This window comes from Allobosea sp. 05T422_2, assembly GCF_056396265.1.
In genome coordinates this window covers 1-43,222 of the sequence record NZ_JBFTLD010000026.1, presented here as the reverse complement: position 1 = coordinate 43,222, position 43,222 = coordinate 1, and the positions used below count along the sequence as shown (strand labels likewise).

The 43,222-nt window shown below is 65.3% G+C and carries 38 protein-coding genes and 1 other RNA gene; 14 read left to right on the top strand and 25 right to left on the bottom strand.

What is annotated here, in order from left to right; genetic code table 11:
- Window positions 1-330: 330 nt before the first annotated feature.
- The 13 genes from murB to AC1DJT_RS07460 form a co-directional block, all read right to left on the bottom strand.
- A complete protein-coding gene (gene murB, locus AC1DJT_RS07520) occupies window positions 331-1,257 on the bottom strand; it encodes a UDP-N-acetylmuramate dehydrogenase (RefSeq protein ID WP_441505336.1) in 927 nt (308 codons plus the stop codon).
- Entirely contained in the window at window positions 1,254-2,666 is a 1,413-nt protein-coding gene (gene murC, locus AC1DJT_RS07515; protein ID WP_476833833.1) for a UDP-N-acetylmuramate--L-alanine ligase, read from the bottom strand. The genes murB and murC overlap by 4 nt, the downstream gene beginning before the upstream one ends.
- Before the next feature lie 71 nt (window positions 2,667-2,737).
- Entirely contained in the window at window positions 2,738-3,838 is a 1,101-nt protein-coding gene (gene murG / locus AC1DJT_RS07510) for an undecaprenyldiphospho-muramoylpentapeptide beta-N-acetylglucosaminyltransferase (RefSeq protein ID WP_476770261.1), read from the bottom strand.
- Between the two features lie 5 nt (window positions 3,839-3,843).
- Entirely contained in the window at window positions 3,844-4,977 is a 1,134-nt protein-coding gene (locus AC1DJT_RS07505) for an FtsW/RodA/SpoVE family cell cycle protein (RefSeq protein WP_476833832.1), read from the bottom strand.
- 109 nt (window positions 4,978-5,086) lie between these two features.
- Entirely contained in the window at window positions 5,087-6,508 is a 1,422-nt protein-coding gene (murD, locus tag AC1DJT_RS07500) for a UDP-N-acetylmuramoyl-L-alanine--D-glutamate ligase (RefSeq protein ID WP_476833831.1), read from the bottom strand.
- 2 nt (window positions 6,509-6,510) lie between these two features.
- Window positions 6,511-7,593 (bottom strand): phospho-N-acetylmuramoyl-pentapeptide-transferase, encoded by a 1,083-nt coding sequence (gene mraY, locus AC1DJT_RS07495; protein WP_476833830.1) that lies wholly within the window; start codon window positions 7,591-7,593, stop codon window positions 6,511-6,513.
- A 19-nt stretch (window positions 7,594-7,612) separates the two neighbouring features.
- Window positions 7,613-9,040: a UDP-N-acetylmuramoylalanyl-D-glutamyl-2,6-diaminopimelate--D-alanyl-D-alanine ligase gene (locus tag AC1DJT_RS07490; RefSeq protein WP_476833829.1), complete on the bottom strand. Its 1,428-nt coding sequence runs from the start codon at window positions 9,038-9,040 to the stop codon at window positions 7,613-7,615.
- On the bottom strand, window positions 9,037-10,494 hold the full coding sequence (locus AC1DJT_RS07485) for a UDP-N-acetylmuramoyl-L-alanyl-D-glutamate--2,6-diaminopimelate ligase (RefSeq protein ID WP_441505331.1): 1,458 nt from the start codon (window positions 10,492-10,494) through the stop codon (window positions 9,037-9,039). Before AC1DJT_RS07485 ends, AC1DJT_RS07490 begins: the two co-directional genes overlap by 4 nt.
- A gap of 25 nt (window positions 10,495-10,519) precedes the next feature.
- The gene (locus tag AC1DJT_RS07480) at window positions 10,520-12,301 is read right to left on the bottom strand and encodes a peptidoglycan D,D-transpeptidase FtsI family protein (RefSeq protein WP_476833828.1); all 1,782 of its coding nucleotides are present in this window, start codon (window positions 12,299-12,301) and stop codon (window positions 10,520-10,522) included.
- Window positions 12,298-12,687, bottom strand: a complete 390-nt coding sequence (ftsL, locus tag AC1DJT_RS07475; RefSeq protein ID WP_113513791.1) for a cell division protein FtsL — start codon at window positions 12,685-12,687, stop codon at window positions 12,298-12,300. The genes AC1DJT_RS07480 and ftsL overlap by 4 nt, the downstream gene beginning before the upstream one ends.
- 2 nt (window positions 12,688-12,689) lie before the next feature.
- A complete protein-coding gene (rsmH, locus tag AC1DJT_RS07470) occupies window positions 12,690-13,730 on the bottom strand; it encodes a 16S rRNA (cytosine(1402)-N(4))-methyltransferase RsmH (RefSeq protein WP_476770353.1) in 1,041 nt (346 codons plus the stop codon).
- A complete protein-coding gene (locus tag AC1DJT_RS07465; RefSeq protein WP_441489322.1) occupies window positions 13,727-14,206 on the bottom strand; it encodes a division/cell wall cluster transcriptional repressor MraZ in 480 nt (159 codons plus the stop codon). The genes rsmH and AC1DJT_RS07465 overlap by 4 nt, the downstream gene beginning before the upstream one ends.
- 353 nt (window positions 14,207-14,559) lie before the next feature.
- Window positions 14,560-15,024, bottom strand: coding sequence for a MarR family winged helix-turn-helix transcriptional regulator (locus AC1DJT_RS07460; RefSeq protein WP_476831860.1), 465 nt, complete (start codon window positions 15,022-15,024; stop codon window positions 14,560-14,562).
- A gap of 172 nt (window positions 15,025-15,196) precedes the next feature.
- Between AC1DJT_RS07460 and AC1DJT_RS07455 the strand changes: the two genes are divergently transcribed.
- Together AC1DJT_RS07455 and AC1DJT_RS07450 are read left to right on the top strand one after the other, a co-directional pair.
- Window positions 15,197-15,622 carry an organic hydroperoxide resistance protein gene (locus tag AC1DJT_RS07455; RefSeq protein ID WP_113513797.1) on the top strand — a complete coding sequence of 142 codons (426 nt, stop codon included), beginning with the start codon at window positions 15,197-15,199 and terminating at the stop codon, window positions 15,620-15,622.
- A gap of 129 nt (window positions 15,623-15,751) precedes the next feature.
- Entirely contained in the window at window positions 15,752-16,705 is a 954-nt protein-coding gene (locus tag AC1DJT_RS07450) for an MBL fold metallo-hydrolase (RefSeq protein WP_476833827.1), read from the top strand.
- A 46-nt stretch (window positions 16,706-16,751) separates the two neighbouring features.
- Here the strand turns inward: AC1DJT_RS07450 and rnpB are convergent.
- Window positions 16,752-17,143: RNase P RNA component class A (gene rnpB, locus AC1DJT_RS07445), an RNA gene on the bottom strand.
- A 59-nt stretch (window positions 17,144-17,202) separates the two neighbouring features.
- Window positions 17,203-17,826 carry a lytic transglycosylase domain-containing protein gene (locus tag AC1DJT_RS07440; RefSeq protein ID WP_476770355.1) on the bottom strand — a complete coding sequence of 208 codons (624 nt, stop codon included), beginning with the start codon at window positions 17,824-17,826 and terminating at the stop codon, window positions 17,203-17,205.
- A gap of 464 nt (window positions 17,827-18,290) precedes the next feature.
- On the opposite strand from AC1DJT_RS07440, the gene AC1DJT_RS07435 reads away from it, so the two are divergent.
- The 6 genes from AC1DJT_RS07435 (at window position 18,291) to AC1DJT_RS07410 (ending at window position 24,693) form a co-directional block, all read left to right on the top strand.
- Window positions 18,291-19,040, top strand: a complete 750-nt coding sequence (locus AC1DJT_RS07435; RefSeq protein ID WP_476833826.1) for a TerB family tellurite resistance protein — start codon at window positions 18,291-18,293, stop codon at window positions 19,038-19,040.
- Complete coding sequence (locus AC1DJT_RS07430) at window positions 19,037-19,822, top strand: N-acetylmuramoyl-L-alanine amidase (protein ID WP_476770356.1); 786 nt, start codon at window positions 19,037-19,039, stop codon at window positions 19,820-19,822. The genes AC1DJT_RS07435 and AC1DJT_RS07430 overlap by 4 nt, the downstream gene beginning before the upstream one ends.
- Window positions 19,823-19,948: 126 nt before the next feature.
- Window positions 19,949-21,613, top strand: coding sequence for an efflux RND transporter periplasmic adaptor subunit (locus AC1DJT_RS07425; RefSeq protein ID WP_476833825.1), 1,665 nt, complete (start codon window positions 19,949-19,951; stop codon window positions 21,611-21,613).
- 10 nt (window positions 21,614-21,623) lie between these two features.
- Window positions 21,624-22,373 (top strand): ABC transporter ATP-binding protein, encoded by a 750-nt coding sequence (locus tag AC1DJT_RS07420; RefSeq protein WP_476831785.1) that lies wholly within the window; start codon window positions 21,624-21,626, stop codon window positions 22,371-22,373.
- Complete coding sequence (locus AC1DJT_RS07415; RefSeq protein WP_476833824.1) at window positions 22,370-23,602, top strand: ABC transporter permease; 1,233 nt, start codon at window positions 22,370-22,372, stop codon at window positions 23,600-23,602. The genes AC1DJT_RS07420 and AC1DJT_RS07415 overlap by 4 nt, the downstream gene beginning before the upstream one ends.
- 119 nt (window positions 23,603-23,721) lie before the next feature.
- Entirely contained in the window at window positions 23,722-24,693 is a 972-nt protein-coding gene (locus AC1DJT_RS07410; protein WP_476770359.1) for a diguanylate cyclase domain-containing protein, read from the top strand.
- A 6-nt stretch (window positions 24,694-24,699) separates the two neighbouring features.
- Here the strand turns inward: AC1DJT_RS07410 and AC1DJT_RS07405 are convergent, their stop codons facing one another.
- Complete coding sequence (locus tag AC1DJT_RS07405) at window positions 24,700-25,065, bottom strand: winged helix-turn-helix transcriptional regulator (protein WP_476770360.1); 366 nt, start codon at window positions 25,063-25,065, stop codon at window positions 24,700-24,702.
- A gap of 122 nt (window positions 25,066-25,187) precedes the next feature.
- Between AC1DJT_RS07405 and gstA the strand changes: the two genes are divergently transcribed.
- Both gstA and AC1DJT_RS07395 read left to right on the top strand, forming a co-directional pair.
- On the top strand, window positions 25,188-25,796 hold the full coding sequence (gstA, locus tag AC1DJT_RS07400; RefSeq protein ID WP_476833823.1) for a glutathione transferase GstA: 609 nt from the start codon (window positions 25,188-25,190) through the stop codon (window positions 25,794-25,796).
- Between the two features lie 14 nt (window positions 25,797-25,810).
- On the top strand, window positions 25,811-26,194 hold the full coding sequence (locus AC1DJT_RS07395) for a nuclear transport factor 2 family protein (protein WP_441489332.1): 384 nt from the start codon (window positions 25,811-25,813) through the stop codon (window positions 26,192-26,194).
- A gap of 119 nt (window positions 26,195-26,313) precedes the next feature.
- Here AC1DJT_RS07395 and AC1DJT_RS07390 read toward each other — a convergent pair whose 3' ends face one another.
- The 5 genes from AC1DJT_RS07390 to AC1DJT_RS07370 all read right to left on the bottom strand — a co-directional run bounded on the left by AC1DJT_RS07390 (window position 26,314) and on the right by AC1DJT_RS07370 (window position 34,022).
- Window positions 26,314-26,736: an N-acetyltransferase family protein gene (locus AC1DJT_RS07390; RefSeq protein ID WP_476770361.1), complete on the bottom strand. Its 423-nt coding sequence runs from the start codon at window positions 26,734-26,736 to the stop codon at window positions 26,314-26,316.
- Window positions 26,736-30,491 carry a methionine synthase gene (gene metH, locus AC1DJT_RS07385; protein WP_476833834.1) on the bottom strand — a complete coding sequence of 1,252 codons (3,756 nt, stop codon included), beginning with the start codon at window positions 30,489-30,491 and terminating at the stop codon, window positions 26,736-26,738. The genes AC1DJT_RS07390 and metH overlap by 1 nt, the downstream gene beginning before the upstream one ends.
- Window positions 30,492-30,620: 129 nt before the next feature.
- Complete coding sequence (gene metF, locus AC1DJT_RS07380) at window positions 30,621-31,532, bottom strand: methylenetetrahydrofolate reductase [NAD(P)H] (RefSeq protein ID WP_476770607.1); 912 nt, start codon at window positions 31,530-31,532, stop codon at window positions 30,621-30,623.
- Window positions 31,532-32,548: an ArsR/SmtB family transcription factor gene (locus AC1DJT_RS07375; RefSeq protein WP_476770606.1), complete on the bottom strand. Its 1,017-nt coding sequence runs from the start codon at window positions 32,546-32,548 to the stop codon at window positions 31,532-31,534. The genes metF and AC1DJT_RS07375 overlap by 1 nt, the downstream gene beginning before the upstream one ends.
- A 124-nt stretch (window positions 32,549-32,672) precedes the next feature.
- On the bottom strand, window positions 32,673-34,022 hold the full coding sequence (locus tag AC1DJT_RS07370) for an aminotransferase-like domain-containing protein (protein ID WP_476831862.1): 1,350 nt from the start codon (window positions 34,020-34,022) through the stop codon (window positions 32,673-32,675).
- Between the two features lie 159 nt (window positions 34,023-34,181).
- Between AC1DJT_RS07370 and AC1DJT_RS07365 the strand changes: the two genes are divergently transcribed.
- Complete coding sequence (locus tag AC1DJT_RS07365) at window positions 34,182-35,045, top strand: DMT family transporter (protein WP_441489336.1); 864 nt, start codon at window positions 34,182-34,184, stop codon at window positions 35,043-35,045.
- Between the two features lie 146 nt (window positions 35,046-35,191).
- Here AC1DJT_RS07365 and AC1DJT_RS07360 read toward each other — a convergent pair whose 3' ends face one another.
- Window positions 35,192-35,395, bottom strand: a complete 204-nt coding sequence (locus tag AC1DJT_RS07360; protein ID WP_043233603.1) for a cold-shock protein — start codon at window positions 35,393-35,395, stop codon at window positions 35,192-35,194.
- Window positions 35,396-35,525: 130 nt separating this feature from the next.
- Window positions 35,526-37,724, bottom strand: coding sequence for a glycoside hydrolase family 3 N-terminal domain-containing protein (locus tag AC1DJT_RS07355; RefSeq protein ID WP_476833822.1), 2,199 nt, complete (start codon window positions 37,722-37,724; stop codon window positions 35,526-35,528).
- Window positions 37,725-37,846: 122 nt separating this feature from the next.
- Here AC1DJT_RS07355 and AC1DJT_RS07350 point away from each other — a divergent pair, with 122 nt between their 5' ends.
- Both AC1DJT_RS07350 and AC1DJT_RS07345 read left to right on the top strand, forming a co-directional pair.
- Window positions 37,847-38,473, top strand: a complete 627-nt coding sequence (locus AC1DJT_RS07350; protein WP_476768416.1) for a YitT family protein — start codon at window positions 37,847-37,849, stop codon at window positions 38,471-38,473.
- Between the two features lie 69 nt (window positions 38,474-38,542).
- Entirely contained in the window at window positions 38,543-39,688 is a 1,146-nt protein-coding gene (locus tag AC1DJT_RS07345; RefSeq protein ID WP_476833821.1) for an alpha-hydroxy acid oxidase, read from the top strand.
- 84 nt (window positions 39,689-39,772) lie between these two features.
- On the opposite strand, the gene ettA is transcribed toward AC1DJT_RS07345, so the two are convergent.
- Together ettA and AC1DJT_RS07335 are read right to left on the bottom strand one after the other, a co-directional pair.
- Window positions 39,773-41,425 carry an energy-dependent translational throttle protein EttA gene (gene ettA, locus AC1DJT_RS07340; protein WP_476833820.1) on the bottom strand — a complete coding sequence of 551 codons (1,653 nt, stop codon included), beginning with the start codon at window positions 41,423-41,425 and terminating at the stop codon, window positions 39,773-39,775.
- Window positions 41,426-41,530: 105 nt separating this feature from the next.
- Complete coding sequence (locus AC1DJT_RS07335) at window positions 41,531-42,454, bottom strand: SDR family NAD(P)-dependent oxidoreductase (protein ID WP_476833819.1); 924 nt, start codon at window positions 42,452-42,454, stop codon at window positions 41,531-41,533.
- A gap of 83 nt (window positions 42,455-42,537) precedes the next feature.
- On the opposite strand from AC1DJT_RS07335, the gene AC1DJT_RS07330 reads away from it, so the two are divergent.
- Window positions 42,538-43,161 (top strand): TetR/AcrR family transcriptional regulator, encoded by a 624-nt coding sequence (locus tag AC1DJT_RS07330; RefSeq protein WP_441505313.1) that lies wholly within the window; start codon window positions 42,538-42,540, stop codon window positions 43,159-43,161.
- The last annotated feature ends 61 nt before the right edge of the window (window positions 43,162-43,222 follow it).

Sequence of the window (43,222 nt, the reverse complement as noted above, 5' to 3'; positions counted from 1 at the left end):
CCTCCCGCTCGACGGACCATCCGCCCATCAAGACTGCGACGTGTTTGGTCATTGAATCGCTACTCCGCTTCCCCGAGACCCTCGGGGGAGCATGGTTAACGACGCGTTAACGCAGCGGCGGCGAGGCGATCGAAACATCGCCTCCCACGACACATCCTGCGGCGAGGCGCAGTCCGGGCGAAGGCGCGGACTGCGTTACACACTCCCCCGATCGCACTCGGGCAGGCCGACACATGGCTGACCGGTCAGTGGTTTCGCGGGGCCGYCCCATGGCGACGTCTTGATCGCGCGACCACGCCGGGTGCTGGCGACCATTCGTTTCCCAGCGGCCTATACCGCGACGCCGAGCCGCTTGATCTCCCAGTGCAGCTCGAAGCCCGAGGTCTGCTTGACCCGGCGGCGAACCTCCTCGCCCAGACCTTCGATATCGGCGGCCGTCGCGCCGCCGGCATTGATCAGGAAGTTGCAATGCATCTCGGAGACCTGGGCACCGCCGACCCGCAATCCGCGGCAGCCGGCAGCGTCGATCAGTTGCCAGGCCTTGCCGCCGGGCGGGTTCTTGAAGGTCGAGCCACCGGTGCGCTCCTTGATCGGTTGAGCGGCCTCGCGAGCCGCCGTTACCCGGTCCATCTCCGCAAAGATCGCAGCCTGATCGCCTGGCCGCCCCTGGAACAGGGCCGACGTGAAGACTATGTCCATCGTCGCTGCCGCGCTATTGCGGTAGGTGAAGCCCATCTCCGCATGGGAGAGCGTGACGATCTCGCCCTTGCGGGTCACGCCACGCGCCGAGACGAGCACATCGGTGGTCTCGCCGCCGTGAGCACCGGCATTCATTCGCAGCGCGCCGCCGATGCAACCGGGGATGCCGCGATAGAAGGCGAGGCCGTCGAGCGAGGCATCGGCGGCTGCCCGCGCCACCTTGACGTCCGGCACCGCCGTGCCACTGCGCAACCGGTTGCCGTCTTCGAGCGAGATCTCGCCGAACGCCTTGCCGCCGAGTCGAATGACGACGCCGGGAATGCCACCATCGCGCACGATCAGGTTCGAGCCGAGCCCGACGACCGTGACAGGAATCTCGGCCGGAAGCCTGGACAACAAATAGGCCAGGTCCTGCTCGTCAGCCGGCGTGAACAGCACCTGCGCCGGGCCACCGACGCGGAACCAGGTCAGCCCTGCCATCTCCTGGTTGGCCAGGAGCCTACCGCGCAATTCGGGCGCGGCCGCGCGAAGGTCGGGGGTGATGTCGGGGAAGCTCACTGCTTGCCACCCAGCCCGGCGAGTTCGCCCGGCAACGCATAGGCCCATTGCGTGATGTTGCCGGCGCCCAGCAGCACGACATAGTCGCCCGGCCCCGCGAACTCCGCCACCATGCCCGCGAGTTTCTCGGGAGCCTCCAGGGCCAGCGCATGGCGGTGGCCGCGCGCCTTGATACCTGAGACGAGGCTATCCCGGTCGGCACCGGGAATCGGAGCCTCGCCGGCGGCATAGGTGTCGGCGACGATCACCGTATCGGCATCGTTGAAGCAGGCCGCAAAATCGTCGAACAGGCTGGAAAGCCGCGTATAGCGATGCGGCTGCACCACGGCGATGACCTTGCTCCTAGTCGAGGCGCGCGCCGCCTTGAGCACGGCGGCGATCTCCACGGGATGGTGGCCGTAATCGTCGAAGATCAGTGCGCCGTTCCACTCGCCGGTCTTGGTGAAGCGGCGCTTGACGCCGCCGAAACCGGCAAGGGCCTCGCGGATCTTCTCGACCGGAATGCCGAGGTCATAGGCGACCGCGATCGCGGCGGTGGCATTGAGCGCATTGTGGTGACCGGGCATCGGCATCACGAGATCGCGCACGACCTCGTCGCGCCCACGCTTGCGGTCGCGGATCAGCAGCGTGAACCGGGCCTGTCCGCCGGAGAGATCGATGTCGATCAACCGGAAATCCGCCTGCGGGTTCTCGCCATAGGTCACGACGCGCCGGTCTTCGATCTGCCCGACGAGGCCCTGCACCGTGGGATGATCGATGCACATCACCGCGAAGCCGTAGAAGGGCAGGTTCTCGACGAAGGAGCGGAAGGCCTCCTTGATCGCATCGAAGGTCTTGAAGTGGTCGAGATGCTCGGGATCGATATTGGTGACGATCGCCACGTCGGCAGGGAGCTTCAGGAAGGTGCCGTCCGACTCGTCGGCCTCGACCACCATCCAGTCGCTCTCGCCCATGCGCGCATTGGTGCCATAGGCGTTGATGATGCCGCCATTGATCACCGTCGGGTCGAGCCCACCCTTCTCGAGCAGGGTCGCAACCAGCGAGGTCGTGGTCGTCTTGCCATGCGTGCCGGCTACGGCGACGCAGGATTTCAACCGCATCAGTTCGGCCAGCATTTCGGCGCGGCGCACCACGGGCAGGCGCTGCTCGCGCGCGGCCGTGAGTTCGGGATTGTCGCGTTTGATCGCCGTGGAGACGACGACGACCTCCGCCCCCTCGATGTTCTCGGCGGCATGGCCAACGAAGGTCTTGATGCCMTTGTCCGCGAGCCGACGGACATTGGCATTGTCGGACGCGTCCGAACCCTGGACCTTGTAGCCGAGATTATGCAGCACCTCGGCGATACCGGACATGCCGATGCCGCCGATGCCGACGAAATGAATGGAGCCGAGCTTGGGCGGCAGCTTCATGGGTCAGGTGTCTCCTGCGGATTACGACATGTCGCGAAAAGGTGGGAACCAGCTTTCCGTCAAGACATGCCTCAGAACGTGATCCCTGCGACCTGCAGAACCAGGCGGGCAAGCCGGTCGGCCGCATCGGGAATTCCCGCGCTCTTGGCGCTGTCGGCCATGGCAGTCAAGCGCGACGGGTCTGCGATCAGGGCCGAGAGCTCGCCCGCCAGCCGGCGCGGCGTGAATTCCGGCTGCAGGATGCGGATGGTGCCGCCCGCCCGCTCGAGCACCGCGGCATTGGCGGCCTGGTCCTGATCGAGCGAGCCCGGCAAGGGCACCAGCAGCGACGGCCGCCCGATCACGGTGAGCTCGGCGACGGTCGAGGCGCCCGCCCGGCCGATCACGAGATGCGCTGCACCCATGCGCGTCGGCAGGTCCTTGAAGAAGGGCGCGATCTCGGCTGCGACGCCGAGTTCGGAATAGATCCGCCTGACGCGCTCGCCATCCTCCGCGCGGGCCTGCTGCACGATGTGGAGACGGCCTCGTTCCGCAGGCGTCAGCAGTTGAATCGCCGGCGGCACGATATCGGCCATGATCCGGGCACCCTGGCTGCCCCCGAAAACGAGCAGCCTCAGCGGCCCTGTCGACGGATCGGCATAGGGAGAGACGGCGGCAATGACCGCGGGGCGAACGGGATTGCCGACCTGCCTGCATTTTGCGGCGCGAGCGGCATCGAGGCCACCGACCTCGGCAAAGCCCGTCGCAATGATGTCGACCCGACCAGACAGGAAGCGATTGGCGCGGCCGATGACGGCGTTCTGCTCATGCACCATCGTTTTAACGCCGGCGAATGAGGCGGCGAGCACCGGCGGAACGGTCGGATAACCGCCGAAGCCGACAACGACCGCAGGCTGCAGCGTCTTGATGACGCGACGCGCGACGAGGACGCCCTTCATCAGCTCGAGCGCCGCGCCCGCCATCTTGAGCGGCGAGCGACCGGACGGCGTCGCCGCCGGGACCGGGTGAACGGACTCGGCCGGGAAGCCGCCGGCATACTCGACCGCGCGCGCGTCGGTGACGAGCGCGACGCGCACGTCATGGCGGTGCAGCGCGTGGCTCAGCGCCTCGGCGGGAAAGAGGTGGCCGCCGGTGCCACCTGCGGCGAGAACGACGAGCGGACGCTGTGCCATGTCCGTCAACGCCCGAATTCACCAAAGCCCTCGGCACGCGGGCGTTTGCGGGTCAGGGCCAGCAGGAAGCCTGTACCCAACGCCAGCGAGAGCAGCGAGGAGCCACCATAGGAAATGAACGGCAAGGTCATGCCCTTGGCCGGCATCATGTGCAGGTTGACCATCATGTTGATCGCAGCCTGGATGCCGAACAGCAGCGCCAGCCCCGTCACCGCGAGACGGATGAAGGGATCCTCTGCCTTCTGGGCCACGAAGAGTGCGCGCAGCACGATCAAGGCGAAGAGTGCCACCAGCAGGATACAGACGACGATGCCGAACTCCTCCGCCGTCACGGCGAAGATGAAATCGGTATGCGCGTCGGGCAGGATGCGCTTCACGGTGCCCTCGCCCGGCCCTTTGCCGAGCCAGCCGCCCTGAGCAAAGCTCTCGAGCGCGGTATCGACCTGGAAGGTGTCGCCAGAGCCCTTGTCCATGAAGCGCTCGATGCGGGCGCGCACATGTGGAACGAGCTGATAGGCGATGAGCAGGCCGAACATGCCGGCGCCACCGAGACCCGCCACCCAGAACCAGTGCAGGYCGGCAACGAAGAACAGCCCGCCCCAGACGAGGCTGACCAGCACCGTCTGGCCGAAATCCGGCTGCAGGACCAGAGGCGTGATCGTCAGCGGCAACAGCGCGAACGCCATCAGCGTACCCGGCAGGTCCGGCCGGCGCATGCCCTCCGAAAAGGCCCAGGCAGCGAGCACGACGAATGCAGGCTTCAGGAATTCAGACGGCTGGACGGAGCCGAGCGGGCCGAGCGTCAGCCAGCGACGCGCGCCCTTCACCTCGACGCCGAAATACAGCGTCGCCACCACCATCGCGAGCGCGACCACATAAATCAAAAGCGCCGCGCGCCGGACCTGCCGGGGCGTCAGGAACGAGGCCGCGAGGAAGATGGCAAAGGCAGCCAGCAGGTAGAACACCTGTCGGTTGACGAAGTGGAAGGTCGAAAGACCGAGCCGCTCGGCCACCGGCGGCCCGCCCGCCATCAGCAGCACGACACCGGAGACCATCAGCGTCACCAGGGTCKACAGGATGATGCGGTCGATCGACCACCACCAGCGACCGCTGAGACTGGGTTCCGCGCGTGAGACCATGCTCTGGCTCCATCAACCAGACGGGCGAAATTCAGCCGCCCGTTTCAGCGAATCACATTGGCAACGATTGGTTAACCGATTGATTCCGACTTGATGCGAACGCCCGTTTTCAACCTGCCTTGAAGCCCGGCAGTGCCTTCACGAGTGCGCGGAACGCATCGCCCCGCACCTCGAAATTCGGGTACTGATCGTAGGACGCGCAGGCCGGCGAGAGCAGAACGGCAAGCTCGGCCTCCCCCGGATGCGTCGCCGCGTCGCTGGCGGCCGCGGCGACCGCATCATCGAGCGTGCCGCTGCGGAGATAACCCACTCGGCCATCGTCATCGAAGGTCGCGGCGAAGGCATCCGTTGCCGCGCCGATCAGATAGGCCCTCGCGATGTTCGGGAAGTAGCGCCTCAGGCTCTCGATACCGCCCTCCTTGGCCTTGCCGCCGAGGATCCAGAAGATGTCGCGGAACGAGGTCAGCGCCTTCTCGGTGGAATCCGCATTGGTCGCCTTGGAATCGTTGATGAAGACGACGCGGCCGACACGGCCGATCTCCTCCATGCGGTGTGCGAGCCCGGGATAGGTCTTGAAGCCGGCAGCGACCTCCTCGGCGGAGAGGCCGACCGCCACGCAGGCGGCAAAGGCAGCCGCCGCGTTCTGCGCATTGTGCGAGCCTCGCAACGAGCCGATGCCGGCGAGATTGGCGACCACGCGCGGCTTGCCGTCGCGGACTTCGACGATGCGGGTATCGAGCTTGCCGGCATTGGCGGTGACGCCGGCGAAGACGCCCTCGTCGAGCGGCTGCTCTCCGCTGATCTTGACCAGCGGGCGCCCGGAAGCGGCGCGCCGGCGCGCCATCTGCTTGGAGGCCTCGTCATCGACGCCGACGATGGCAATGTCGGCGGCTTCGACCATGCGTTCCTTGATCGCGGCGTAGGCCTCCAGCGTGCCATGCCGGTCGAGATGGTCCGGCGTCAGGTTMATCTGGATTCCAACGCTTGGCGCCAGCGACGGAGTCAGGTCGATCTGGAAGGTCGAGCACTCGATGACATGGACACGCCGCGCGGCGGGCGGCTCGAGGGCGAGAACCGCAGTGCCGATATTGCCGCCCATCTGCACGTCCCGGCCGGCCTGGTGCAGCACATGGCTGATCAGTGCGGTCGTGGTCGACTTGCCGTTGGTGCCGGTGATGCAGATCACAGGCGCATCGGGGGCGATCGTCGCCCGCTCACGGAAGAAGAGTTCGATATCGCCGATGATCTCGACGCCGGCGCCTTGCGCCTTTCCGACCGTCCAATGCGGCTGCGGATGGGTCAGAGGCACGCCCGGCGAGAGGATGAAGCTCGCGAAATCCGCCCAGTCGGCCGTTGCGAGATCGACGATGCCGATGCCCTCGCCCGCCGCCTTGTCACGGCTTTCGGTCTTGTCGTCCCAGGCCGCGACCTCGGCACCGCCCGCGATCAAGGCGCGCGCCGTCGCCAGCCCCGAGCCGCCAAGGCCGAACAACGCGACCTTGCGGCCAGCAAATACGGTCACCGGCGTCATGATCAGCGCAGCTTCAGCGTGGCGAGACCGACCAGAGCCAACACGACGGAAATGATCCAGAAGCGGATCACGACCTGCGGCTCGGTCCAGCCCAGTTTCTCGAAATGGTGATGGATCGGCGCCATCAGGAAGACCCGCTTGCCCGTGCGCTTGAAGACGAAGACCTGGATGATGACCGAGAGCGCCTCGACCACGAAGAGGCCGCCGACGATCGCCAGCACGATCTCATGCTTGGTCGCAACCGCGATCACGCCAAGCAGGCCGCCGAGGCCGAGCGAGCCGGTATCCCCCATGAAGATCTGGGCCGGCGGCGCGTTGAACCAGAGGAAGCCCAAGCCGGCGCCGATCACGGCGCCGCAGATCACGGCAAGTTCGCCGGCGCCCGKCACATGGTGGATCTGCAGGTAATTGGCGAAGATCGCGTTGCCGGCGAGATAGGAGATGAAGCCGAATGTCGCGGCGGCGATCATCACGGGCACGATCGCGAGCCCGTCGAGGCCGTCGGTGAGATTCACCGCATTGCCGGCTCCGACCACGACGAAGGCGGTCACGAAGGGGAAGAGCAGGCCGAGCGGAATGACCAGTTCCTTAAGGAACGGCATCGCGAAGCCGGATGAAATCGCCGGCGGGCCAAGCCGCATGATGAAGTAGCAGGCGATGAGTGCGATCACGACCTCGATCGAAAGCCGCGCCTTGCCGGAGAAGCCCTTATGGGACTGCTTCGTGACCTTGAGATAGTCGTCATAGAAGCCGATGGCGCCATAGGCAGCGGTCACCGCAAGCACGATCCAGACATAGGAGTTGCGCAGATTGCCCCAGAGCAGGACCGCGGCGAACAGTCCCGACAGGATCATCAGGCCGCCCATGGTCGGCGTCCCGCGCTTGGCAAGATGCGTCTCCGGACCGTCGGTCCGGATCGGCTGGCCCTTGCCCTGCTTGATCCGCAGCCAGGAAATCGCAGCAGGCCCGAAGAAAAAGACGAAAAGCAGCGCCGTCGCGGTGGCGCCACCGGCGCGGAACGTGATGTAGCGGAACACGTTCAGAATCGGGAAGGCCCCGGCGAAGTCGGCAAGCCAGACGAGCATCGGCTATGTTCCTCTTGTCTCAGTCGTCGGCAGGCACGGCAGGAAACCGGGCGGCGATGGCCTTGACGACCAAGCCCATATGGGAGCCGAGCGACCCCTTGACGGTGACGACGTCCCCGGCCCGGATGGCGTCCAGGACAAGCGGCGCAAGCTCGCTCGACTGCGCCGCATAAGCACCGCGCATGCCCGATGGCAAGATGTCGTAAAGTCCGCGCATCAGCGGCCCACAGGCAAAAACCCGGTCGATCGCGTTTCCGGTGATGGGGTCCGCGAGCCCCGCGTGCAGCTCCGGAGCGCTCGGGCCGAGTTCCCGCATGTCGCCCAGCACCGCGACGCGGCGGCCTCGTCCCGTCACGGGAATGCGACCCAGGTTCTCGATTGCGGCCCGGACCGAAGCCGGGTTGCCGTTATAGCTCTCGTCGATCAGCGTGAACGGGCCCGATGGCGTGCTCAGCATCTGGCGTGCGCCACGACCGGCAGGCGGCGTAAGGTCGCCGAGTGCGAGCACCGCCAGTGCCAGATCAGCGCCGACAGCCTCGACCGCAGCGAGAACCGCGAGCGAATTCAGCACGATATGCTTGCCCGGGCTGCCGAGCCGGTAGGTCACAGGCTTGCCGAGCACCACTGCATCCACCGTCGAGACATCCGGCTTGAGCGAGCAGGACAGGAGCCTGACATCGGCATCGGCACTCTCGCCGAAGCTGATGATCCGCCCGGCAGGGCTCTCTTCGGCCAGGCGCCTCAGCAGCGCGGCCTGAGCGATGTCGGCATTGACGATAGCAGTGCCGCCCGGCTTCAGCCCTGTGAAGATCGCAGCCTTCTCCTCCGCAATCCCCTCGACCGACTCGAAGGCGGCGAGATGGACGGGCTGGACCGTCGTGACGATCGCGACGTCCGGCGAAACCATACTGGCGAGTGGCAGGATCTCGCCCGGATTGCTCATGCCGATCTCATAGACGCCATAGCGCACGGAAGCCGGCGTGCGGGTCAGCGTCAGCGGCACACCCCAGTGATTGTTGTAGGAGGCGACCGGAGCATGGGTCTCGCCCTGACGGGACAGGACAAGTCGCAACGCCTCCTTGGTGCCGGTCTTGCCGACCGAGCCGGTCACCGCGATGACCGCGGCCGTGAGTTCGGCCCGGCGAGCCATGCCGGCCAATTCCATYGCGTGCAGCACGTCGGAGACAACGGCGCAGGGCCCTGCCCCGATAAAGCTCGCGGCATGGGCTTCATCGATGACGGCAAGCGCCGCCCCCTTTGCCAGGGCGGCCTCGACGAACTCATGTCCGTCGCGTTCCCCGCCCTTGATCGCGAAGAAGACGTCGCCGGGCTGCAGCGTCCGGGTATCGATCGAAGCGCCGGTCACAGCGGCCGGCATCTCGCCGCGCAGCCTGGCTCCCATGGCGCCGATCAGGCGCTCTCCCGACCACAAAGGCATGCCGCTCATGCTTCGATCTCCGCGATGGCCGTCCGCACCACGTCGTGATCGGAAAAAGGCAGGGTCCGATCGCCTATGATCTGGCCGGTTTCATGGCCTTTTCCCGCCACCACGAGGAGATCCCCGGGAGCGATCAGGCCGACGGCGGTGCGAATGGCCTCGGCCCTGTCGCCGATCTCGCGCAGCCCCGGAGCAGCCGCGAGGATCTCGGCGCGGATTGCAGCGGGGCTCTCGCTGCGTGGGTTGTCGTCGGTGACGATCGCGATATCGGAGCACTCGGCCGCGATACGACCCATGATCGGACGCTTGCCGCGATCACGATCGCCGCCGCAGCCGAAAACGCAGATCAGCCGGCCGGGCGCATAGGGCCGCAAGGTCGCGAGCACCGCCGCCAGCGCATCCGGCTTATGGGCGTAATCGACGACGACGAGACCACCATTGATCTCTCCGACACGCTCGAGCCGTCCGGCCACGCCACGCAGCCCCGCGATCGCCTGGAGTGAAGCGTCTTCGTTTTCCCCCGTTGCGATGGCCAGGCCTGCGGCGACCAGCGCATTGCCGGCCATGAAGTCGCCGACCAGGGGCAGCACGACCTCGAGCTCGCGCTGCTTCACCCGAATCCTGAGCCGTTGCAAAAAGCCTTCGCGCGCTGCGCCGAGCAGGGTCAGCGTTTCACCCGCCTTGCCGATGCCGATGATCGGATGCCCCTTGGCGAGCGCGGCCTGGGCTGCCTCGCCGGCGTAAGGCTCGTCGCGGTTGATCACGACCGGCGCTCCCTCGGGCAGAAGCTCCCAGAGCCTGAGCTTGGCTGCGAGATAGTCCGCCACGCTCGGATGATAATCGAGATGGTCGTGCCCGAGATTGAGGAAGGCGCCAGCCTTCAATCTCACTCCGTCCAGGCGGCGCTGGTCGAGCCCGTGAGAGGACGCTTCCATCGCGAGATGACTGATGCCTTCCCCTGCGAGCTTGTCGAGCGAGGCGTGCAGCGAAATCGGGTCCGGCGTGGTCAGAGAGCCGTAATCAGCGCCCCGCGACGTCACGACGCCGATCGTGCCGAGGCTGGCTGCTTCATGGCCCAATGCCGAGAAGATCTGTCGGGTGAAGTCGGCAACCGAGGATTTGCCGCTGGTCCCGGTTACCGCCACGATCGTACCGGGCTGGCGCGGATGCACCCGCGCAGCCGCAAGCGCCAGAGCCCGGCGCGGGTCGTCGACACGCGCGAAGGCCACCGAGGGGTCGAGCTCTGCTGGACGCGCATGATCCGTGACGATGGCGGCAGCACCGCGCGCAACGGCATCTGCAACGAAGCGTGCGCCGTCTGTCCTGGCGCCGGCATAGGCGACGAAGACGTCCCCCGGCTTGACCTTGCGGCTGTCCATCGCGACCCCGCCGACACGGCGGGACGCACCTTCGGCGAATGCCCCGGGGAAAAGTTCACCGAGACTGAATTCGCTGCTGCCCATGATCTCGCCTGTCAGTTTCGTTGCTTCAGCGCGTTCCCCAGGCGCCGAGCTTCGCCATCAGCGGGAACGGGGCGACCGGCGGTTCGAAACGCGGCGGCAAGCCGAGGATCGGCGCGGCGCGTTCGATGACCYTGCCGGTCGTGATACCGGCATTCCAGGCGGCGGTCGAATAGCCCCCGCTCTCGGCATAGCCCTTGGGCTCGTCATAGATCGAGAGGAAGAGATAGCGCGGCTTGTCTGCCGGCACGATCGCCATGAAGGTCGTGAAGTTGCGGTTCTTGGCGTAGCGCCCACCGATGACCTTTTCGGCCGTGCCGGTCTTGCCGCCGACGAAATAGCCCGGGACGTCCGCCTTGCGGGCTGAGCCACGCTCGCCATTGATGCGCATGATGTAGCGCATCGCCTCCGAGGTTTCCGGCTTGATGACGCGAACCCCGAGGCGCTTGGCGTCCTCCTCCGAGCGCTTGATGAACGTCGGAGTGATCAGGTTGCCGCCATTGACCAGCGCCCCGACAGCAGCCAGGGCCTGGATCKGCGCAACCGCGAGGCCGTGACCGAAGGCGATGGTCGCGGTGTTGAGCTCRCCCCAGCGCGGCGGGATGAGCGGCTCGGCGCTCTCGGGCAACTCGGTCCGCATGCGATCGAGCTGGGCCATCTTGCGCAGGAAGGCCTTGTGGCCTTCCACGCCGACGGACAGCGCCATCTTGACCGAGCCCATATTCGACGAATGCACGAACACTTCCGGCACGGTCAGTGTCCGGCCCGTGCCATGGTACTCGCGAATGACATGGCGGCCGAAGCGCATCATGYCGCCTGCAGTCGAATAGGTGGAGTTGATGTTTGCCTTGCCGGAGTCCAGCGCCATCGCAACCGTCAGCGCCTTGAAGGTCGAGCCCATTTCGTAGACGCCGACATTKATCCGGTTGATACGGTCCTTCTCCTGCGCATCGACCGGGTTGCTCGGGTCATAGTCGGGCAGGGACACCGAGGCGATCATCTCGCCTGTCGTCACATCCATGATCGCACCGGCCGCCGCAATGGCCCGGTACTTCTCCATGCCCTTGACCAACTCGTCGCGCAGCAGGTGCTGCACGCGCAGGTCGATCGACAGGGCCACGGGCTTGAGGTCCGACGCCTGGGTTGCGAGACCGGCGCCGTTCAGATCCTGCAGCCCCTGCGAGTCGATATATTTCTCCATTCCCGCAATGCCGACATTGTCGACATTGGCAAAGCCGAGCACATGCGCCGCCGCCGGCCCATTCGGGTAGACGCGCTTGTTCTCGGGCACGAAGCCGACGCCGGGAATGCCGAGGCGATGAACCTCKGCTTGCTGGCGCGGCGTGATCTCGCGCTTGACCCAGATGAAGCCGCGCTTGGTGCCGAGCCGGTCGCGCAGATCCTTTGCATCGAGATCAGGCAGGACGGCAGTCAGCAGCTCGGTTGCCTCGTCCTTGTCGAGGATCTTGCGCGGCTCGGYGAAGACCGAGACGGTCCTGATGTCAGTCGCGAGAACGGTTCCGTTGCGGTCGACGATATCGGGCCGTGCGGCCGAGATCGCGTTGGAGGTCGCGCGGCGCAGTCCGACCTGCTCGTTCGGCAAGGTGGCGAGCATCACCAGACGGCCGGTAATGGCCAGGAACAGGGCGGAGAAGCCCAGGATCACGAGACCGACGCGCGGCTGGCTCTTCTCGCCGCTCATCCGGAAGACGTCGCGCAGGAAATGCAGCCGCCCGCGCGGCACCGGCTGCCCCTCCTCGATATCGTCCGGACGCTGGTGGTCGGTCGCAGAGAGCTTCGGCTCGGTCATGGGCGGGCTCCCGGCGTGGTGACGCCACTCGTCTTGCGATCCCTCGGTGTTTCGGTCGGCAGACCGAGGCCGAGATCCTCAAGCTTGCGGCCGATGGAATCCACCTTCGGACCGCGGTTCGGGATATCCGAGGCGCGCACGACCTGCGTCACCGAGAATGGCTGGAGGTCGAGATGGCGCTCGCTCAGTGTCTGCAACCGATCGGGCCGGTTCAGGAACTGCCATTCCGCCTTGAGCACGGCGATCGCATCGCGCTCGCGCTGCGCCTTGGCCTTGAGCTTTTGCAACTGCTCGGATTCGAGCGTCGTCTCGTATTTGATCGTGTAGGCATAGAGCGCCGAGGAGACCAGAGCGCAGATCGCAACCACATGCAGGAGCTTGATCATCCCTAGGATCTCCGGCGAGGCTGCGGTGACGGCACGCCTGCAAGCGCAGTGAGCTCGGGCTCCGGCGCGCGAGCCGGAGCGGCAGTGCGCTGCGCTGCACGCAACTTGGCGGAACGAGCCCGCGGATTACTCCGCATCTCCTCCTCGGAAGGCGCGACGGCTCCCCTGGTCACCAGCGAGAAGGTCGCGACAGGCGCTGTCGTGGCCGGCGCATGGCGCGAAGCCGCCGGTGCACGCCCAGAGCGGGTCGCCAGGAACTGCTTGACGATGCGGTCCTCGAGCGAATGAAAGGTCACGACAGCCAGGCGTCCGCCCTCGCCCAGCGCCTCTTCGGCAGCGTGCAGGGCCCGCACCAATTCGCCGAGCTCGTCATTGACCGCGATGCGCAAGGCCTGGAATACGCGGGTCGCCGGATGCGCACCGCCGGGCTCAGCCCAGACGATGCTGGCCACGAGTTCAGCCAGTTGCTTCGTCGTCGTCAGCGGTGCCTTGCGCCGAGCCTCGACGATCGCGCGTGCGACGCCTCGCGAACGACGCTCCTCGCCGTAGTGATAGAAAATATTGGCGAGCAGTCCCTCCTCCGCCTCATTGACGAGGTCGGCGGCGCTCTGCCCATCCCGGCCCATGCGCATGTCGAGCGGGCCATCGAAGCGAAAGGAGAAACCGCGCTCCGCCTCGTCGATCTGCATCGAGGAGACGCCGATATCGAGCACGACGCCGTCCAGCGGGATCATCTTGAACAGCCGCGCTTCCTTGGCGAGATCTCCAAAGCAGGCCTGCGACAAGGTCAGCCGCCCGTTCGCTTCGGCAACCAGCCCTGCCCCACCGGTGATTGCCGTCGGGTCGCGGTCAAGCGCGAGCAGGGTCACATTCGGCTCTCGCGCCAGCAGCTCGCGAGAATAACCGCCGGCCCCGAAGGTGCCGTCGAGATAGCGTCCGCCCGGCCTGATCGCGAGCGCGTCGAGGGCTTCCGCCATGAGGACCGGAACATGTCGGGTCGACCCACCAGCGGCCCCGTGATCCCGGCTGCCGTGCCCCGTCATACCCCTGTCGCTCCCGGTGTCATGGTCATGTGCGAACCCAGCGTGCGCTTGACGTCGCGCAAGCGGCTGCGCGCCGCCTCCAGATGCGCCTGGAAGCGAGCCGGCTCCCAGAGCTGAAACTTGTGGCCGTGGCCCACGAAGGTCACCGCATCGGCGATGCCGGCATGCGCCCTCAGGGTCTCGCTGAGCATGATACGCCCTTCCGGATCGACCTTCAGCACCTCCGAGGTGCCGTTCAGCGCTGTCGAGAGAGATTCCCACTCGTCCGAGAAGGGGGAAAAGCGAGAGAGAATGTCGTCGATCGTCGCTCGCAGCGCGTGTCCGCCGGCATCGAGCGCTTCCAGATCGAGCGAGGGATGGACGTAGAGCCCTTCGTAGCCGTCCTTCGCCAGGACGGCGCGAAAGCTCGCAGGGATCGAAACGCGCCCCTTGGCATCCAGCCGATTGGTGAAATTCGAGACGAAGCGGTCCGTCAATGCCGCCTCCCGGCTCGCTCCCCACCGGCGCGTAGCAGCGCCTCGGCGGCGGGTTCGAGGCCTCCCATCGAAGCAGGCACAGCAGGATCGAGACGCAAGATCCGCGCGGCACACGGACCTTGTTCTGCGTTCTGCCTGCCGGCTTCGACGGGATGATTTGGGATAGCATGGGCAAATATGGGCRTCAATGGAATCGCATTCGCCGACGCAGTGACGCCGGCCCTGGTTCGCATCACAGCCTGTTAAGGTTAAGCATCCGTAAGCGCGGGCGTTTTCTCGGAAATCCGGCACGCACAAGCGCCCGCCTGCGGCATCTCGACCGGGCGACCTCGATGAAAAATGGCGGACCGKCTTTACGCGGGTCCGCCGGCAGCCTTGAGCAGCGCCTGGCGCAGCGCGTGCAGATCTTCGGTCAGCGCAGCGACCCGCTCCGCCGAGCCACCGATCGCGCAGGCCATCCTTTCAGGCACGAGCCGAGCCTTCTCGCTGAGCGCCCGCCCTGCTTCGGTCAGGTTCAGCCGGACCTGCCGCTCATCCTCGCGGCTGCGCTCCCGACGGACCAGACCAGCGACCTCCAGTCGCTTGAGCAGCGGCGTCAGCGTGCCGGAATCGAGCATCAATCGCTCCCCGATCTCCTTCACCGTCCCGCCGTCATGATCCCATAGGACAAGCATGACGAGATATTGCGGGTAGGTCAGACCGAGTTCGGCGAGTACCGCACGATAGAGGCGGGTGAAGGCATGCCCCGCGGAATAGATCGCGAAACAGAGCTGTTCCTCCGCCTTCGGAAGCGGCGTGGCGGGAACCTTCGGCGTCATCATCTCTTCGTTTGGCATGGAGCAACGGGCCCTTCAAACTCCGGGCTTCGCGCAGCCCGATCACCGATCCGTGATGCGCTTATCATCTTGTTGACAATTCAATTGTGCACAATCTAAATCGGCACGCAAGTTCACCGAAACCCCAAGTCCCCCGAAGCCAAGGAGTTCGACCATGAAGATCCTCTACACCGCTCATGGCTCCGCCACCGGCGGACGCGAAGGCCAGGCCGCCACCGACACGGGCAACGTCAAGCTGGTGCTGAACACGCCAAAGGAGCTGGGCGGCGGCGGCGGCGACGGCACCAATCCCGAGCAGCTCTTCTCAATGGGCTATTCCGCTTGCTTCCTGGGTGCGCTGAAATTCGTCGCCGGCAAGGAGCAGGTGAAGATTCCACCGGAGGCGCGCGTCAGCGCCGATGTCGGCATCGGCCCGCGCGACGACGGCACCGGCTTCGGCATCGCCGTGAAACTGACCATCTCGGTCCCGGGCGTCGACAAGGCCGTGGTCGAGGACCTCGTCAAGAAGGCCCATATCGTCTGCCCGTATTCCCACGCGACACGCGGAAATATCGACGTCGATCTCCAGGTTGCGGCCTGAGGTCGCGCTGCCCATCTGAACTCCCGTGGTCGGGCACCGCCCCGACCACGAGACGATCAAGCCCGGCGCAAGACGGGCGCAGGCATCGTTTCCGGAAGCCCTCGATCCCTCTCGCCTCTGGAACAGACCATGTTCAACCGCCGCAACTTTATCGCCGGCGCGGCTGCAACCAGCATGCTGCCCGCACTCCCCGCTTTTGCCCGCGCACCGCAAACGGCGGCGCAGGTCGCAGGCATCTATCGCCGCAAGGTCGGCGATATCGAAGTCACGGCCATTCTCGACGGCTATATTCCGTTGAATGCCCAGGCCTTCCTCGGCGCGGATCCCACCCAGGTCATACAGATCCTGGCCAATGCGGGTCTGGGCGAGAGCCTGCCGACCTCGGTCAACGCCTTCGTCGTCAACACCCGCGAGCGGACCTATCTCGTCGACACCGGAACCGGCTTCAACACGGCCTTCGGCCCGACGATGGGACGCGCCGAAGGCAATCTGCGCGCGGCTGGCATCGATCCGGCGCAGGTCGATGCGGTGATCCTCACCCATGCCCATCCGGATCATGCCGAGGGCCTGCTGACGGCAGAGAAGACCGCACGCTTCCCCAATGCCGAAGTGATCATCAACGAGACCGAACATGCCTTCTGGCATGATGAGGGCGTGCTCGCCCAGGCGCCGGCCGAAGCCAGGCCCTTCTTCGCCTCGGCCCGCAATGCGCTCACCCCCTATGCGAGCCGCACCCGCAAGGTGAAGCCCGGCGAGGTCGCGCCCGGCCTCAGCCTCGAGCTTGTGCCGGGCCATACGCCTGGTCACAGCCTGCTCCGGATCAGCTCAGGCCCCGAGCAACTCATGCTTGTCGGCGATACCATCCACAATGCCGTGCTTCAGACGGCACGTCCCGACATCGCCTTCGTGTTCGATCTCGATGGCAAGCAGGCAGCGGCCTCGCGTAAACGCGTGCTCGACATGGTGGCGAGCGACGGCGCCCTGATCACCGGCTCGCATATCGCCTTCCCCGGCTTCGGCAAGGTGCTGAAGGACGGCGCGGCCTTCAAGTTCGTGCCGGCCGAGTGGACCTACGCACTGTAGAGACGCAAAGAGCGGCTTAAGCCGCTCTTTGCCCCGCGGGGCTGAAGGTGCCAGCCGGCCTGTAAGCCGGGTTCTGGATGGCCGGCGCATTGCTGCACCGACGTGACGGCCATTCCTCTGGGACGCACATTACTGCGCGCCTCGAGCAACCAACCCGGACGACCAGGCCTGGAAACCGGCCCCCTCCCCCTTGCGGGAGAAGCATCGTCCCTATTCGGTTTTGCTCCCGGTGGGGCTTGCCATGCCGTCCCCGTTGCCGGGTCCGCGGTGCGCTCTTACCGCACCTTTTCACCCTTACCGCGCGCCGAGGCGCGAGGCGGTTCGATCTCTGTGGCGCTTTCCCTGGGGTCGCCCCCGCCGGACGTTATCCGGCACCGTATTTCCGTGGAGCCCGGACTTTCCTCCCCCGCGAACGGGAGCGGCCGTCCGGCCGACTGGCAGCGGCGCTAGTGCGCCCTCCCCCGGCCCGCGTCAAGCGAGGCGGGGGCCATTGCCCGTCAATTCTGTGCGCTGATCGTGCGGACCTTGGCGCAATAGGTGCGGTTGGCCCCGCTCATGCGCTGGGCCATGTGCCCGCTCTGGTATTTCATCACCGTGCGGCAGGTATCGCCACCAGCCAGGCGGTAGGCTTCCGCCAGATATTTCACCGCGTAGCGGGCATTGGTCTCGGCATCGAGCAGACCGCTGGCGCTGCCGGTATAGCCCATGCCGCGCGCCGTCTGGTGGCGGATCTGCATCAGCCCCAGATTGCCGGCATTCGAGGCGCGGGGGTTGTAGCGGCTCTCGATGCGCACGACCGCGTCGGCCAGCGCAAACGGAACGCCATTGGCGGCAGCATGGCGTGCAACGATCGCTTGGAGCCCACCGGCTCCAGCCGGAGCAGTCAGTGCCGCACGACGGTGGGTGCCCGCCTTGGCGCGGTTTCCGCGTTCCGCCGCGGGGGGCGTGGTCTTAGACGTCGCCGAACCGGCCTCCTGTGCAGACGCCTCACGCTTGATTTCCGCGTCCCGGACGATGAAGGCGAGAGCATCGCTCTCGCTATTCGTAGCAGCCTTGGCAGACTGCAAAGAGGCGAGGCAAATCACGAGCGCGGCAGCTGCACCGCTGGAGGTATATTTCATCTTTTGTGGACCCCATCCATCAGAAAGGCGTTTGATGGGGAGACCGAACTGATCTGAGAATGTGTTGATAATCTGACGCCAGGCAGCGCGAATCTAAGCTATACTCGCCCCCGGTTTTTATTAATGCCTTTACTACGATAGAGGTATACTCCGTGTATTATCCGATGCCGCGAACACGCTGCCAAAGCGTTCGCAACCGGGGCGAGCCGAATCAAACCATTGCCCCATTGCTGACGTATTCCGGGCCGGAAGCCGTATTTATCCTCATTTTTCACCCCCCGGAGGATCGCGCGCGCGCCGGAAGAGCCCCCGAGCGTGTGCTGGCGCACCCGTCTGCGCGACAACCGCCATGCCCCGGGTCGCCTCATCTGGCGCATCGCGGTGGTTTTCGTCGGACCGGGCTTGGATGCCCCGGCTGGACCGGGCAAACTGCGCGCGGGGCTGAATCGGGAGTTGCCTGAACGATGGTTTCGTCTTTTTGGGGCGCGCTCGGTGGCGGCGGTCTTGGACTGGCGCTGGGCGGCCCGCTCGGCGCGCTGGTTGGTGCGCTTGCCGGCCACGTCCTGGTCGATCGCGAGGGAGCGCCCTTCGGCCCCGCGCCGCGCGAGCTGATTTTCACGACCGGACTGGTTGCCCTCTCCGCGAAGATGGCCCGCTCCGACGGTGTCGTCACCCGCGACGAGATCGCGGCCTTCCGGCGCATCGTGACCGTGCCTCCTGAGCAGGAGGCACGGATCGAGAGCCTGTTCGATCTCGCCAAGCAGACAAGCGCCGGCTTCGAGGCCTACGCTACGCAGATCGCCGAGAGCTTCAAGGATGAGCCGGCGCTGCTGGAAGACGTGCTCGACGGGCTCTTCCTGATTGCGGCGGCCGATGGCGCGATCCACGAGGCCGAGCATGCCTATCTGCGCCATGTGGCCGAGATCTTCTCGATCAACGCCGCCGGCTTTGCCCGCATCRAAGCGCGCCACATGCGTCGGCCGGACGATCCTTACCTCGTGCTCGGCGCCAGCCGGGAGATGAGCGATGCCCAGCTGAAACAGCATTACCGCCGCCTCGTCGCCGAAAACCACCCCGACCGCGAGATCGCACGCGGGCTGCCCGAGGAAGCGATCGCAATCGCCACGCGCCGCCTCGCTGCCATCAATGCTGCCTGGGATCTGATCGAGACGGAGCGAGGCCTCGGCACCGCCAGACTTCCGGAGCCCGCATGAGCCTCGCCGCCACTCCTGACAGCCGCTTTGCCGCGAAGATCTTTCCCTCGCCGAACCACGGCGAGCGCAAGGACGCGCTCGGTGCCCTCCGACGCCCCGACATGCTGATCCTGCACTACACCGGCATGAGCGACGCAGGCGCAGCGCTGCAATGGCTCTGCAACCCGGTCTCGCAGGTTTCCTCGCATTATTTTGTCTTCGAGAACGGCCACGTGCTGCAGCTCGTCCCCGAAGGCCGCCGYGCCTGGCATGCCGGCGCTTCGCATTGGGCCGGCGAGACCGATATCAACTCCTGTTCGATCGGCATCGAGATCGCCAATCCCGGCCATCCCGGCGGCATGCCCGATTTCACGTCGGAACAGGTGATTGCCACACTCAATCTGAGCCGCGACATCTGCGAGCGCTGGAGCATTCCACCCGAGCGCGTCCTTGCCCATTCCGACATCGCACCGGGCCGGAAGATCGACCCCGGTGAGAAATTCCCATGGCGGCAATTCGCGGAGGGCGGCGTCGGCATCTGGTCCGAGCCAGCCCCGATCCGTAGCGGTCGCTTCTTTGCGCGGGGCGAGAGCGGCCAGCCGGTCGAGGCGCTGCAGGCGATGTTTGCCATGCTCGGCTATGGCGTCACGGTCGACGGCATCTACGACGAGAAATTCGAAGCCGTCGTCGCAGCCTTTCAACGCCATTGGCGGCAGGAAAAGGTCGACGGTGTCGCCGATGCATCGACGATCACGACACTGCGCGACCTGGTGGCGATGACGCGGCGCGCGCGGATGGCGTGAGCCCGGGAGCTGGGCGCGGGCATACGCCAACATTGCAGTAAGTTAACTCGCCTGCGTGTTCGCTTTCTGGCATCGTTCCCCCCTTGCGAAATGTGTCCGGCTGCGCCGGATGACGGGGACAACGACTTGCGCAAACTGGTGATCGCTGCCGGCCTTGGTCTGACCGCCGCAGCAGCAGGCTATTGGGCAATCCGCCCTACGGGGGGAGCAGCCAGTGACGTCGCCTATCGTACGGCATCGATTGATCGGGGCCAGATCACCGCAGCCGTTCGCGCCACCGGCACATTGACCCCGATGACCACCGTCCTGGTCGGCTCGATGCTGTCGGGCCAGATCGTCGAGATCCTTGCGGACTACAATTCGCAGGTGAAGGCCGGCCAGGTGGTAGCCCGGCTCAACAGCGACCAGATCCGGACGCGGCGCGATGCCGCCGCCGCCGATCTCGCCCAAGGCAAGGCTGACCTTATCGTCAAGCGCGCCCAGCTCGACCGCGCCAAGTCGAGCCGTCTCAAGGCCAATTCAACCGTCAAGGACCTTGAAGCACAGCGCGATCGCGTCGCCGCCCAATTGGCCGATGCAAAACGCACGTTCGACCGGCAGAACGAGCTTTTCAACCGCAACACCGGCTCGCAGCAGAACCTGGACAACGCCCGAACCCAGGTCGAGATCCAGACCGCCACGCTCGCCTCGACCGAGGCGCAGATCTCCTCGGCCAAGGCCGAACTCAACGGGCTCGACGCCGACATCCTGCTGGCGGAGGGACAGCTTCAGTCCGGCGAGGCCCTGATCGCCAGTCGTGAGGCCAAGCTCAAGGACATCCTGATCGATCTCGAGCGAACCGATATCCGTTCGCCGGTCGACGGCGTCGTGGTGCAGCGCCAGGTCGACCTCGGTCAGACCGTCGCCGCCTCGCTCTCCGCGCCCGTCCTGTTCCAGATCGCGCAGGATCTGCGTGAGATCGACATCTACGCCAATATCGACGAGGCCGATGTGGGCCGCCTCCAGCCTGGCCAGCCCGTCTCCTTCACGGTCAACGCCTATCCGAACCGCACCTTCGAAGGTCGCGTCAACATGGTGCGACTGGGTGCGCAGACCATCCAGAACGTCGTCACCTATACCGGAGTCGTGCGCGTCGAGAACCGCGACATGGCACTGCTACCGGGCATGACGGCCAATATTCAGGTGGTTACGGAAGACCGCAGCAACGCATTGCGTGTCCCCAATGCAGCCTTGCGCTTCCGCCCGCCCGGTCAGGCGGCGGGACCAGCAGGCGCCGCCGCATCCCCATCGGGAAGCCCGCAGGCCGGACGCGGTGGCGCCCGCGCCGTCACCGCGCTGCGCGAGCGCCTCGAAACAGAGCTGCAGCCGACTGCCGAACAGAAGCAGGCGATCACCGCCATCCTCGAGGAGCGCCGCGGTCCCGGTCGTGCCGCGTTGGCCGGCCTCTCCGAGGACGAGCGTCGCGCCGCCTTCCGCGCCGCTCGCAGCGAAATGCGCACGAAGATCTCGGCCGCTCTCGATCCGGAACGCCGCGCCAAGTTCGAGGCCATGATGGAGGAAGGCCGCGCTTCCTCGCAAAGGGGAGTTCCCGGACGCGTCTATGTGCTCGATGGCGAGGGCCAGCCCAAGGTGATCCAACTTATGCTCGGCCCGACCGACGGCGCCTATACCGAGATCGTCTCCAGCGACCTCAAGGAAGGCATGCAGGTCCTCGTCGGCGGCGGCCCGCGCAGCGCTGCCGCAGCTGAACCCGCCGGCCGCCCACCGGTACGCGGACCGCGTCTGTTCTGAAGGCAGCCTCATGGCCCTGATCGAAGTGCATGAACTCAGCCGGATCTATAGCCTCGATTCCGGCAGCGTGATCGCGCTCGACCGGGTGTCGCTTGAGATCGAGGCCGGCGATCTGGTCGCAGTGATGGGCCCCTCCGGCTCGGGAAAATCCACGTTCATGAACCTGATCGGCTGCCTGGACCGGCCGACCGGCGGCCATTACCGGCTCGATGGGGTCGCAGTCGAAACCTTGTCGAGCGATGGTCTGGCCGAGCTGCGCAACCGCAAGCTCGGCTTCGTCTTCCAGCAGTTCAACCTGCTGCCTCGGGTCGACGCCTGTGCCAATGTCGAACTCCCCATGGTCTATGCCGGTCGCGACCGCAAGATACGCCGCGAGAAGGCACTTGCCGCGCTTGGACGCGTCGGGCTGGCGGAGCGTGCTCATCACCGGCCGATGCAGCTGTCCGGCGGCCAGCAGCAGCGTGTCGCCATCGCTCGCGCCCTGGTGAACGAACCGCGTCTTCTGCTCGCCGACGAGCCGACCGGCGCACTCGACAGCCGGACCGCGCTTGAAATCCTGGCGCTGTTCCAGGACCTGAACCACGAAGGCGTGACCGTCGTCATCGTCACCCACGACGCCGAGGTCGCGCGCCATGCGCGGCGCGTCATTCGCTTCCGTGACGGGCACATCCTTTCCGATCAGCGACAGGAGCCCGCCGACGCACGTGCCGCCCTGGCAGCACTCGACCAGGCGCCGCCGACAGCCGAGGTTGCGGCATGAGCCTTTGGGAAGCCATCCGCTCGGCTCTCTCCGCCATCGGCGCCAACGCGCTGCGCTCGGCCCTGACGATGCTCGGCATCATCATTGGCGTAGCCGCCGTCATCGCCATGGTCGCGATCGGCTCCGGCGCGCGCGAACGCGTCACCGGGCAGATCAAGTCGCTCGGCGCGAATCTCGCCATCATCCAGTCCGGCAACGTCACGCAAGGGGGTGTCAGGCTGGGCGCGGGGGCCTCTTCGACTCTGACAGACGAGGATGCCCGCGCCGTCCTTGCCGAGGTCGAGAACGTTACTGCTGCAGCGCCCGTCATCGTCACGCGTGCCCAGGCCGTCTACGCCGGCACCAACTGGTCGACACAGATCACGGCGACCGATCTCGATTTCTTCACCGCGCGCGAATGGAGCGTGACCGAGGGCCGGCTGTTCGAGCCGGAGGAGTTGCGGCGCGGTGAGATCGTCGCCGTCATCGGCCAGACCGTCGCCAAGAACCTCTTCGGCGAGCAGGATCCACTCGACCAGATGTTCCGCATCCGCAATGTGCCGTTCAAGGTCATCGGCGTGATGGCGCCCAAGGGCCAGTCGGCCCTCGGACAGGATCAGGACGACRTCATCTTTGTGCCGCTGGACACCGGTCGGCGCCGGATCATCGGCCGCAACTATGCCCGCGATCGTTCAGTCCAGACCATCATGGTGAAATTTGCCAGCGAAGACGCAATCGCTCCCGGCATCGCGGACACGACTGCTCTGCTACGCCAGCGCCACAGGCTTCCCGAAGATCAGGACGACGATTTCATCGTCCGCAACCTGACCGAGATCGCCAATACCGCGACGGCCGCCGCCACCACCCTCTCCTGGCTGCTCGCCGCCGTCGCCGCCGTTTCGCTGCTGGTGGGCGGCATCGGCATCATGAACATCATGCTGGTCTCGGTGACCGAGAGGACCCGCGAGATCGGCTTGCGGCTTGCCGTGGGTGCGCGTCAGCGCGACGTGCTCGCCCAGTTCCTGATCGAGGCCACGACGCTCGCGACCATCGGCGGCGCCGTCGGCATCGCACTTGGCGTCGGTGCGGCTCTCACCATCGCCCGCATCGCCAATTGGCCCTCGGTCATCTCGATCGAGACGATCCTGATCGCGGTCGGCGTCTCCGGGATGATCGGCGTCTTCTTCGGTTTCTATCCGGCGCGGCAGGCGGCGCGCCTCGACCCGATCGAAGCTCTGCGGCGGGAATAGCGCAAAAGCGAATCCCCGCAGCTGCAARACCCCGTTAATCATCATCGCMTAGCGTCGATTGTATCGCAGCCGAACGCGCAAAGCTGGTTGCTTGGCGCGTAAGCCGAGACCTGAAACCCATGTCGCTGCAAGACGCCGAAGCCCGACGCCTCTACGATCAGGCCACATTATTGGCCGGTATCGGCGCCTGGGAATGCGAACTCGCCACCCAACAACTCAGCTGGACAGCCGGTGTCTACGATCTCTTCGGCCTGCCGCGTGGCTCGACCCTGCACCGCCCATCTACGGTCGAACTCTACACGAACGATTCCCGCACCGAGATGGAGCGCCTTCGCGCCACGATGGTCCGCACCGGCAAGGGCTTTGTCCTCGATGCCAGGATCACGACCGCCGGAGGGAGCAGCCGCTGGATGCGCCTGAGTGCCGATATCACGCACAAGCAGGGGCGCCCCTGGCGCATCTATGGGGCCAAGCAGGACATTACCGGCGAGAAGCAGATGTGGCAGGGCTTGCGTCAGCTCGCCTATAGCGACCCGCTCACCGGCCTCGCCAACCGCCGGGCGTTCGAGGCGCAGCTAGCCGAGCTGCGGCGCATTCCGGCTGACGGCTGCGCCGTGGGCGCACTCGCCCTCATCGATCTCGACATGTTCAAGCCGATTAATGACCATCTCGGCCACGCCGCCGGCGATGAATGTTTGCGGCAAGTGGCCCTGCGGTTGGAGGCCACGCTGAGCGACGCGTTGACGATCGCCCGCATCGGCGGGGACGAATTCGCGCTGCTGATCTGCTCGACCGCCGGCTCGTCCCATATCCTGCACCGGCTGAACCAGGCCCTCGCGGCGCTGGCGCGCCCCGTCACCTGGAACGGTCGGTTGATCGAGATCAGTGCCTCGATCGGTGCGACGATGCTGCTCCCGGGCCGACACCATGATCCTGACCGGAGCTTCGCCGAAGCCGATTCTGCGCTCTATGTCGCCAAAGCCTCAGGCCGCAATCGGTTGCATCTCTTCGGCGAGCCATTGCAGGGACAGCCCAGCGCGAATGCGATGCAGGGCGCGCTCGCGGATATGAGAGCGCTTCGCGCCGGCTGAAGCGTTTCAGGCGGCTTCAGCCGCCTGCCCCATGCGTTCCTTCAGACGCTGCCCGACCGCGACGATCGCCTCGATCGCCGGCATCAGCTCCAACCCGAGACCCGTCAGCCCATATTCGGCTGATGGTGGCGAGCTCGGCAGCACGCGCCGCTCGATGATGCCGCGGCTTTCGAGATCGCGCAGGCGCTCGCTCAACATCTTGGCCGAGATCAGGGGCATGTCATGGCGCAGCTCGCCGAAGCGACGGGGACCAGCGCTCAGATACCAGATCACATTCGGCGTCCAGGCCTTGCCCAGAACCTGCATGCAGGTGCCGACGGCGCAGGTCGGCGGCGGAATTTTCGCCCGATTCTTCCGTATCTTCAACGCCATGCGAGGCTGTCTCCGGTTACCGGAATGATACCGGAAAATGCGGTAACGACAAGTTACTGGGTATACAGAAGTTATCGCCCTGCCTACCCCTGTGGTCACCGGTCAACACGGAGACGCACACCATGAAGCTCTACTACGCCCCCGGCGCCTGCTCGCTCTCGCCCCACATCGCGCTGCGCGAAGCCGGCCTGCCATTCACCCTGGAGAAGGTCGACACCAAGACCAGAACGACCGAGACCGGCGCCGATTTCACAACGGTCAATCCGCGCGGCTACGTACCGGCGTTGCAGCTCGACAGCGGCGAGGTGCTGACCGAAGGCGCGGCGATCGTCCAGTATATCGCGGACCTTAAGCCCGAGGCGGAGCTCGCGCCAAAGGCCGGAACGCTGGCGCGCGCACGGCTGCAGGAGGAGCTCAATTTCATCGCTTCCGAGTTGCACAAGGCCTTCGGCCCGCTGTTCAGCACCACGATTGGCGACGATGCCAGGCGTGAAGCGAAGGAGAAGGTCGCCCGCCGCTTTGGCGACGTCGAGCAGAAGCTCTCGGACGGGCGTCCCTACCTTCTCGGCGAGACCTTCAGCGTCGCCGACGCCTATCTCTTMGTCGTCACGAACTGGGCGAACCATACCGGCGTTGCGCTCGATGCCTGGCCGAAACTCCAGGCCTTCATGCAGCGTCTGACCGGCCGCAACACCGTGCGCCAGGCGATGCAGGCCGAAGGCCTGATCTGAAGGAGACGCCTGCGATGGATGCCCGCTTTGCCGAAATCGTCGAGGTCCTGACGCGCTATTTCGATGGCCTCTATCACAGCGATGCCGGCAAGCTCGCCGGGGTCTTCCATCCGCAGGCGATCTATGCCTGCGCCAGCAATGGCAGTCTCATCCATCTGACCATGGACGCCTATCTGCCCATGGTCGCAAAGCGCCCCTCCCCGGCCAGCCGGGGCGAGGCGCGGCAGGACCGCATCCTTTCCATCGAATTTGCCGGGCCAGTGACCGCGCTCGCCCGCGTCGCATGCGCCATCGGGCCAAAATCCTTCACCGACCTGCTCAGCGTCGTCCGGCTCGACGGGCGTTGGCAGATCATCGCCAAGGTTTTTCACGTCGATCTGGCGGCGTCGTCTCCCTGACCATGCGGTCCGCGAGGTGGCGATCGGGGGCTAGCGATCGGCGGCGCTCCCGTCACCAAGTTCGGCCGCCTCGGGTTAAAGCGCCGACGCCACCACGTTAGCGCCGGAGCGAAGCAAGCCTAGACCGGTCCGAGCGGCTTGACGAAGACGGCCTGGCCGTCGAGCGCAAGGCCCATGTCGCGCCAGCCATGCTGGCGGTAGAAACGCGCAGCACGGGTCGTCGCGCCTGTCGTCAGGTATGCTTGCCGGTGCCCCTTCTCCGCAAGCCGCTCCAGCGCCGCATCCAGGAGTGCGCGACCATGGCCGTGCCCTTCGTGATCGGGAGCGATGAAGAGCGCCCAGATGAGAGCCGTCTGGTGGTTGGCGCAGGTGAAGCCGATAACCTCGCCGCCCTCCTCGCTGACGAGAAAGATGGCCTGCTCCATATACCAGGCGACCTCCTCATCGCTGACCTTGGAAGGGTCGCGGAGCACATTCTCCTTCACGGCCTGCCGGATCACGCCGATGCGCGGCAGATCGGCCGGGATAGCCGCCCGCAGCATCACTCGGCGGCCTCGAGCCGATAGGCGCTGGGCTCGTAGTTGAGGATCGGCGCAAGCCAGCGCTCGACCTCTTGTATCGCCATGCCCTTGCGCGCCGCGTAATCCTCGACCTGGTCGCGCTCAACCTTGGCGACACCGAAATAATAGGCGTCCGGGTGCGACAGATAGAGTCCTGAAACCGAGGAGCCCGGCCACATCGCAAAGCTCTCGGTCAGCTTCACGCCGACCCGCCGCTCGGCCTGCAGCAACTCGAACAGCGTTTCCTTCTCGGTGTGATCGGGCTGGGCCGGATACCCCGGCGCCGGCCGGATGCCGCGATATTCCTCGCGGATCAAATCTTCATTGGCGAGATTCTCGTCGGGGGCATAACCCCAGAACTGCGTGCGAACGAGCTGGTGCATGCGTTCGGCCATCGCCTCGGCGAAGCGGTCGGCCAGCGCCTTGACCATGATCGAGCGGTAATCGTCGTTGTCGCGGGCGAATTTCTCGGAGATGCGTTCCTCCTCCGCTCCCGCGGTCACCACAAAGGCGCCGATATAGTCAGGCCGCTCGATGCCATCGGGCGCGACGAAGTCCGAAATGCACATGTTGGGCTTGCCGTCGCGCTTCGAAAGCTGCTGACGCAAGCCGTGGAAGGTCGCCAGCGTGTCCTGGCGGCTCTCCCCGGTATAGAGCCGGATATCGTCCCCGACGGCGTTGGCAGGCCATAAGCCGATCACCGCCTTGGGATTGAACCAGCGCTCCTCGACGATGCGCTTCAGCATCGCCTGCGCATCGTCCCAGAGCGCGCGTGCCGCCTCGCCCTGCTTCTCGTCCTGCAAGATCGCAGGGAAGCGTCCCTTCATCTCCCAGGTCTGGAAGAACGGCGTCCAGTCGATCACCGGCACGAGATCGGCGATGTCATAGGTCCGGAACACGCGCGTGCCGAGGAAGCTCGGCTTTGGTGGGGTGTAGTTCGCCCAATCCGCCTTGAAGGCATTCGTCCGCGCCTTCACCAGCGGCAGGCGCTGCTTGTCGGCCTCGGAGCGGCGATGGGCGGCGGCGACCTTGGCGTACTCGCCCCTGACGCCCTCGATATAAGCCGGCTTTTGGTCCTGCGAGAGCAGGCTCGAGACGACGCCGACGGCGCGCGATGCGTCGGTGACATAGACCGTCTGCCCCTGGCTATAGGCCGGGTGGATCTTCACCGCCGTATGCACGCGGCTGGTCGTTGCGCCGCCGATCAGGAGCGGAATGTCGAAACCCTCGCGCTCCATCTCGGAGGCGACGGTGACCATCTCGTCGAGGGAAGGCGTGATCAGGCCCGAGAGGCCGATGATGTCGACCTTCTCCTTGCGCGCGACATCGAGGATCTTCTGCGTCGGCACCATCACGCCGAGGTCGATGACCTCGTAGTTATTGCACTGGAGCACGACGCCGACGATGTTCTTGCCGATGTCATGGACATCGCCCTTCACCGTCGCCATCAACACCTTGCCGGCGGCCGAACGCTCGGAACCACCGTTCAGGCGCTTCTCCTCCTCCATATAGGGCATGAGATAGGCCACCGCCTGCTTCATCACGCGGGCCGATTTCACCACCTGCGGCAGGAACATCTTGCCGGCGCCGAACAGGTCACCGACCACGTTCATGCCGGCCATCAGCGGCCCTTCGATGACATGGAGCGGCTTCTCGGCTGCGGCGCGGGCCTCCTCGACATCGGTGTCGATGAAGGCGGTGATGCCGTTGACCAGCGCGTATTCCAGCCGCTTTGCGACCGGGTTATCGCGCCAGGCCATGTCCTTGCCGGAAATCGAAACCGAACCGTCGCCCTTGAAGCGCGGGGCGGCATCGAGCAGTCGCTCGGTMGAATCCTTGCGACGGTTGAGGACGACATCCTCGCAGAGCTCGCGCAGTTCGGGATCAAGGTCGTCATAGGAGCCGAGCTGGCCCGCATTGACGATGCCCATGTCCATGCCGGCCTTGATGCAATGGTACAGGAACACCGAATGCATCGCTTCGCGGACCTTCTCGTTGCCGCGGAACGAGAAGGACAGGTTCGAGACGCCGCCCGAGATATGGGCATGCGGCAGGGTCTCGCGGATCGCCCTGGTCGCCTCGATGAAGTCGTTGCCGTAGTTGTCGTGCTCCTCGATGCCGGTCGCGACGGCAAAGATGTTGGGATCGAAGATGATATCCTCGGGCGGGAAGCCGATCTGCTCGGTCAAGAGCTTGTAGGCCCGCGTACAGATCTCGATCTTGCGTTCGAAGGTGTCGGCCTGGCCGGTTTCGTCGAAGGCCATCACCACCACCGCCGCGCCGTAGTTGCGGCAGATACGGGCGTGATCGAGGAAAGCCTCCTCGCCTTCCTTCAKCGAGATCGAATTGACGATCGGCTTGCCCTGGATCGTCTTCAGGCCGGCTTCGATGACGTGGAACTTCGACGAGTCGACCATGATCGGCACGCGGGAGATGTCCGGCTCCGAAGCGATCAGATTGCAGAACTCGGTCATGGCCTTCTCGGAATCGAGCAGGCCTTCGTCCATGTTGATGTCGATGACCTGCGCGCCATTGGCGACCTGGTCGCGTGCCACATCCAACGCTGCGGCGAAGTCGCCTTCCTTGACCAGCTTGCGGAAGCGGGCCGAGCCGGTGACGTTGGTGCGCTCGCCGACATTGACGAAAGGAATGGTCTCGTCGAGCGTGAAAGGCTCGAGCCCAGCCAGCCGCAGATAGCGCTTGATCTCCGGCACGGCGCGCGGCGGCTTGCCCGCGACGGCTTCCGCAATCGCGCGGATATGGCCGGGCGTGGTGCCGCAGCAGCCGCCGACGACATTGACGAGCCCGGCATCGGCGAACTCAGCGAGCATTCCGGCCGTCGCTTCGGGGCTTTCGTCATACATGCCGAATTCATTGGGCAGGCCGGCATTCGGATAGGCGCAGATCAGCGTATCGGCAACGCGCGACAGATCCTTGATATGCGCCCGCATCTCGCGCGCGCCGAGCGCACAGTTGAGACCAACCGTCAGCGGCGCGGCATGGCGGATCGCATTCCAGAACGCCTCCGTGGTCTGGCCCGAGAGCGTGCGCCCCGAAAGGTCGGTGATCGTGCCGGAGATCATCACCGGCAGGCGCAGGCCCTTCTCGCGATAGACCTCCTCGATCGCAACGATCGCAGCCTTGGCATTGAGCGTGTCGAAAATGGTCTCGACCAGTATCAGCTCGGAGCCGCCATCGATCAGGCCACGCACCTGTTCGGCATAGGATTCGCGCACCTGATCGAAGGTCACCGCGCGGAAACCCGGATTGTTCACATCCGGCGAGATCGAAAGCGTACGGTTCGTCGGCCCAATCGCGCCGGCAACGAAACGACGGCGCCCATCGACCTTCTGAGCGAGAGCGGCCGCTTCGCGCGCGAGCTTCGCCGAGGCGACGTTCAGCTCATAGGCGAGCGCCTCCATGCCGTAATCGGCCTGGGCGATCTGCGTCGACGAAAACGTGTTGGTTTCGACGATATCGGCACCCGCCTGGAAATAGGCGAGGTGGATTTCGCGAATGGCGTCCGGCTGGGTCAGGACCAGCAGGTCGTTATTGCCCTTGAGATCGTGGTTCCAGCCCTTGAAGCGCTCGCCGCGAAACTCTGCTTCCGAGAGCTTCAGGTTCTGGATCTGCGTCCCCATCGCACCGTCGAGCACGAGGATGCGCTCGGACGCGGACTGGCGAAGCGCGCGCTCGATCTCGATGCCATCGACCTGGCTGGGATTGTAGTCTGACATCGCGAACGCCTTCGTCATGAAACTCTGCTCGTATGGTCTTCCCGTCATTGCGAGGAGCAAAGCGACGGAGCAATCCAGAGGCCACTGAAGACAGGCTGGATCGCTTTGCTCCCAATGACGGCTGGCACGCTACTCCGCGGCCGCCTGCTGCGGCGCGGCCCTGTCGGGCTTCAAGCCGACAAGATGGCAGATCGCATAGACCAGGTCGGCCTTGTTCATCGTGTAGAAATGCAGGTCGGAGACGCCACGGTCGATCAGGTCGAGCACCTGCTCGGCGCAAACCGCAGCCGCCACGAGCCGGCGCGTCGCGGCGTCGTCTTCCAGGCCCTCGAACCGATCGGCCAGCCATTGCGGCACGCTCGCGCCCGTCTTGGTGGCGAAGCTCGCCGTCTGCTTGAAATTCAGGACGGGGACGATTCCGGGCAGGATCGGGATATCGATCCCCCGAGCCCTGACCTTGTCGAGATAGCGGAAATAGACGTCGTTATCGAAGAAGAACTGAGTGATCGCCCGGGTCGCACCGGCATCGACCTTCTTCTTCAGGGCATCGATATCGGCATCGAGCGAGGCCGCTTCCGGATGCTTTTCGGGATAGGCCGAGACTGTCACCTCGAAATCGGCGGCGCGCCGGATCCCGGCGACCAGATCAGAGGTCTGGTGATAGCCCTGCGGGTGCGGCTCGTAGACCGTTCCCAGTCCACCGGCCGGGTCACCGCGCAGCGCCACGATATGGCGCACGCCGGCCGCCCAATAGGAGCGGATCACGTCGTCGACCTCGGCGCAGGTGGCGGAAACGCAGGTCAGGTGCGCCGCCGGCTTCAGCCGGGTCTCGTCAACCATGCGCTTGACGGTGTTGTGGGTGCGTTCTCGCGTCGAACCGCCGGCACCATAGGTCACCGACACGAAGGTGGGTCCAAGCGGCTCGAGACGGTGCACGCTCTCCCAGAGTGTCGTCTCCATCTCCGCTGTCTTCGGAGGAAAGAACTCGAAAGAGACGCTGGGCCGGCGGGTGCCGTGCCGGCTGGGGCGAAACGCATTCATCAGGCCACCTCGAAACTGGAATTCTGACGCAGCGGGAAATCCCCCTGCACGCGCCGGTCACGTCCACGCCAGAGCATCACGGAGAGTTGGCCGGACGCCCCCTCGGCCGAGGTMACCTCTTCGGAGAGATCGCAGCTCAATCCTGCCTCCGCGAACCAGCCGGCGATCTGGGCCCGCGAGAAACCGAGCCGGCGATGCGCGTGCTCGGTTCGCAGGAACTCCATCTCGTGCGGCGCGAAATCGACCACGATCAGCCGGCCGCCGGGGGCGAGCATCGCGGCCGCCTCGCGCAGTGCGCGGCCGGGGTCATCGAGGAAATGCAGAACCTGATGGATGATCACCAGATCGAAGGCCCCGCGTGCGAAAGGCAAGGCGTGAATATCGCCCTGTCGCAGCTCAACCCGGGACAGCCCGGCCTTCTCGAGATTGGCGCGCGCCACGGCGAGCATGGCATGGCTGGCATCGACACCGATGGCACGGCCGAATTTTGGGGCGATCCGCTCCAGCATCCGGCCCGTCCCCGTGCCGAGGTCGAGCATCGCGCCGGAAGAGCCCTCCCCGGCAGCCGCCTCGACGGCCGCCTCGACAGCATCGTCGGGGACATGCAGCGACCGCAGCCGGTCCCAGTCCCGAGCCACGCTGGCGAAATAGGACTGCGCCGCCTCGGCGCGCGTGGAGCGAACGGCAGCGAGCCTCTCGCGGTCCGCGGCGAGTTCAGGATCCGCCCGATCGAGCCACGCAGCCAGGGAGGCCGCGAAGGCGCCGCCCGCTCCCGCTTCGTCGAGCCGGAAGAAGGCCCATGCCCCCTCACGATAGCGACGAACCAGCCCGGCCTCGGCGAGGAGCTTGAGATGGCGGGAAATGCGGGGCTGAGACTGCCCGAGAATATCTGTCAGATCCGAAACGGAGAGCTCGCCCTCCGCCAACAGAGCCAGGATGCGCAGCCGTGTCTCCTCGCCGGCCGCGCGCAGGCCCGCAAGCAAGGATGACGAGGACAGCGTCGTGGGTTGGCGCAAAGGATCAGCCTTCGAAATTCAGAAAAACATATAAAGATATCTTTATGTCAAAAGAGGAGAAAGAGCAAGCACCTTCCTMGCGCCAGCGAGATCCCGCCCCCCTGTCAGCCAATGTTGGCACCACTCAGCGCCGCATCGCCGCTTCAAGCGCTGTGTAGATGCGCGGGTCAGACGATTGCGAGACGTTGAAGCGCAGGAATCGTCCCGCCGTTAGCGACACGCTGAAGGCATTTCCGGGGGCCAGGACGATATTCTCCGCCAGCACGCGCTGCGCGATCTCGGCGGCATCCAGCCCGTCCGGCAGGCGACACCACAGGAACATGCCTGCACGCGGCTCGATCCACGGCTCGATTCCGATAGCCTTCAACCGCGCGCAAGTCTCCGTCATGGCGCGCCCCAACCGCCCACGCAGCCCGTCCATATGCTTGCGATAGGTACCATCCTTCAAGGCGCCCAGTAAAAACTCCGCCGAGACCCGACTGGCTCCGAAGGACGTGGCGATCTTGAGATCGGTCAGCCCCTCGATCCAGTCGCGTCGCGCCGCGATGAAGCCACATCGCAGCGAGGCCGACAGCGTCTTGGAGAAGCTGCCGATATGCACGACCCGATCGAGGCCATCGAAGGCGGCAAGCCGCGGCGCCGGTTCCAACTCGAAATCGGCAAAGATATCGTCCTCGATGATCGTCAACCCTGACTGCTCAGCCAATTTGAGCAGCCGATGCGCAATCACGGGAGACAGCACGGCTCCCGTTGGATTGTGCAACGCGGAATTAGTGACGTAGAGCCGTGGCCGATGCGCGGCGAGCACCTGTTCGAAGCGCACGATATCGGGGCCGTTCGGCGTATAGGGAACGCTGACGACCTTGGCTCGATGAGCCCGCAGCAGGGCCTGGAAGTTGAAGTAGCAGGGGTCGTCGACCACCACCGTATCACCCGGTTCGATCAGGAAGCGACAGATCAGATCGATGGCCTGGGTTCCGGACTCGGTCAGCACGATCTGGTCCGGCCCGGCCTCGATGCCATGCTCCGCCATGCGCCGGGCGAGTAGATGGCGCAACGGCAACAGCCCGAGCGGCGTGCCATAATCGGCCAACGTGGAGGCATCGGCGCGTGAGAGCGATCGCAGTGTTCTGCGCAGGCTTTCCTCCGGCAGCCATGATGCGGGAAGCCAGCCGCAGCCGGGCTTCAGGAAATCCTCGCCGGCCTCCAGCGATTGTCGCGAGACCCAGAGCGGATCGACTGCACGGTCGAGACGCGGCCCGATCTCCGCCAGCGACAGGGGTGGCAGATGCCCCGCGACATAGAAGCCCGAGCCGCGGCGCGAGCGGATCGCCCCCTCTGCGGCAAGCCGGTCATAGGCCTCGACCACCGTCGACTTCGAGACGCCCATCGTTTCGGCAAAGGCGCGGATCGAGGGCAGCCTGGCCCCCGGAGCCAGCACCCGCCTTGCCATGCGCTGGCGAACAGCCTGCATGACACGCCCGACAAGCGTGCCGTCATCGTCCAGGAGTGTCACGCAATCACCTAATTGTATTGCCTCTTGCAGCATGACAGTTTGCACCAACTGTCATGCACCGTCTCTGGCAAAGGATGCAGATCCCGGCGAATGCAGGCCGCGAACGGAGACTTCCTGATGGACAAGAGCATGAGCGGTTGGATCAACGGCTTTCTCGGCGTGCTGATCTTCAGCGCTTCGCTGCCAGCAACACGTGTTGCCGTGGTCGATCTCGACCCCGTTTTCCTGACCGCAGCACGCGCCGCAATCGCCGGCCTGCTGGGCCTGTGCCTGCTTCTCGCCTTCCGGCAAACGCGACCGCAACGGAGCGACCTTCTCCCGCTGATTGTGGTCGCGCTGAGTGTTGTCGTCGGCTTTCCGCTCCTGACGGCGCTGGCGCTGAAACATGTCAGCTCGGCTCACTCGATCGTCTTCATTGGCCTTCTGCCGCTGGCAACGGCGAGCTTCGGCGTCCTGCGCGGCGGCGAACGTCCCCGCCCGGTCTTCTGGCTGTTCTCCTGCCTKGGCAGCGCTCTTGTCGCCGGATTTGCGATGACCCAGGGCTTTGTCGCCTCCCCGGTCGGAGATCTGCTGATGCTCGCCGCGGTCATCATCTGCGGCCTCGGTTACGCCGAGGGAGCGCGACTGTCGCGAAAGCTCGGAGGCTGGCAGGTGATTTCCTGGGCGCTGGTGCTCTCCCTGCCGGTCATGGTCACGCTCAGCGCGTTGACCCTTCCGGCCTCGTTTGCCGATGTCGGCCGGCCGGCCTGGATCGGCCTGGCCTATGTCTCGGTGTTCAGCATGCTGGTGGGGTTCGTGTTCTGGTATCGCGGCCTGGCACAGGGCGGTATCGCCGCCGTCGGACAGCTGCAATTGCTGCAGCCCTTCTTCGGGCTGATGCTCGCCGCTCTGTTGCTGCATGAGGCCGTGAGCTGGCCGATGGTCGCCGTTAGCGCCGGCGTGGCACTTTGCGTGGCAGGCGCCAAGCACTTCGCACGGTAAGCGCACGCACGGCCATCCGTGCCATGCACCCMGGCACTTGCGAGATCTGGAGCCAGCCCCACATCCCGTCAGTGAATGGGCCGCGCGCGACCGCCCATCATAGCGGCCGTTTCAAGGGTCGCTATGAGCGCGCGAGGCCCGAGAGGTCAGAGCAGCTGGAGCGAGCCTGCCGCCGTTTTGCCGCGTTCGGTTTTCAGATCGAACGAGACTTTCTGTCCTTCCGTCAGAGTCATCAGGCCCGCTTCTTTCACGGCTGTGATGTGTACGAACACATCCTTGCCGCCATCTGAAGGCTGAATGAATCCGAAGCCCTTCTCAGTATTGAACCATTTCACGGTTCCGGTCGCCATAGCCGCATCCCCTGAAGCCAGCTTCTTGCGGATCTTCGGATGCATGCATCCGAATGCCCGACCAGAGGAGGATTGACCGAAAATGCAAAGATGTCGAGGCCAATCGTCAAGCAGGAGCGTCTGGCGATGACTATGGCTTAATCACCTCAAACTGTGTCTTCGCCTCCGCCAACGCGGAACCGCCAAGATAAACCTCGAACAGACCCGGCTCGACAACATAACGTCCGGTGTCGTCGTGGTATCCCAGCTTCTGGGCCTCCAGCTTGAAACTGACGGTCCTGGTCTCGCCCGCCTTGATAGCGAGCTTGTTGAAGCCCTTGAGTTCGCGGACCGGTCGGGACCGGGTCGCGACCGGCTGGCGGATATAAAGCTGCGTCACTTCCTGGCCGTCGCGCGAGCCGGAATTGGTCACATCGACCGAGATTTCTGCGATGCCATTGATCGCGATGCGCGAGCGGTCGACACGCGGATTGGCATAGGTGAAGCGAGAGTAGGAAAGACCGAAGCCGAAGGGATAAAGCGGCTCGTTCTTCTCATCCATATAGATCGACTCGTAGCGCTGCCGGATCTTCTGCGGCCGCCCCGTCGGGAGATGGTTGTAGTAGATCGGGATCTGCCCGACCGAGCGCGGATAGCTCATCGGCGTGCGGCCCGCCGGATTCGCCGCTCCAGTCAGGACCTCGGCGATCGCCGTGCGCCCCTCGGTGCCGCCGTGGAAGGTCTGCATGATCGCGGCGACATGGGCGTCGGCCCAGGTGAGGACCAGCGGGCGGCCAGTGGCCAGCACCAGCACGACGGGCTTGCCCGTCGCGACGAGTGCCTCGAGCAGCTCCTGCTGCACACCGGGCAGGCCGAGATTCGCGCGCGAGGCGCCCTCCCCGATGAACTCGCAATCCTCGCCGAGCATGGCGATGACGAGATCGCTCGCCGCAGCCGCGCGGAKCGCTGCCTCCTTGTCCGCGAATTCCGTGCCGCAGTTCTTTGTGAAAGCCGGCTCGTAGACGACCTCGACCCCGGCCTGGACGCGCTCCTTCAACGCGTCGGGCAAGGACTGGATGGCGCGCCGTCCGAGTCCGGCCGGATCGGTCCAGACCCGCTCGGCCTCCGGCACGGCCATGGCGCCGATCACCKCGAGCCGCTTGACGGAAGACGCAACAGGCAGGGTTTMGTTGGCGTTCTTGAGTAGGATGATGCCTTCGCGCGCGGCGCGCAGTGCGACCTCGCGCGCCTCCTGCGTCTGCATCAGAGCCGGGGCAGCGGCCGGGTCGACATCGGGCCGCTCGAACAGGCCCAGGTGGAATTTGACGCGCAACACGCGGCGCACCGCCTCGTCGAGCATCTTCACCGAGACCCGACCAGCCTTCACCTCGGCCGCCAGGTGCTTGTCATAGACGTCACCCATCATGTCCATGTCGATGCCGGCCAGCAGCGCCTTGCGCGCAGCCTCGGCATCGTCCTTGGCAATGCCATGCAGTCTGAGTTCGGTGATCGAGCCGAAATCCGAGACAACGAAACCCTTGAATCCCCAGTTCTGGCGCAGCAGCCCGGTCAGCAGCCCGCCATGCGCGGTGGTCGGGACGCCGTTCAGCGCATTGAACGCCGCCATAGCGGTCATCGAACCAGCCTCGAACGAGGCCTTGAATGGCGGCAGGTAGAGATCAAAGAGCTGGCTGGTCGGGATCCAGGTCGAGTTGTAGTCACGCCCGGCTTCGCCCGCACCGTAACCGACGAAATGCTTGACGGTCGTCGCCACGCCGCCGCGCTGATAGCCATGCGTGCGCGCTGCAGCGACAATGGAGCCGAAATAGGCGTCTTCCCCCGCCCCCTCGAGGACGCGGCCCCAACGCGGATCACGCGAGATGTCGACCATCGGCGCGAAGGTCCATTGGATGCCGGCGGCGCGCGCTTCACGCCCCGTCCAATAGGCCGCCTCCTCGATCAGCTCCGGGTTCCAGGTCGAAGCCTGACCAAGCGGAAGCGGAAAATAGGTCGAGAAGCCGTGGACGGCATCGAGACCGATGATCAGCGGGATCTTCAGCCGGGACTCGCGCGCTGCTTTCTGGACATCCGCAACCTCCTGCGGCACGACGAAGTTCATCACCCCGCCCATCCGGCCTTCGCGGATGCGTGCGGCGTTGAACCCCTCGCCACGACCCGAGAGATGCAGCTGACCGACCTTCTCGTCGAGCGTCATCGTCTTGAGCAACGCCTCGATGCGCGTCTCGATGAGCTTCGCCTCGCGCCCGGTTTTCCAGGCAACGGTGTCCTGTGCCGGCGCGGCATGGGCAAGGAGCGTCAGGCAGAGCGCAGCGGCGAGCCGCAGAATCATGAGGAAATCTCGCAGGGTGGCGGTAGGGATGATCCGGCCCTACAGGATCAACCGGCGTGGCTCAACCGTTGCATCGTCGCGCCCGACGACCAAAGCCCCTTCACCCCAGCCGGATATCCATCATGAGCGACGCGGCGACCTCAGCCCCACCGACCGAGCGCCATCGTTTCTACGAAGACGTCTTCGCCATGCTGCTCGGCACATTGCTCGTCAGCATCGGCATCAGCCTCTACAGCAAGGCGACCCTGCTCACGAGCGGGGCGGCAGGGCTGGCATTGCTGTTCCAGCTTGCYACCGGGATCAATTTCGGCCTGCTCTTCTTCGCCATCAACCTCCCATTCTATTGGCTCGCGGTCCGTCGCATGGGCTGGCGCTTCGCGTTACGGACCTTCATCGCGGTCGGGCTCGTCTCGCTCTTCACCTGGTTCACGCCCGGCTGGATGGCGATCGCAACCGTGGACCCGGTTTATGCCGCGGTCGCCGGCGGCAGCCTGATCGGTCTTGGTGTCCTTGCGCTGTTTCGCCATCGCACCGGGCTGGGTGGCGTCAACATTCTCGCACTCTACCTGCAGGAGAAGCACGATATCCGCGCCGGCTGGTTTCAGCTTGGCATCGATGCGCTGATCCTCATCTGTGCACTCTTCATGCTGCCGCTGGAGAAAGTGCTGATTTCGCTGCTGGGAGCTGCCGTGCTCAACCTGATCCTGGCAGTCAATCATAAGCCCGGCCGGTATAGCGGGGTCACGTAGCGGGCGGTTGCCTGCGGCAGGGTTCCATGCGACCGAGCGGTCAGGAGCGAAAATGCGGAGCCAGCCGACATGTCCCAGCCCTTGACCATCGAAGACCTGCGCATCCTGGCCCAGCGCCGGGTGCCGCGCATGTTCTACGACTACGCCGATTCCGGCGCCTGGACCGAGGGCACCTATCGCGCCAACGAGGCCGACTTCGCCGCCATCAAGCTGCGCCAGCGCGTCGCCGTCAACATGACCAACCGCACGCTGGCGACCACGCTGGCCGGCCAGGCCGCCACGATGCCGGTTGCACTCGCCCCGACCGGCCTCACCGGAATGCAGCACGCCGACGGCGAAATCCTCGCCGCCCGCGCTGCAGCCAAGGCCGGCGTCCCCTTCACGCTCTCGACCATGAGCATCTGCTCGATCGAGGATGTCGCCGAGAACACCGACGCACCGTTCTGGTTCCAGCTCTACGTGATGAAGGACCGCGACTTCATCATTCGCCTGATCGATCGTGCCAAGGCGGCGCAGTGCTCGGCCCTGGTCCTGACGCTCGACCTCCAGATCCTCGGCCAGCGCCACAAGGATATCCGCAACGGGCTCTCCGCCCCGCCGAAGCCGACGATCGCCAATCTGATCAACCTCGCGACCAAGCCGCGCTGGTGCCTTGGCATGCTCGGCACCAAGCGCCGCAGCTTTGGAAACATCGTCGGCCACGCCAAGGGCGTCGGCGATCTCTCATCGCTCTCCTCCTGGACGGCCGAACAGTTCGATCCGGCGCTAAGCTGGGACGATGTGAAGTGGATCAAGGATCGCTGGGGCGGCAAACTGATCCTGAAGGGTATTCTCGATCCAGAGGATGCCGAGCTCGCTGCCAGAAGCGGTGCCGACGCTTTGATCGTCTCGAACCATGGCGGCCGCCAGCTCGACGGCGCCGTCTCTTCGATCGCGGCGCTACCGGGCATCGTCGAGCAGGTCGGCGGCCGCATGGAAGTCCTGATGGATGGCGGCATCCGCTCCGGACAGGATGTGATCAAGGCGGTGGCGCTCGGCGCCCGCGGCGTGATGATCGGCCGCGCCTTCCTTTACGGCCTCGGTGCCATGGGCKAGGAAGGCGTGACCCGCTGCCTCGACATCATCCGCAAGGAGCTCGACGTCACCATGGCGCTCTGCGGCCTGCGCGACATCCAGCAGGTCGACGGGAACATCCTGGTGAAAGGCAAGGCCTGAGCCTCGTCCAGATCGGCAGCCCCAATGGAAAGGCCCGCGCCCCCTTTTAGGAGCGCGGGCCTTTTGTCTTCGAGGTGCAGAAGATCAGCGCGAGAACTTCTTGTACTGAATCCGCTTCGGGATCGTGGAATCGATCCCCAGCCGGCGCTTCTTGTCTTCCTCGTAATCGGCAAAGTTGCCCTCGAACCACTCGACATGGCTGTCGCCCTCGAAGGCGAGGATATGGGTCGCGATACGGTCGAGGAACCAGCGATCGTGGCTGATGATCACGGCGCAGCCGGCGTAATCCTCCAGCGCCTCTTCGAGCGCGCGCAGYGTGTCGACGTCGAGATCGTTGGTCGGCTCGTCGAGCAGCAGGACGTTCGCGCCCGATTTCAGCATCTTGGCAAGATGGACGCGGTTGCGCTCACCGCCCGAGAGCGATCCGACCTTCTTCTGCTGGTCGCCGCCCTTGAAGTTGAAAGTCGAGCAATAGGCGCGCGAATTCACCTCACGCTTGCCGAGATAGAGGATGTCGTTGCCGCCTGAGATTTCCTCCCAGACGTTCTTCTTGTCGTCGAGCGAGTCGCGGCTCTGGTCGACATAGCCGAGCTTGACGCTCTCGCCGATGGTGATCGAACCGGAATCCGGCTTCTCCTGCCCGGTGATCATCCGGAACAGCGTGGTCTTGCCGGCGCCGTTCGGTCCGATGATGCCGACGATGCCGCCCGGCGGCAGCTTGAAGGACAACCCGTCGATCAGCAGCTTGTCCTGGAAGCCCTTCGACAGATTGTCGAAATCGACGACATTGTTGCCGAGGCGCTCGGCGATCGGGATGACGATCTGCGCGGTATCCGGCCCCTTGTTCGAGGCCTTCTGCACCAGTTCGTCATAGCGCTGGATGCGGGCCTTGCTCTTGGCCTGGCGCGCCTTAGGCGAAGCCGAAATCCATTCCTGCTCGCGTTCCAGCGTCTTCTGACGCGAGACGTCCTCCCGGCCCTCCTGGGCGAGGCGCTTCTGCTTCTGCACCGACCAGGCGGAGTAGTTCCCCTCGTAGGGAATGCCCTGGCCGCGATCGAGCTCGAGAATCCAGCTGGTGACATTGTCGAGGAAGTAGCGATCGTGGGTGACGATCAGGATCGCGCCCGGATAGGTCCGCAAATGGCCTTCGAGCCAGGCGGTGGTTTCGGCGTCGAGATGGTTGGTCGGTTCGTCGAGCAGCAGCAGTTCCGGCTGCTCGAGCAGCAGCTTGCAGAGCGCGACACGGCGGCGTTCGCCGCCCGAGAGCTTCGAGACCTGCCAGTCGTCGGGCGGGCAGCGCAACGCGTCCATCGCCTGGTCGACCTTGGAATCGAGATCCCACAGGCCCTTGGCCTCGATCTCGTCCTGGAGCTTGGTCATCTCGTCCGCGGTCTCGTCCGAATAGTTCATCGCGAKCTCGTTGTAGCGGTCGAGGATCGCCTTCTGCGGCGCGACGCCGAGCATCACGTTGTCGCGCACATTCAGGCTCTCATCGAGCTTGGGCTCCTGCGGCAGGTAGCCGACCCGGGCGCCCTCGGCCACCCAGGCCTCGCCGGTCCATTCCTTGTCATAGCCTGCCATGATCTTGAGCAGGGTCGACTTGCCGGCGCCGTTGACGCCGAGCACACCGATCTTGGCGTCCGGGTAGAACGACAGATGGATGTCCTTCAGCACCTGCTTGCCGCCCGGATAGGTCTTCGACAGGCCGCGCATATGGTAGATGAACTGACGGGACATGGATGTGCGGCTCCGCTTCGGACTGATCGCGCCGGGGCTTTCGGGAAGAGTGCCGCGTATGTAGCGAGGCTGGCCGCTTGCTGCAACCGCCCGTCGTCAACTCCCTCAGGCCCGCAGCGTCATCGCGCCGTCGACGACGATCGAAGCCCCCGTCAGATAAGGGTGGGTCGCGGCCGCCAGGTCGAGCGCGACAGCGGCCATTTCCCGCGCCGTCGCCATGCGGCCCATGGTCGGGATATTGTCCTTGGCCCATTGCGCTCCGCCAATCTGCCAGACGGCGTCGGGCGCAGCCATCATGCCCGCAACGCCGCGGACCAGTTCGGTATCGGTCGTACCCGGCAGAAGGGCGTTCACCCTGATGCCGTGTTTGACATAGTCGAGCGCCGCGGCGCGCACGAGCCCCGTCAACGCCGCCTTGCTGGCGACATAGGCCGACTGGCTCTCCCGGCATGTCGTGGCCACTGTCGACGAGGTCACGACGATCTGGCCGCCCGCCGACATCATGTGCGGGATCTGGTACTTCATCGCCAGGAACACACCGCGCAGGTTGGTGCTCAAAATGTCGTCGAACTCCGCCGCCTCGTAGCTATGCAGGGGCTTCTGAAGCGTGATCCCGGCATTGTTGAAGGCAACGTGCAAACCGCCGTATCGGGTAACGGAGCTCTCGACGAACCGTCGGACATCGTCCTCCCTGCGGATGTCGGCCCGGATATAGAGCGCCTCTCCGCCGGCTGCCTTGATGCTGCGCTCGACCTCTTGGCCAAGCGCCTCGCGCCGACCGCAGAAGGCGACCTTTCCGCCTTCGGCAGCGAAGGCCTCCACAGCCGCGCGGCCAATGCCGGAGGTCCMTCCCGTGACGAGCACGACCTTGTTTTCAAAGCGGCGGCGCCCATCCAGCACGACCGGTGCCGGTGCCGCCGCAGCGGCCCCGAGCATTGCGCCGCCGGCCAGGCCGGCCGCCGCACCGACGGCCATTCCCAATCCGGAGCCGGCGATTGCAAGCCGACGCGTGATGTGTCTGGTTTCCATGGCCTAACCTCTTGCATTTCGCTAATCTGAACAGCGATCAGATGCGTAGACAATAATTTGAACACCGTCAAGATAGAGGCGATATGAATCCGGCATCGAAGAGCGGCTACCATCATGGCGACCTGCGCGATGCGCTTGTGTCAGCCACCGACCGAATCCTGATCGAGCGCGGCCTTGACGGGTTCAGCCTGCGCGAGGCGGCACGGCGCGCAGGCGTTTCGGCAGGCGCGCCCGCGCATCATTTCGGCAGCGTCTCCGGCCTCCTGACGGAAGTCGCCATTCGCGGTTTCGAGGAGCTGGTCGCCTTCCTGAGAGCAGGCGAGGCGGAAGGAGGCACTGATCCGCTCGCGCGGTTGCACGGGCAAGGAACCGGCTATGTCCGGTTCGCCGTCGCATTCCCGGGCCGGTTCGCCCTGATGTTCCGCAAGGACCGTCTCGATGACGGCAATGAGCGCCTGTTGCTGGTCGGTGAGACGGCACGCCATGAGCTGGAGCGAGCCATGGCCGCCTGCCTCGGCCGTGATGTCTCCTCGCCGCACGTAGCGCTTGCGGCCATGGGAGCCTGGTCGCTCGTGCACGGCTTCGCCCATCTCGCCCTGGACGGGAAACTCGGCGGTCCCGCAGCAGTGGCGGTCGCCATCGACGACATGCTGCCGCAGCTGCTGGCCATGTACCGGCCAGATCGGGAACGGCAAGGCGATGTGTAGCTTTCCTCGCCCCCCGTTTTGGCCGCCGGACAGACGCTCCATGCGGCAGCCATGCTCGCGC

Excerpts from the sequence above, each read along its gene's own strand:
- AC1DJT_RS07485 (WP_441505331.1), bottom strand. The coding sequence starts at position 10,494 with ATGGGCAGCAGCGAATTCAGTCTCGGTGAACTTTTCCCCGGGGCATTC.
- AC1DJT_RS07370 (WP_476831862.1), bottom strand. The coding sequence starts at position 34,022 with ATGCAGGCTGTTCGCCAGCGCATGGCAAGGCGGGTGCTGGCTCCGGGG.
- AC1DJT_RS07405 (WP_476770360.1), bottom strand. The coding sequence starts at position 25,065 with ATGGCGTTGAAGATACGGAAGAATCGGGCGAAAATTCCGCCGCCGACC.
- AC1DJT_RS07450 (WP_476833827.1), top strand. The coding sequence starts at position 15,752 with ATGTTCAACCGCCGCAACTTTATCGCCGGCGCGGCTGCAACCAGCATG.
- metF (WP_476770607.1), bottom strand. The coding sequence starts at position 31,532 with ATGAATGCGTTTCGCCCCAGCCGGCACGGCACCCGCCGGCCCAGCGTC.
- AC1DJT_RS07410 (WP_476770359.1), top strand. The coding sequence starts at position 23,722 with ATGTCGCTGCAAGACGCCGAAGCCCGACGCCTCTACGATCAGGCCACA.
- AC1DJT_RS07460 (WP_476831860.1), bottom strand. The coding sequence starts at position 15,024 with ATGACGCCGAAGGTTCCCGCCACGCCGCTTCCGAAGGCGGAGGAACAG.
- murG (WP_476770261.1), bottom strand. The coding sequence starts at position 3,838 with ATGGCACAGCGTCCGCTCGTCGTTCTCGCCGCAGGTGGCACCGGCGGC.
- AC1DJT_RS07455 (WP_113513797.1), top strand. The coding sequence starts at position 15,197 with ATGAAGATCCTCTACACCGCTCATGGCTCCGCCACCGGCGGACGCGAA.
- AC1DJT_RS07360 (WP_043233603.1), bottom strand. The coding sequence starts at position 35,395 with ATGGCGACCGGAACCGTGAAATGGTTCAATACTGAGAAGGGCTTCGGA.
- AC1DJT_RS07395 (WP_441489332.1), top strand. The coding sequence starts at position 25,811 with ATGGATGCCCGCTTTGCCGAAATCGTCGAGGTCCTGACGCGCTATTTC.
- AC1DJT_RS07420 (WP_476831785.1), top strand. The coding sequence starts at position 21,624 with ATGGCCCTGATCGAAGTGCATGAACTCAGCCGGATCTATAGCCTCGAT.
- AC1DJT_RS07440 (WP_476770355.1), bottom strand. The coding sequence starts at position 17,826 with ATGAAATATACCTCCAGCGGTGCAGCTGCCGCGCTCGTGATTTGCCTC.
- rsmH (WP_476770353.1), bottom strand. The coding sequence starts at position 13,730 with ATGACGGGGCACGGCAGCCGGGATCACGGGGCCGCTGGTGGGTCGACC.
- AC1DJT_RS07390 (WP_476770361.1), bottom strand. The coding sequence starts at position 26,736 with ATGCTGCGGGCGGCTATCCCGGCCGATCTGCCGCGCATCGGCGTGATC.
- AC1DJT_RS07330 (WP_441505313.1), top strand. The coding sequence starts at position 42,538 with ATGAATCCGGCATCGAAGAGCGGCTACCATCATGGCGACCTGCGCGAT.
- ftsL (WP_113513791.1), bottom strand. The coding sequence starts at position 12,687 with ATGATCAAGCTCCTGCATGTGGTTGCGATCTGCGCTCTGGTCTCCTCG.